Source organism: Exiguobacterium sp. SH5S13 (assembly GCF_004337085.1).
GTDB classification, from domain to species: domain Bacteria; phylum Bacillota; class Bacilli; order Exiguobacteriales; family Exiguobacteriaceae; genus Exiguobacterium; species Exiguobacterium aurantiacum_A.
In genome coordinates, this window is the sequence record NZ_SJUS01000001.1 from 57,672 (window position 1) to 115,342 (window position 57,671).

At 51.5% G+C, this 57,671-nt stretch carries 61 protein-coding genes (2 of these 61 cut by a window edge); all 61 read right to left on the bottom strand.

All coding sequences use genetic code 11. The features are described 5' to 3' along the window. On the bottom strand, window positions 1-555 hold the beginning of the coding sequence (locus EVJ30_RS00305; protein ID WP_070327456.1) for a ribonuclease J. It extends 1,113 nt beyond the left edge of the window; the window shows 555 of its 1,668 coding nt (coding positions 1-555); its start codon is at window positions 553-555; its stop codon lies off the left edge, out of view. A gap of 96 nt (window positions 556-651) precedes the next feature. Continuing rightward, a complete protein-coding gene (locus EVJ30_RS00310) occupies window positions 652-1,305 on the bottom strand; it encodes a M15 family metallopeptidase (protein WP_131467759.1) in 654 nt (217 codons plus the stop codon). Next, complete coding sequence (locus EVJ30_RS00315; RefSeq protein WP_070327458.1) at window positions 1,302-2,555, bottom strand: lipid II:glycine glycyltransferase FemX; 1,254 nt, start codon at window positions 2,553-2,555, stop codon at window positions 1,302-1,304. Before EVJ30_RS00315 ends, EVJ30_RS00310 begins: the two co-directional genes overlap by 4 nt. A gap of 3 nt (window positions 2,556-2,558) precedes the next feature. After that, window positions 2,559-4,037: a UDP-N-acetylmuramoyl-L-alanyl-D-glutamate--2,6-diaminopimelate ligase gene (locus EVJ30_RS00320; RefSeq protein WP_131456333.1), complete on the bottom strand. Its 1,479-nt coding sequence runs from the start codon at window positions 4,035-4,037 to the stop codon at window positions 2,559-2,561. A gap of 66 nt (window positions 4,038-4,103) precedes the next feature. Next, window positions 4,104-5,321: a M16 family metallopeptidase gene (locus EVJ30_RS00325; RefSeq protein WP_131456160.1), complete on the bottom strand. Its 1,218-nt coding sequence runs from the start codon at window positions 5,319-5,321 to the stop codon at window positions 4,104-4,106. A gap of 50 nt (window positions 5,322-5,371) precedes the next feature. Next, the gene (pnp, locus tag EVJ30_RS00330; RefSeq protein ID WP_131456162.1) at window positions 5,372-7,588 is read right to left on the bottom strand and encodes a polyribonucleotide nucleotidyltransferase; all 2,217 of its coding nucleotides are present in this window, start codon (window positions 7,586-7,588) and stop codon (window positions 5,372-5,374) included. 132 nt (window positions 7,589-7,720) lie between these two features. Next, complete coding sequence (gene rpsO, locus EVJ30_RS00335) at window positions 7,721-7,990, bottom strand: 30S ribosomal protein S15 (protein ID WP_015881433.1); 270 nt, start codon at window positions 7,988-7,990, stop codon at window positions 7,721-7,723. Window positions 7,991-8,114: 124 nt separating this feature from the next. Beyond that, window positions 8,115-9,041 carry a bifunctional riboflavin kinase/FAD synthetase gene (locus tag EVJ30_RS00340; RefSeq protein WP_070327461.1) on the bottom strand — a complete coding sequence of 309 codons (927 nt, stop codon included), beginning with the start codon at window positions 9,039-9,041 and terminating at the stop codon, window positions 8,115-8,117. Window positions 9,042-9,056: 15 nt separating this feature from the next. Further along, window positions 9,057-9,965 carry a tRNA pseudouridine(55) synthase TruB gene (truB, locus tag EVJ30_RS00345; protein WP_131456164.1) on the bottom strand — a complete coding sequence of 303 codons (909 nt, stop codon included), beginning with the start codon at window positions 9,963-9,965 and terminating at the stop codon, window positions 9,057-9,059. Between the two features lie 51 nt (window positions 9,966-10,016). Continuing rightward, on the bottom strand, window positions 10,017-10,361 hold the full coding sequence (gene rbfA / locus EVJ30_RS00350) for a 30S ribosome-binding factor RbfA (protein WP_016508272.1): 345 nt from the start codon (window positions 10,359-10,361) through the stop codon (window positions 10,017-10,019). An 18-nt stretch (window positions 10,362-10,379) separates the two neighbouring features. Then, complete coding sequence (infB, locus tag EVJ30_RS00355; protein ID WP_131456166.1) at window positions 10,380-12,599, bottom strand: translation initiation factor IF-2; 2,220 nt, start codon at window positions 12,597-12,599, stop codon at window positions 10,380-10,382. A gap of 21 nt (window positions 12,600-12,620) precedes the next feature. Continuing rightward, window positions 12,621-12,917, bottom strand: coding sequence for a YlxQ family RNA-binding protein (locus EVJ30_RS00360; RefSeq protein ID WP_070327464.1), 297 nt, complete (start codon window positions 12,915-12,917; stop codon window positions 12,621-12,623). Continuing rightward, window positions 12,914-13,192, bottom strand: coding sequence for an RNase P modulator RnpM (gene rnpM / locus EVJ30_RS00365; protein WP_233589595.1), 279 nt, complete (start codon window positions 13,190-13,192; stop codon window positions 12,914-12,916). The genes EVJ30_RS00360 and rnpM overlap by 4 nt, the downstream gene beginning before the upstream one ends. Then, window positions 13,189-14,355: a transcription termination factor NusA gene (gene nusA / locus EVJ30_RS00370; protein ID WP_070327466.1), complete on the bottom strand. Its 1,167-nt coding sequence runs from the start codon at window positions 14,353-14,355 to the stop codon at window positions 13,189-13,191. The genes rnpM and nusA overlap by 4 nt, the downstream gene beginning before the upstream one ends. Before the next feature lie 12 nt (window positions 14,356-14,367). Next, entirely contained in the window at window positions 14,368-14,838 is a 471-nt protein-coding gene (gene rimP, locus EVJ30_RS00375) for a ribosome maturation factor RimP (protein ID WP_070327467.1), read from the bottom strand. Between the two features lie 119 nt (window positions 14,839-14,957). Beyond that, the gene (locus tag EVJ30_RS00380; protein ID WP_131467761.1) at window positions 14,958-19,250 is read right to left on the bottom strand and encodes a PolC-type DNA polymerase III; all 4,293 of its coding nucleotides are present in this window, start codon (window positions 19,248-19,250) and stop codon (window positions 14,958-14,960) included. Between the two features lie 75 nt (window positions 19,251-19,325). Continuing rightward, window positions 19,326-21,026: a proline--tRNA ligase gene (locus EVJ30_RS00385; RefSeq protein WP_131467763.1), complete on the bottom strand. Its 1,701-nt coding sequence runs from the start codon at window positions 21,024-21,026 to the stop codon at window positions 19,326-19,328. A 31-nt stretch (window positions 21,027-21,057) separates the two neighbouring features. Next, entirely contained in the window at window positions 21,058-22,308 is a 1,251-nt protein-coding gene (gene rseP / locus EVJ30_RS00390; RefSeq protein WP_131456172.1) for an RIP metalloprotease RseP, read from the bottom strand. A 16-nt stretch (window positions 22,309-22,324) separates the two neighbouring features. Continuing rightward, window positions 22,325-23,470, bottom strand: coding sequence for a 1-deoxy-D-xylulose-5-phosphate reductoisomerase (gene dxr / locus EVJ30_RS00395; RefSeq protein WP_131456174.1), 1,146 nt, complete (start codon window positions 23,468-23,470; stop codon window positions 22,325-22,327). Window positions 23,471-23,483: 13 nt separating this feature from the next. Beyond that, window positions 23,484-24,281, bottom strand: a complete 798-nt coding sequence (locus tag EVJ30_RS00400; protein ID WP_070327472.1) for a phosphatidate cytidylyltransferase — start codon at window positions 24,279-24,281, stop codon at window positions 23,484-23,486. Between the two features lies 1 nt (window position 24,282). Continuing rightward, window positions 24,283-25,020: an undecaprenyl pyrophosphate synthase gene (locus tag EVJ30_RS00405; RefSeq protein WP_070327473.1), complete on the bottom strand. Its 738-nt coding sequence runs from the start codon at window positions 25,018-25,020 to the stop codon at window positions 24,283-24,285. An 83-nt stretch (window positions 25,021-25,103) separates the two neighbouring features. Then, a complete protein-coding gene (frr, locus tag EVJ30_RS00410; RefSeq protein ID WP_035385902.1) occupies window positions 25,104-25,664 on the bottom strand; it encodes a ribosome recycling factor in 561 nt (186 codons plus the stop codon). Beyond that, a complete protein-coding gene (pyrH, locus tag EVJ30_RS00415; RefSeq protein WP_071399619.1) occupies window positions 25,661-26,386 on the bottom strand; it encodes a UMP kinase in 726 nt (241 codons plus the stop codon). The genes frr and pyrH overlap by 4 nt, the downstream gene beginning before the upstream one ends. A 109-nt stretch (window positions 26,387-26,495) precedes the next feature. Then, window positions 26,496-27,377, bottom strand: coding sequence for a translation elongation factor Ts (tsf, locus tag EVJ30_RS00420; RefSeq protein WP_131456176.1), 882 nt, complete (start codon window positions 27,375-27,377; stop codon window positions 26,496-26,498). Between the two features lie 120 nt (window positions 27,378-27,497). After that, entirely contained in the window at window positions 27,498-28,238 is a 741-nt protein-coding gene (rpsB, locus tag EVJ30_RS00425; RefSeq protein WP_021067146.1) for a 30S ribosomal protein S2, read from the bottom strand. 152 nt (window positions 28,239-28,390) lie between these two features. After that, window positions 28,391-28,750, bottom strand: a complete 360-nt coding sequence (locus tag EVJ30_RS00430; RefSeq protein ID WP_131467765.1) for a hypothetical protein — start codon at window positions 28,748-28,750, stop codon at window positions 28,391-28,393. 12 nt (window positions 28,751-28,762) lie between these two features. Beyond that, window positions 28,763-29,533 (bottom strand): FliA/WhiG family RNA polymerase sigma factor, encoded by a 771-nt coding sequence (locus tag EVJ30_RS00435; RefSeq protein WP_131456180.1) that lies wholly within the window; start codon window positions 29,531-29,533, stop codon window positions 28,763-28,765. A gap of 12 nt (window positions 29,534-29,545) precedes the next feature. Next, window positions 29,546-30,031, bottom strand: coding sequence for a chemotaxis protein CheD (locus EVJ30_RS00440; RefSeq protein ID WP_131467767.1), 486 nt, complete (start codon window positions 30,029-30,031; stop codon window positions 29,546-29,548). Further along, a complete protein-coding gene (locus EVJ30_RS00445) occupies window positions 30,024-30,623 on the bottom strand; it encodes a chemotaxis protein CheC (protein ID WP_070327478.1) in 600 nt (199 codons plus the stop codon). The genes EVJ30_RS00440 and EVJ30_RS00445 overlap by 8 nt, the downstream gene beginning before the upstream one ends. Continuing rightward, window positions 30,613-31,044: a chemotaxis protein CheW gene (locus EVJ30_RS00450; RefSeq protein ID WP_070327479.1), complete on the bottom strand. Its 432-nt coding sequence runs from the start codon at window positions 31,042-31,044 to the stop codon at window positions 30,613-30,615. The genes EVJ30_RS00445 and EVJ30_RS00450 overlap by 11 nt, the downstream gene beginning before the upstream one ends. Before the next feature lie 12 nt (window positions 31,045-31,056). Further along, window positions 31,057-33,039 carry a chemotaxis protein CheA gene (locus tag EVJ30_RS00455; RefSeq protein ID WP_131456183.1) on the bottom strand — a complete coding sequence of 661 codons (1,983 nt, stop codon included), beginning with the start codon at window positions 33,037-33,039 and terminating at the stop codon, window positions 31,057-31,059. A 19-nt stretch (window positions 33,040-33,058) separates the two neighbouring features. Then, on the bottom strand, window positions 33,059-33,898 hold the full coding sequence (locus EVJ30_RS00460) for a MinD/ParA family protein (RefSeq protein ID WP_070327481.1): 840 nt from the start codon (window positions 33,896-33,898) through the stop codon (window positions 33,059-33,061). Beyond that, window positions 33,877-34,947: a flagellar biosynthesis protein FlhF gene (locus EVJ30_RS00465; RefSeq protein WP_131456185.1), complete on the bottom strand. Its 1,071-nt coding sequence runs from the start codon at window positions 34,945-34,947 to the stop codon at window positions 33,877-33,879. Before EVJ30_RS00465 ends, EVJ30_RS00460 begins: the two co-directional genes overlap by 22 nt. A gap of 1 nt (window position 34,948) precedes the next feature. Next, the gene (gene flhA, locus EVJ30_RS00470) at window positions 34,949-36,967 is read right to left on the bottom strand and encodes a flagellar biosynthesis protein FlhA (RefSeq protein WP_255417540.1); all 2,019 of its coding nucleotides are present in this window, start codon (window positions 36,965-36,967) and stop codon (window positions 34,949-34,951) included. A gap of 13 nt (window positions 36,968-36,980) precedes the next feature. Then, a complete protein-coding gene (gene flhB / locus EVJ30_RS00475) occupies window positions 36,981-38,072 on the bottom strand; it encodes a flagellar biosynthesis protein FlhB (protein WP_071399611.1) in 1,092 nt (363 codons plus the stop codon). Next, entirely contained in the window at window positions 38,069-38,839 is a 771-nt protein-coding gene (gene fliR, locus EVJ30_RS00480) for a flagellar biosynthetic protein FliR (RefSeq protein WP_131456187.1), read from the bottom strand. The genes flhB and fliR overlap by 4 nt, the downstream gene beginning before the upstream one ends. Continuing rightward, complete coding sequence (fliQ, locus tag EVJ30_RS00485) at window positions 38,836-39,108, bottom strand: flagellar biosynthesis protein FliQ (protein ID WP_035385907.1); 273 nt, start codon at window positions 39,106-39,108, stop codon at window positions 38,836-38,838. Before fliQ ends, fliR begins: the two co-directional genes overlap by 4 nt. A gap of 11 nt (window positions 39,109-39,119) precedes the next feature. Further along, complete coding sequence (gene fliP, locus EVJ30_RS00490) at window positions 39,120-39,785, bottom strand: flagellar type III secretion system pore protein FliP (RefSeq protein WP_016508219.1); 666 nt, start codon at window positions 39,783-39,785, stop codon at window positions 39,120-39,122. Continuing rightward, complete coding sequence (locus EVJ30_RS00495; RefSeq protein ID WP_236634000.1) at window positions 39,782-40,276, bottom strand: flagellar biosynthetic protein FliO; 495 nt, start codon at window positions 40,274-40,276, stop codon at window positions 39,782-39,784. The genes fliP and EVJ30_RS00495 overlap by 4 nt, the downstream gene beginning before the upstream one ends. After that, a complete protein-coding gene (locus EVJ30_RS00500) occupies window positions 40,273-40,638 on the bottom strand; it encodes a response regulator (protein ID WP_035385909.1) in 366 nt (121 codons plus the stop codon). Before EVJ30_RS00500 ends, EVJ30_RS00495 begins: the two co-directional genes overlap by 4 nt. Before the next feature lie 12 nt (window positions 40,639-40,650). Continuing rightward, window positions 40,651-41,760, bottom strand: coding sequence for a flagellar motor switch phosphatase FliY (gene fliY, locus EVJ30_RS00505; RefSeq protein ID WP_131456189.1), 1,110 nt, complete (start codon window positions 41,758-41,760; stop codon window positions 40,651-40,653). Then, window positions 41,757-42,746 carry a flagellar motor switch protein FliM gene (gene fliM, locus EVJ30_RS00510; protein WP_070327489.1) on the bottom strand — a complete coding sequence of 330 codons (990 nt, stop codon included), beginning with the start codon at window positions 42,744-42,746 and terminating at the stop codon, window positions 41,757-41,759. Before fliM ends, fliY begins: the two co-directional genes overlap by 4 nt. A gap of 9 nt (window positions 42,747-42,755) precedes the next feature. Next, window positions 42,756-43,205 (bottom strand): flagellar basal body-associated FliL family protein, encoded by a 450-nt coding sequence (locus EVJ30_RS00515; RefSeq protein WP_131456191.1) that lies wholly within the window; start codon window positions 43,203-43,205, stop codon window positions 42,756-42,758. Then, on the bottom strand, window positions 43,198-43,416 hold the full coding sequence (locus EVJ30_RS00520; protein WP_016508262.1) for a flagellar FlbD family protein: 219 nt from the start codon (window positions 43,414-43,416) through the stop codon (window positions 43,198-43,200). Before EVJ30_RS00520 ends, EVJ30_RS00515 begins: the two co-directional genes overlap by 8 nt. Then, on the bottom strand, window positions 43,416-44,285 hold the full coding sequence (flgG, locus tag EVJ30_RS00525) for a flagellar basal body rod protein FlgG (RefSeq protein ID WP_131456193.1): 870 nt from the start codon (window positions 44,283-44,285) through the stop codon (window positions 43,416-43,418). Before flgG ends, EVJ30_RS00520 begins: the two co-directional genes overlap by 1 nt. A gap of 12 nt (window positions 44,286-44,297) precedes the next feature. Beyond that, window positions 44,298-44,732 (bottom strand): flagellar hook capping FlgD N-terminal domain-containing protein, encoded by a 435-nt coding sequence (locus EVJ30_RS00530; RefSeq protein WP_070327492.1) that lies wholly within the window; start codon window positions 44,730-44,732, stop codon window positions 44,298-44,300. Then, window positions 44,704-45,786 (bottom strand): flagellar hook-length control protein FliK, encoded by a 1,083-nt coding sequence (locus tag EVJ30_RS00535; RefSeq protein ID WP_236633999.1) that lies wholly within the window; start codon window positions 45,784-45,786, stop codon window positions 44,704-44,706. Before EVJ30_RS00535 ends, EVJ30_RS00530 begins: the two co-directional genes overlap by 29 nt. A 22-nt stretch (window positions 45,787-45,808) precedes the next feature. Beyond that, a complete protein-coding gene (locus EVJ30_RS00540) occupies window positions 45,809-46,375 on the bottom strand; it encodes a MotE family protein (RefSeq protein ID WP_131456197.1) in 567 nt (188 codons plus the stop codon). Window positions 46,376-46,379: 4 nt separating this feature from the next. Further along, window positions 46,380-46,814 carry a flagellar FliJ family protein gene (locus EVJ30_RS00545; protein ID WP_016508248.1) on the bottom strand — a complete coding sequence of 145 codons (435 nt, stop codon included), beginning with the start codon at window positions 46,812-46,814 and terminating at the stop codon, window positions 46,380-46,382. Then, window positions 46,811-48,130, bottom strand: coding sequence for a flagellar protein export ATPase FliI (gene fliI / locus EVJ30_RS00550; protein ID WP_131456199.1), 1,320 nt, complete (start codon window positions 48,128-48,130; stop codon window positions 46,811-46,813). Before fliI ends, EVJ30_RS00545 begins: the two co-directional genes overlap by 4 nt. Next, the gene (locus tag EVJ30_RS00555) at window positions 48,117-48,842 is read right to left on the bottom strand and encodes a FliH/SctL family protein (protein WP_236633998.1); all 726 of its coding nucleotides are present in this window, start codon (window positions 48,840-48,842) and stop codon (window positions 48,117-48,119) included. The genes fliI and EVJ30_RS00555 overlap by 14 nt, the downstream gene beginning before the upstream one ends. Continuing rightward, window positions 48,826-49,833 carry a flagellar motor switch protein FliG gene (gene fliG / locus EVJ30_RS00560; RefSeq protein WP_083273965.1) on the bottom strand — a complete coding sequence of 336 codons (1,008 nt, stop codon included), beginning with the start codon at window positions 49,831-49,833 and terminating at the stop codon, window positions 48,826-48,828. Before fliG ends, EVJ30_RS00555 begins: the two co-directional genes overlap by 17 nt. Window positions 49,834-49,838: 5 nt before the next feature. After that, window positions 49,839-51,407 (bottom strand): flagellar basal-body MS-ring/collar protein FliF, encoded by a 1,569-nt coding sequence (gene fliF / locus EVJ30_RS00565; RefSeq protein ID WP_131467769.1) that lies wholly within the window; start codon window positions 51,405-51,407, stop codon window positions 49,839-49,841. A 21-nt stretch (window positions 51,408-51,428) separates the two neighbouring features. Beyond that, window positions 51,429-51,713 (bottom strand): flagellar hook-basal body complex protein FliE, encoded by a 285-nt coding sequence (gene fliE, locus EVJ30_RS00570; RefSeq protein WP_070327497.1) that lies wholly within the window; start codon window positions 51,711-51,713, stop codon window positions 51,429-51,431. 13 nt (window positions 51,714-51,726) lie between these two features. Continuing rightward, window positions 51,727-52,155, bottom strand: a complete 429-nt coding sequence (gene flgC, locus EVJ30_RS00575; RefSeq protein WP_131456202.1) for a flagellar basal body rod protein FlgC — start codon at window positions 52,153-52,155, stop codon at window positions 51,727-51,729. A gap of 2 nt (window positions 52,156-52,157) precedes the next feature. Then, on the bottom strand, window positions 52,158-52,529 hold the full coding sequence (flgB, locus tag EVJ30_RS00580) for a flagellar basal body rod protein FlgB (protein ID WP_131456204.1): 372 nt from the start codon (window positions 52,527-52,529) through the stop codon (window positions 52,158-52,160). Between the two features lie 275 nt (window positions 52,530-52,804). Further along, a complete protein-coding gene (gene codY / locus EVJ30_RS00585) occupies window positions 52,805-53,584 on the bottom strand; it encodes a GTP-sensing pleiotropic transcriptional regulator CodY (RefSeq protein ID WP_016508279.1) in 780 nt (259 codons plus the stop codon). Between the two features lie 38 nt (window positions 53,585-53,622). Next, window positions 53,623-54,993 (bottom strand): ATP-dependent protease ATPase subunit HslU, encoded by a 1,371-nt coding sequence (gene hslU / locus EVJ30_RS00590; RefSeq protein ID WP_131456206.1) that lies wholly within the window; start codon window positions 54,991-54,993, stop codon window positions 53,623-53,625. Further along, window positions 54,990-55,538, bottom strand: a complete 549-nt coding sequence (hslV, locus tag EVJ30_RS00595; RefSeq protein ID WP_131456208.1) for an ATP-dependent protease subunit HslV — start codon at window positions 55,536-55,538, stop codon at window positions 54,990-54,992. The genes hslU and hslV overlap by 4 nt, the downstream gene beginning before the upstream one ends. Before the next feature lie 11 nt (window positions 55,539-55,549). Beyond that, on the bottom strand, window positions 55,550-56,431 hold the full coding sequence (locus tag EVJ30_RS00600) for a tyrosine-type recombinase/integrase (protein WP_070327502.1): 882 nt from the start codon (window positions 56,429-56,431) through the stop codon (window positions 55,550-55,552). A 187-nt stretch (window positions 56,432-56,618) separates the two neighbouring features. Further along, window positions 56,619-57,671, bottom strand: partial view of an FADH(2)-oxidizing methylenetetrahydrofolate--tRNA-(uracil(54)-C(5))-methyltransferase TrmFO gene (trmFO, locus tag EVJ30_RS00605; RefSeq protein WP_370250772.1) — the 3' portion only. The gene runs 255 nt beyond the window's last position; only the last 1,053 of its 1,308 coding nucleotides appear in the window; its start codon lies beyond the right edge, outside the window; it ends in the stop codon at window positions 56,619-56,621.

The window sequence follows — 57,671 nt, forward strand, 5'->3', positions numbered from 1 at the left end:
GGCTGCTAACTTGTTAAAGTCAGACTGCTTCCCATCGACCGGCGTGTAGTCGAATTTAAAGTCGCCGGTATGAACGATCGCGCCTTGTGACGTTTGAATGCAGACACCGACACAGTCAGGGATTGAATGGTTGACGCGGAAGAAAGTGATGAAATGATCAGCGATAGTCAATTTCGTTTTAGCGTCAATCAATCTAAGGTCGACTTCTTTCAATAAGCCTGCCTCTTTTAACTTGAGCTCGATTAAACCGAGCGTCAATTTCGTCCCGTAGACCGGGACATGCTTCAAGTCACGGAGTACGTAGCTGAGTCCACCGATATGGTCTTCGTGACCATGGGTGATGAAAATAGCGCGTACCCGATCTTTGTTTTCTTTTAAATACGTAATGTCCGGGATGACGATATCAATCCCGAGCATCTCATCGCCTGGAAACATAAGGCCGGCATCGATGACGAAGATGTCGTCGTCTAGTTCCACGACGTACATGTTCTTCCCGATTTCGCCTACGCCACCAAGCGCAAAGACGCTAACGTTCTCTGTCTTCTTCTTTGACACTAACAAAAACCTCCTAGATGATTCATATTCTGTTTCGTCCACTTATCGCTACTGAATATTGTATCGGAAAAAACGCTTATATGCCACCATTTCCGTTCAATCGACTAGAGGTTTCATCACATCAGCGAGCGGCATCGTCGCTTTAGTGTCCGGCCGCTTGCCGGCTGCGAGCTGTCGAACCGATAAGCCGAAGTCCATCTGCAAGTGTGGATAGTCCGGAAAACTTCTCCAATCCCCACCCCATTCGAAGCCGAGTGCCTTTCCGAGTTCACCGAGTTCTTGCCAGTCGGGTTCCCCCGACTTATTGTGATCTGCGCTCAAATCGTAGTCGGCCCGGTTATCGTGGATGATGACAAAATCGACCGCGAGTCCATAGTTATGATAACTTTGTCCCGCCTTGGCGTTCGTCACGACTTGCCCTGGTTTTGAGCGTCCTTGCGCGTAGAGCGCATTCTGCTCATCGGCCGAACGATAGCCTGACGTCAAGCGGACCTCAAGCCCGAGACATGAATACGCCAGTCTTACGAACGATTCGCCACGATCTCGCACATGAGGATGCAAGTTGGCAAACGCCTTGTCACTACGGTCGACAATCGTTTGTTCCGAGCGCGGGCTCCGTTCGCACATCCCGGCTTCGAACGTCGGTTCATCGACCCAAGGCATTGGCTCGGGCCGCGAGAACGTATACGCCAAGAAGATCCCAATCAAAAACGCCGTCATCGCAAACGTCAAAACGCCTGACCATTTCATCTTCTTAACCGTTTACGGAGTCCTTTGACGAGCGGTAACCCTGTCTCGAGGGCAAAGTAGAGCGGCCGGTTCAAGACGAGGTCGAACTCGCCGACTTTCTCGATTTGATCGCTGCCCCAGCCCGATTTAAACGCATACAGGCCCGCATATTCATCGTCCGGCTCCGTGCTGCCCGATACACCACCGAAATCATAGCGCTCGGCACCGCTTGCCTTGGCAGATTGCATCATCGTCCATTGCATCAAGTGGTTCGGCATGAACTCCCGAAACTCGTTCGAGGAAGCACCGTATAAGTAATACGAGCGGCGGCCGGCGAGCGTCAACAAGCCGCCCGATAACACGAGACCGTCCGGATAGCTGGCATGAAGCTGTTCGAGTTCCGGCAAGGCCGCTTCAGCTTTCACGAGTTGATCGCGCGTCTGTTTCTGACGATTCGACAAACTGATCCGTTTTTTCTCGACCGTTTCTTTTTCCAAAGACCGTTCGATCTTGTCAAGGTCCCGTTTTGCCTTGTCGAGCGTCGCCATTTGTTGATCGAGCGCGAGTTTCGGTTCAAGTTTCGTCAAAAACAAACGAGCGTCATTCGGCTGCAGGCAATCGTACAAGTTCTCGAAGTAATCGAGCCCGCGAATGGCGAAGCCGTCACGCTCACCCGTGACTTTCATCAGTTCGGCGAACGTTTTCAAGCCGTCCCGACCGACTTCGGTACAGACAATCCCTTTACGCTCGGCAAGACGGACGTTATAGCGAAACTTATGATGGAACTTGGCGAAAATATCTTTCTCGCTCGGACGGAGGTCCGTCTCCATCGTGAAACGGGGTTGGGCATAGTCAAAGCCGCCGCCGTACCCTTTATGTGTAAAACCGAGGCTAGACATTTCCGTAAGTAAGCCCGGTACTTCGTCCCGGTCGATGTTCGGATCGATTTTGATGACGATCGCCTTTTTCAGTTTGGCGACGCGTTTCGCTTCCTCGGTCAAGGCACGCAATGATGCCACGTCATCGTAATCGACGACGAAACCGCGCGGTGCGTAACAAAGCGTGAACGGTAGCTTTGGCACTTGTTTGAATAAAAGAAGCGCCACTCCTGTCGTCTCACTATTTGTAGCGACGGCAATCCGCTCAGCGGACCAACCGTTTTGTTTTTTGACGTCTGCCCAACTCGAAAGTTGGAGCAAGTCGCCGCGGTCGTGTGCTTTGACGAAATCGTCATGCTCTGTCTCTGTCAAGGTAATCGGTTGTACTGCCATAAATCAAGATTCCTCCGTATTTAAAATTGTCGCCCGGACGATCGCTTCCTCATCGAGCGGGATTTTCTCGTTACCGATGATTTGGTACTTCTCATGTCCTTTACCGGCCAACACGACGATATTATCCGCTTTGGCTAGACGCGCGGCGTAAGACACCGCTTCTTCGCGGTCGCCGATTTCAACAAAGTTGTCATGGGTCATCCCGGCGGCAATGCCGCTCGTGATCGAATCATACGCCTCAAAACGTGGATCATCCGTCGTGATGATGACGGTACCGGCATATTTTGAGGCCATCTCGCCCATTGTCGGGCGTTTCGTCACATCGCGATTCCCGCCCGTCCCAATCAAGAAGACGATGTTCTCTTTAGGGACACCGACAAGCGACTTCAAGCATTGCTCAATCCCGTCCGGTGTATGGGCATAGTCCGCATAGACGTTATACCCAGGCACGTCGAGTCGTTGCATCCGTCCTTTGGCCGGATGAATCGATTCGAGCGCTTGGATGATCTCAGGTAAGCTGTACCCAGCCGCGAGCAGGCAACCCGTCGCGAGCAACAGGTTGTATACGTTGAAACGTCCGATGAACTGGACCGTCACCGGCAGACTCGCTCCCTGATAGTTGAGACGGAAACTCGTGTCTGACAGTGTCTGAACGATGTCTGACGCTGTCACGTCCGCCATTTCGTCGATGGCGTACGTGATGACACGAGCACCCGTCATCGTCTCGTAAAGCTTGCTGTACGGATCGTCCGCATTCAAGACGGCAACTTTGTCGCGCGACGCCATCTGTCCGAGTTGGGCGAACAGCAAACCTTTGGCCCGCGCATAGTTTTCAAACGTCCCGTGAAAATCGAGATGGTCGTGCGTCAAGTTCGTGAAACCGACGATGTCGAAGTCCGTTCCGATGACACGACCTAGTTCAAGTCCGTGTGATGACACTTCCATCATCACATCGGTCACCCCTTCACCGCGCATGCGAGCGAGTAGCTGCTGAAGCTCAGAACTTTGCGGCGTCGTGTTCTTGCTCGGGACGACCGTATCGTTAATCCGGACCTCGACCGTACCGATCAATCCGGTGCTATGTCCAAGCTTTGATAAAACGTCACGTAAAATCGTCGTCGTCGTCGTTTTTCCGTTCGTCCCCGTGATGCCGAACAGACGCATCTGTTCAGACGGATAGTTATAAAATGCCGACGCTAATAAGCCGACCGTACGCGAACTATCGCGCACGAGCAGGTTTGGGACGCTGATGTCGAGCGGACGCTCACTGACGACCGCGACCGCTCCTTTACTCACCGCTAAGTCCGCATAGTCGTGACCGTCGACGGTGTAGCCTTTAATCGCGACAAACAGCGTTCCGGGTACGACTTCCCGTGAATCGGTCGTGACATGGGTCACGTTGATGCCCTCTATAGTTGGTTGATTAATCAATTGTATCTTGGTTACTAAATCCGTTAAGTTCAAGTCTTTCCCTTCTTTCACCTGTATCCTGTCCAATGTAAAGAATACCTCTTAATCAGTGTAGAGAACTTACAATCTGGTTTCAAGTCAGTCTTCGGACGGAAGAACATATGATTTTGCTGGGACGTGCCCAAGCAGCTCCCGAATCAAGGCGTTGACTTCATCGGTTTCGATGCGGTCGATTTTATTGAGCACTTCGTCCAAATCCTCGACTTCGTCAAGTAAGACGAGGTTACGCCCGTTCCGGTTCATTCGGGCGCTCGTACTTTCGTTGCCGAGGACGAGCGAACCTTTCAACTGGCGTTTGCCTTTAGCGACTTCTTCTTCGGTTAACCCCTGCGCCTTGAGCGCTTCAAGTTCACGCTCCATGATCGTCTCGACTTGGGTGAGCGTTTCCGGTGACGTCCCGATATAAATCGTGAACGTGCCATGGTCAACGAACGTCGTATAGTACGAATAAATCGAGTAAGCTAACCCTTGTTCTTCACGAATCGATTGAAACAGCCGTGACGACATCGTCGCACCGATCGCGTTGTTTGCCAGCGCGAGGTGTGGGAGCCGGTCGTTCGTTGCCGAAATCGCCTCAAAATTCCAACAGAGGTGCGCCTGCTCCGTCTCTTTATGCTTTTTCAACACATCACTGTATAGAACCGGAATTGTCGATTCTTTCGGTGATTCCCCTGATGGGAGTTCCGCAAACCTCGACGTGACCGCTTCGACCAGCTCGTCGGTCACATGACCGGCGATCGAGACGACGACACGGTTGCCTGTATACATCGATTCGACATACCGCAACAATTGATTGCGAGAGAAGCTGAGCACGCTCGCTTCCGTCCCGAGGATCGGCTTCGCTAATATGTCTTCACGGTAGACGGCATAGGCGAGCAACTCATGCACGAGGTCTTCCGGTGTGTCTTCGTACATTTTAATCTCTTCTAACACGACCCGCTTCTCTTTTTCAAGCTCAGTCTCATCAAAGACTGAATGGAACAACATGTCGGCCAGTGCGTCGAAGGCGATGACAGCATGTTCATCGAGCGTCTTGACGTAGTAGCATGTATGGTCTTTTGAAGTGAAGGCGTTCACACTGCCGCCAAGTTCATCAAAAAACGAAGCGATTTCTTTCGCCGTTTTTGTTGTTGTGCCTTTGAACAACATATGTTCGATCAAGTGGCTGATCCCGATCTCATTGTCTTCTTCGGTCCGTGTCCCGGCTTTGATGAATACACCGGTCGATGTACTGCGGACGTCTGCCATTGGTTCGACCACGATGCGGACGCCATTCTTTAAGGTAATCCATTCCATTTTATCACTCCTATGAAAAAGGCCATCGCACCAGACGATGGCCAAAATAATTAGTTTGTTGGTCTTGACGGACGACGGTCTCCGTCACGACGCGGAGGACGGCTGTCACGTGGCGGACGGCTCTCGCGTTGTGCTTTACGTTTCGCTTCATACGCTTCTCGCTCTTCCGGAGAAAGCCCTTCGACGATCAACGTTTTGTGCGAGGCGTTGACGCGACCTTTATCGTCAATTTCTGTGACTTTGACTTTGATCGTGTCACCGAGCTTGACGACGTCTTCCACGTTGGCGACGCGGTCGAGGCTGAACTCAGAGACGTGGACGAGCGCGTCTTTGCCTTTGAACAACTCGACGAACGCGCCGAACTTCTCGATCCGACGGACTGTCGCGTCGAACACTTCGCCGACTTCGACTTCACGGACGATGTCACCGATGAGTGCCATCGCCATATCGATGCCATCTTGATCGGTCGAGGCGATGAACACCGTACCATCTTGCTCGATATCAACCTTGACACCGGTTTGGTCGATGATGCTGTTGATCATCTTACCACCAGGCCCGATGACGTCGCGAATCTTATCTGGATTGATTTTCATCGTGACGATCTTCGGAGCATACTTCGACAACTGTGGACGCGATGAGTCAAGCGTTTCGAGCATATGGTTGAGAATGTGGAGGCGGCCTGAACGAGCTTGTTCGAGCGCTTCTTCTAAAATCTCACGCGTGATGCCGGCGATTTTAATGTCCATCTGCAACGCCGTGATCCCGTCTTTCGTTCCAGCGACTTTGAAGTCCATGTCGCCGAGATGGTCTTCGAGACCTTGAATGTCAGTGAGTACTGTATAGTGTTCGCCTTCCATGATGAGACCCATCGCGATTCCCGCGACCGGTGCCTTGATTGGAACTCCGGCGTCCATGAGGGCGAGTGTCGAGCCACAGATTGAAGCCTGTGAACTCGAACCGTTCGACTCGAGCACTTCTGAGACGAGACGGATCGTATACGGGAAGTCTGCTTCTTTCGGGATGACCGGAAGAAGCGCACGTTCACCGAGCGCACCGTGACCGATCTCGCGGCGACCTGGCGCGCGAACCGGACGAGCTTCACCGACCGAGAACGGCGGGAAGTTATAATGGTGCATGAAACGTTTGTTATCTTCTAGACCGATGCCGTCGATGATTTGAGCGTCACCGATGACACCGAGTGTCGCGATCGACATGACTTGCGTCTGCCCCCGTGTGAACAAACCGACACCGTGCGCACGCGGCAGCACGCCGACTTCTGACGCGAGTGGACGGATGACTTCCGGGCGACGGCCGTCTGGACGTACTTTATCGACCGTGATTAAACGGCGGACCTCGTCTTTGACGAACTTGTTCAAAATACCAGATACTTCTTTCAACTTGGCCGGCTCGTCAGCGAGACGCTCTTCATATGACACGACATACTTCGCGATGACTTCGTTAATTGCTTCGTCACGCGCATGTTTCTCTTCAACTTGGACGGCAGCGTTAATTTCTGGACGAGCCGCTTCAAGTTCTTGTGATAACGCGTCGTCAAATTTAGAGACCGTGTATTCAAACTTCGGTTTCCCGACCGCTTCGACGATTTCCATTTGGAACGCGACAAGCTTTTTGATTTCTTCGTGACCGAACAAGATCGACTCGAGCATGACGTCTTCCGGTACTTCGTTCGCGCCTGCTTCGACCATGTTGATCGCAGTTGCCGTTCCGGCGACTTGAAGTTCAAGCTCTGTCTTCTCGAGTTGTGCGACCGTCGGGTTGACGACGAACTGTCCGTCCACACGTCCGACCGTCGCTCCAGCGATCGGTCCGTCAAACGGGATGTCCGAGATCGACAAGGCGATCGACGTTCCGAGCATACCGGCCATCTCAGCCGAGCAGTCCGGATCGTTCGACATGACGTAAATCATGACTTGGATGTCGTGACGGAATCCGTCTGGGAATAATGGACGGATTGGACGGTCGATGAGACGTGACGTTAAAATCGCATTCTCACCAGGACGACCTTCCCGACGAAGGAAACCTCCTGGGATTTTACCGACCGAGTATAATTTTTCTTCATAGTTGACCGTAAGCGGGAAGAAATCTAAATCCTTTGGTCCTTTTGAAGCTGTGACCGCGGCGAGCACGACCGTGTCTCCGTACCGGACGAGTGCAGAACCGTTCGCTTGCTTCGCGAGTTGACCTACTTCTACAGACAGCGGACGACCGCCCCATTCTGTAGAAAAAACTTGTTTCGTACCTAACATGTACATTCTCCTCTCAAACCTTATCTAGTTTATTATGTAACTCATTCATATGTTTGTCTAATGATTTTCCTCCAAAAAAAGAAGAAACGGACTAGGAACGAGTGTCCCAGTCCGTCATTTGGTCCGTTCGGATTAACGACGGAGACCAAGGCGTTGAATCAATTCACGGTAACGTGTTACGTCCTTGTTACGAAGGTACGTGAGCAAGTTACGGCGACGTCCAACCATTTTCAAAAGACCGCGACGTGAGTGGTGGTCTTTCTTATGTGTGCGAAGATGATCGTTCAAAGTGTTGATTTGTTCAGTCAAAACAGCAACTTGAACTTCCGGTGAACCAGTGTCACCTTGTTTTGTCGCGTATTCCGCGATGATTTCGTTTTTACGTTCTTTTGAGAGTGCCATTGCCTCTCCACCTCCATTTAATAGAAAATTGCCGCGTTGCCGAGCCGTCGTTGGTGAATCGTCCAGCCAAGCGAAGCGGTGTACTTTGCGTACCAAACTAGAATACATGACCCCTGCTCCAAAGTCAAGATAGGATTGCCCGAGCCGCCGTCTCATCTCGTTTCAACTGCGCGATCAGCGAATCGAGTCCGTCGAACGCCCGTTCATCGCGCAAATAGTGAACCCATTCGATTTCGAGCAATTGTCCGTACAAGTCCTCCGAAAAATCAAATAAATGACTTTCAATTGAGACGTCTCCGGTGTCATAAAACGTCGGCCGTCGACCAACGTTCGTCATCGCATCAAACGTCCGGCCGTCTTCTAGGCGGACGCGGGTCGCATAAACGCCGAGCCGTGGCATGACATAAGACGCATCCATCACCATGTTCGCGGTCGGATAGCCAATCGTCCGCCCTCTGGCGTCACCATGGATGACTTCGCCACAGATGACGTAAGGCGCCCCTAACAGCTCACTCGCCAGGTCGACACTGCCTGCGCCAAGAAGTTTGCGGATCCGGGTCGAAGAGACTTTGTCACCGTCACTCGTCTGTTCGGCGACGACGGACGTTGTGAAGCGTCCTCGGGCGTGGTAGGGCATCGTCTCCATCGTCCCTTCCCCGAACTTCCCGTACGAATAGTCAAATCCGGCCGTCACGTGCACGGCGCCCGCGCCGATCAAATAATCGTCGACGAACTGTTGCGGCGACAGTGATGCCAACTGTTTTGTGAACGTCAAGACGAGACAACGTTCGACACCGAGCGCGGCGATTCGCTGTAATTTCCGTTTGAGTGGCGTGATGTAACGGACAGCATCCGCATTGTTCGACAGCACTTGTTTCGGGTGCGGATCGAACGTGACGACGGTCACGGGCACGTCAAGCTGCTCCGCGCGCTGTTTGGCGTGCTCGATCACAGCTTGATGTCCGATGTGAACGCCGTCGAAGAATCCGAGTACGATGACCGAAGGGACAAACTCTGGCGTCTCGGGATGTGTGAGATGTATCGTTTCCATACTTCAAATTCCCCCTTAGTCGATTGTCAACATGACCTCGACTGTTGCGTCTGTCGTTCCGTCAAGCCGTCTATAGAGGGCGAGCGGAATTCCTTCTTCATTATAGACAGTAAACAGTTCAAATTCGAGTGAGACGTCGTTTAAGCGCCCACCGTTCCGAATATACCGTTCCCGATTGGCCGGAATGGTGATGGCCGGCCAACGTTTGATCACGTCCTCGAGCGGGATGAGCCGTTCAGCGCGTGCTTCGACCGTCTCTAACGCCGTAAGCTCCGCGAGCGTCACGGCGTCCCTTTCATCGAACGTGCCTGACCGCGTCCGACGCAGATCGCTCATATGGGCCGGATAACCGAGTCCTTCCCCGATTTGGACGGCAAGTGTCCGAATAAACGTGCCTTTTCCGCACTCGACATCAATGCGAAACCGGCAGACGCCGTCCTCGAAGACAGGTTCGTTCGTCCGTTCTAACCGGTGAATCTCGACGATGCGGCGCGGCCGTTCAACCGTCTGTCCTTTGCGGGCGTATTCGTATAGCTTCTTCCCGTTCACTTTGACGGCCGAGAAGTACGGTGGCACCTGCTCGATGCTTCCGGTCAACGTGCCGAGAACGCGGTCGATAGCTTCACCCGTGAACGCATCCGGCGCGACATCAGTTTGCGCGACGACTTCGCCGTGTGCGTCTTCCGTCATCGTTGCCGTCCCGATCGTGACTTCGGCGACGTAGCGCTTGCCCTCATCGGTCAAAAACCGGGACAGCTTCGTCGCGCGGCCGAAACAGATCGGCAACACACCGGTCACTTCCGGATCGAGCGTGCCCGTATGGCCAACTTTTTTCGTTTGAAACAGTTTACGCAGCTTGAAGACGCAATCGTGGCTCGTCATCCCGCTGTCTTTATCTAGTATTAAAATCCCTGTCGGTTCCACGTTCATTCCTCCATATCAAAAAAGGGGAGACACGAGTCCCCCCTCAATTTATTAGTCTTTATTCAAATCACGGATCAACGAATCGATATGGCTACCATATGCGACCGAAGAATCGTATTCGAACGACAATTCCGGCGTCTTACGGAGACGGATCCGGCTGCCGATTTCACGGCGGATGAAGGCGCTCGCCTTATCAAGACCTGCCTGCGTCTCAGCCTTCACGTCGGCGTCGTCTCCGAGCACCGTGTAATAGGCCGTCGCTTGTTGCAAATCTCCTGTCACGTCTACGCTCGTGATGGTCGCGTTCTTTGTACGTGGGTCGTTGACTTCGCGTAAGAGGATATCGGTGATCTCTTTACGCATCTGTTCAGCAACACGTTGGGCACGAATATTCATACGTGTTCACTCCTCGCTTTATTTACGTTCGACTTCTTTCATGATGAACGCTTCGATGACGTCCTCCACTTTGATGTCGTCGAACTTCTCTACTTTAATCCCACACTCGTAGCCTGTCGCAACTTCTTTGACATCGTCTTTGAAGCGGCGGAGCGTATCGAGTTTACCTTCGTACACAACGATCCCGTTACGGATGATGCGTACCCCGGCATCACGTGAGATTTTACCTTCAGTGACGTAACAGCCGGCAATCGTACCGACTTTTGAAACTTTGAAGACGTCACGGACTTCGACTTGTCCTGTCACTTCTTCAACGAACTCAGGGTCAAGCATCCCTTTCATCGCGCTTTCGATTTCATCGATCGCATTGTAGATGATCCGGTGCAGACGCATTTCAACGTGTTCTTGTTCGGCCATTGATCGGGCGTTACCGTCCGGACGAACGTTGAATCCGATGATGATCGCGTTCGCTGCTGAAGCGAGGATGACATCACCTTCTGTGATCGCACCGACACCTTGGTGAACGATGTTGATCTTGACGCCTGCGACGTCGATTTTGCGGAGTGATCCAGCGAGCGCTTCAGCCGATCCTTGAACGTCTGCTTTGATGATGACGTTCAAGTCTTTGACTTCGCCTTCTTGAATCCGGCTGAACAAGTCTTCAAGACTGACTTTAGCCGATTCACGGCGCTGCGACTCGAGGTAACGTTGGTAACGTTTCTCTCCGATTGCACGTGCCTTTTTCTCGTCTTCGAAGACGATGAACTGGTCACCAGCTTGTGGGACATCGTTCAATCCTGTAATTTCGATTGGCGTCGATGGGCCAACTTCTTTCACACGACGACCGATATCGTTGACCATGGCCCGGACGCGTCCGAACGTGCTGCCGACGACGATCGAGTCACCGATACGAAGTGTCCCGTGTTGAACGAGAAGCGTGGCGACAGGACCGCGACCTTTATCGAGCTTCGCTTCGATGACCGAACCGCGAGCTGGCATTTCAGGCGTCGACTTGTACTCTTCGACTTCTGAAACGAGCAAGATCATCTCGAGCAACTCATCAATTCCCTCATCTTTCAAAGCAGAGATCGGTACGAAAATTGTTTCGCCGCCCCACTCTTCCGGTACGAGTCCGAATTCAGTCAACTCTTGTTTGACGCGGTCAGGGTTAGCCCCTTCTTTGTCCATTTTGTTGACGGCAACGATGATTGGGACGTTTGCCGCCTTCGCGTGAGAAATCGCTTCTTCTGTCTGTGGCATGACACCATCATCTGCTGCGACAACGATAATCGCGATATCCGTCACTTCAGCTCCACGGGCACGCATCGTCGTAAAGGCGGCGTGACCTGGTGTGTCGAGGAATGTGATTTTTTTACCGTTGATATCAACTTGGTACGCACCGATATGCTGCGTGATCCCACCAGCTTCGCCAGCGACGACTTTCGTGTTCCGGATCGAGTCGAGCAACGTCGTTTTACCATGGTCGACGTGACCCATGATCGTGACGACGGCAGGACGCTCAATGAGGTCGTACTCAGAGAAGTCGATTTCCACTTCTTCGAAGTCCGTCTCATCGATGATGACTTCTTTTTCGACTTCGAAACCGAATTCAGTCGCAAGCAATTCGATCGTCTCGTCATCGAGTGTTTGGTTGATCGTCGCCATGACGCCAAGACCCATCAATTTCATGATGATCTCGTTTGGCTTTTTATCCATCTTCGCCGCGAGATCCGATACGCTAAGGACATCCTCGTACTTGATGACGTTGCCCATTTCAGACTCTTGCGCTAAACGAGATGCTTTACGCTGGCTCGTTTTCGAATTTGGATCCGCTTCTAACGGGATTGCCGCTTTTGCAGGCTTCCCTTTAAATTTACCGCCGCGCTTTTTGTTGCGGTTATCGTTACGGTTGTTGCCGAAACGGTTGCCACCACGGTTGCCCGCTTGATTGCTCGGGGCGCTAGAAGTTTGTGGACGGGCTTTCGGTGCTTCTTTTTTCTCTGCTTCTTGTTTCGCAGCAGGCTTCGCTTCAGCCGGCTTCGACTCAGCAGGTTTTTCTTGCTTCTCAGCCGAACGATATTTCTCAGGGTTGAAGACACGGTCGAGTTGCTTGACCGACTCATCATCCAATACAGCCATGTGATTTTTCACTGACTTGTTCATCTTCTCGAGCTGAGTAATGACTTGTTTACTTGTTACATTCTGTTCTTTTGCAAATTCATAGACGCGTTTTCCCAAAGCATCCACCTCCGTTAATAGTTAAGAGAGAAGTTGCTTAAGCTTGTTCGCAAATCCGGATTCTGTCACAGACACGACGACTCGCATGTCTTTACCTAAAGCAGCTCCGATTGTATGTCGGTCGCTCACTTCGATTAATGGAACACCATACGATGTACATTTGTCGGTAATCCGTTTTCTCGTCGACGCTCCCGCGTCTCCGGCAAGAATGACGAGCTTGGCTCGGCCAGCCCGTACATCCTTCAAGACAAACTCTTCTCCCATCGTTACCTTCCTCGCACGTGAGGCGAGGCCTAACAATGATTCCCACTGACTCATGATTCGGCACCTGTGACAGCTTGTTCTAGCTGTTCATAAAGTGTCTCGCTCGTCTTTACTTTCAGATGATGATCAAGCGTTCGTTTTTTCTCTGCTAAACGAATCACATCGACATCTCTTGACAAATACGCGCCACGACCGTTCAGTTTGCCGGTCGTGTCGATGACGACGTCGCCTTCCGGCGTCCGTACGACACGAATCAAATCGTTCTTTGGTAACATCTCTTGAGTGATCACACATTTACGCAAAGGAAGTTTCTTTTGCTTCATGGTCATTCCTCTTCTTTTACCGCGGTTGGTTCGAGCGTCACATCAACCGAGTCAGTCTGTTCAACTTCATTGTGAACAATTTCTGGCGTTGATTCAACTTTTTCGGCATACGTATCGAACAAGTTCATGCTCTCTGCATCCGTCTCACTCTTAATATCAATTTTCCAACCTGTCAACTTGGCGGCGAGGCGCGCGTTTTGACCGCGCTTCCCGATCGCGAGCGACAATTGATAGTCCGGCACGACGACTGTCGTCGACTTGTTCGGTTCATTGACATATACGTCAACGACTTGAGCCGGGCTGAGTGCGTTTTTAACGAACTCTTTTGGATCGTTCGACCAACGGACGATGTCGATCTTCTCACCGTTCAATTCATCGACGATCGTCTGGACACGTTGCCCTTTTGGACCGACACATGCGCCGACCGGATCGACGATGTCTGAGTGGACCGCGATTTTCGAACGGTCTCCCGCTTCACGCGACACCGACATGACGTCGACCGTCCCGCTCGCGATTTCTGGAACTTCGAGTTCGAACAAACGACGAAGTAGGCCAGGATGCGTCCGCGACACTTGAATCGCCGCGCCAGAACCTTTCGTCGTCGAGTCAACTTTCGTCACGTATACTTTGATGCGTTCATGAATCTTATACGACTCGTTCGGCATCTGTTCATTCGGCGTCAACACCGCCTCGATGTTGTTCTCTAAACCGATGTACAAGTTGCGCGGGTCAAACCGCTCGACGATCCCTGTCATGATCTCGTCTTCTTTATCGACGAAGTGGTTGTAGATGCGTTCGCGCTCGGCTTCACGCATCTTTTGCGTGACGACTTGTTTGGCCGTCATCGCTGCGACACGACCGAAGTCGCTCGGTGTCACTTCTTCTTTATGGAAGTCCCCTAACTCAAAGTTCGGGTCGATCTCGTGCGCTTCTTCAAGCGAAAGCTGTTGGTCCGGATGCGTCAGGCGTTCAACGACTTCGAGAAGCGCGAACACGCGAATGTCACCTGTCACTTGGTCAAACTCAACTTTGACGTGCTCGTTCGGGTTGGCGACGTTTCGGCGATATGCCGAAATGAGCGCCTGTTCAAGCGCGTCGATGATGATTTCTTTCTCGATCCCTTTTTCTTGTGCAATCTGTTCGATTGTTGTGAGTAATTGTGGCCCCATCTTTACCTCTCCTTAACTAAACGTGACCGCTAGGCGGGCTTGTGCAATTTTATCAACCGGTAGCGATATCGCTTTTTTTCTAGTCTTGATGCGCGTTTCGACAACTGCGGTCTCGCCGTCGTACTCCGTCAAAATACCCTCGAACTCTTTGGCACCTTCAATCGGGGCAAACGTTTTAATGTAGACGTTTTTCCCGATCGCCCGCTCAAAGTCAGTCGGCTTTTTAAGTGGTCGTTCGGCACCGGGACTCGAGACGTCAAGATAATAGGCTTGTTCGATTGGGTCGGTAGCGTTTAATTTCTCCGAGAGTTGCTCGTTGATGTTGACGCAATCATCTAAATCGACGCCCCCCGGTTTATCGATATAGACGCGCAAGAACCAGTCTGGCCCTTCTTTCACGAATTCAACATCGACCAATTCCATGTTCGCTTGCTCGACAATCGGCAACGCGATTGTTTCGACGACTTCTGTTATTTTGGACACTCTCATCCCTCCTTCTGGCTTTTACATACAAGAAAGGAGTAGGGTTCCCTACTCCTTTCCGTCGTAGTATCCAACATTGTTCGATACCAATATATCATATTTTCCCGCTTTTTCGCAACTTACACCCCAAAATCAAAGAACGAAAGTTGGTTCTCGTCAGGCAGGCCTTCGAGACATTTCATCGTATCGAGCGTCTCGATAATCGTCTTCGACAATTTCGCCCGTTTCCGGAGATCCTCTTTTGACAAGAACTGACCTTCGGCACGCGCCTCGACAATCGCTTTCGCCGCGTTCGTCCCGAGTCCATCGACAGCGTTGAACGGTGGAATGAGCGTGTTGCCTTCAATCAAGAACTCGGTCGCATTCGAACGATAAAGATCGATGTTTTGGAATTTCATGCCGCGTTCGAGCATCTCAAGCGCGAGTTCGAGCACGGTGTGAAGCCCTTTATCTTTCGCCGTGGCGTCGAAGCCTTTCTCCCGGATATCAGACATCGCCTTGCGGACGGCCTGAGACCCTTTGATCATCGCCGACAAATCAAAATCGCCGGCGCGGACCGTAAAGTATGTCGCGTAATACAGAATCGGGTGGTGCACTTTGAAGTAAGCGATCCGTACGGCCATGAGCACGTACGCGGTCGCGTGTGCTTTCGGGAACATGTATTTGATCTTCTTACAAGAAGAGATGTACCATTCCGGGACGCTGTTCTCCCGCATCTCTGACTCCATATCGTCAGACAAACCTTTCCCTTTACGGACCGACTCCATGATCTTAAAGGCGAACGACGGCTCAAGTCCGGCGTAGATCAAGTAGACCATAATGTCGTCACGACACCCGATGACGTCTTTCAGTTCACACGTCCCGTTATAGATCAACTCGTTCGCATTCCCGATCCAAACGTCCGTCCCGTGAGACAGCCCCGAAATTTGGACGAGCTCTGAGAACGTGGACGGTTTCGTCTCTTCAAGCATTTGCCGGACGAACTTCGTCCCAAACTCAGGAATACCGAGCGTCCCTGTTTTTGACTCGATTTGCTCCGGTGTGACACCGAGCACTTCCGGTGACGAAAAGATTTTCATGACGGTCGGATCATCCGTCGGGATCGTCAACGGGTCGATGCCTGATAAGTCTTGGAGCATCCGGATGACGGTCGGGTCATCGTGTCCGAGAATATCGAGCTTGAGCAAGTTGTCGTGAATCGAATGGAAGTCGAAGTGTGTCGTCTTCCATTCAGACGTTCGGTCGTCGGCCGGATACTGGATCGGCGAGATTTCGGCGATGTCCATATAGTCCGGGACGACGATAATCCCGCCTGGATGCTGCCCGGTCGTCCGCTTGACACCGGTGACACCCGAGACGAGACGATCGACTTCGGCGTTCCGGTAAATCTTATCGTTTTCGGTCGCATAGCCTTTCACATATCCGTACGCCGTCTTGTCGGCAATCGTCCCGATCGTCCCGGCACGATAGACGTACTCTTCTCCGAACAACACTTTCGTGTACGCGTGAGCGTGAGGCTGGTACTCACCTGAGAAGTTCAAATCGATATCCGGTACTTTGTCCCCTTTAAAGCCAAGGAACGTCTCGAACGGGATATCGTGTCCATCTTTCGTATACCACGTCCCACACTCCGGACATTGCTTGTCCGGAAGATCGTAACCGGAACCGATCGACCCGTCATTAAAGAAGTGAGAGTGTTGACACTTCGGACAGACATAATGCGGTGGTAGTGGATTGACCTCGGTGATCTCGGTCATCGTCGCGACGAGACTCGACCCGACCGATCCCCGTGAACCGACGAGGTAACCGTCGTCGAGTGACTTCTTGACGAGTTTATGTGAGATCAAATAAATGACGGCGAAGCCGTGGCCGATGATTGATTTCAGTTCCTTCTCGAGCCGGGCCTCGACGATCTCCGGAAGCTCGTCCCCGTAAATCGAGCGGGCCATGTCATAACTCATATTACGGACCTCGTCGTCCGCCCCTTCGATTTTCGGCGTATACAGTTCATCCGGGATGATTTGAATCGCTTCGATCTGGTCGGCGATCGCGTTCGGATTCGTGATGACGATCTCCCGTGCGAGCTCGTCACCTAAAAAATTAAACTCTTCCATCATTTCTTTCGTCGTCCGGAAATGGGCATGGGGCAACTCTTTTCTCGTGTTAATGAAGTTGGCCCCGCCTTGCGTCCGGATCAGGATTTCGCGATACGACCGATCCGTCCGGTCCAAGTAATGGACGTTCCCGGTCGCACAGACCGGAAGTCCGGCTTGACCTGCCACGCGAATGATCCGTTTGATGATGTCACGAAGTTCAAGCTCGTTCGCGACGATCTCTTTATCGATCAGATGCATATAAAGTGCCGGCGGATGAATCTCGATGAAGTCATAAAATGCCATCATCTTCTCGAGCTCTTCGTCCGACTTGTTCAAGGCGGCGTCAAAGATCTCGCCGTTGTCGCACGCCGAGCCGATGAGCAGCCCTTCTCGGCGCTTCTCGATCTCTGAGCGCGGCATCCGAGCCATCCGGAACAAATAGTCGATGTGCGACAACGAGATCAACTCATACAAGTGGCGCAATCCTGGTTTTTTCGTCTTCGCGTAAACCGTCGCATGAAACGGACGGATCTTCGAGACGTCACTGCCGACTTTCGCGTTCAGTGACCGATGCGTCTGCATCTCGAACATCTGTTTCGCCAAATCGAGCAACTTCATGAGCAGGTACGCCGTCGCCTCGGCATCATAGATGGCCCGGTGATGCTGCGTCAATTCGATATCAAACCGTTTGGCGAGCGTGTTGAGACGGTGGTTTTTGAGCGTCGGTAAAATCGTCCGGGCCAGTTCAAGCGTATCGATGACCGGATAATCGTCCGGCTCATGTCCTCCGCTTCGGAGCGTCGCCTCGAGAAAGCCCATATCGAACGAGGCGTTATGAGCGACGAGAATCCCGTCCCCGCACCAGTCGACGAACTGTTTCGCGATCACTTCCGGGTCGGGCTGTCCGTGGACCATGTCATCCGTGATCCCGGTCAGTTCAATCGTCGTCGCCGAAAGTTGATGTTTCGGGTCGGCGAACGCTTCGAACCGGTCGATGATCTCACCGTCTTTAATCTTGACGCCGGCGAGTTCGATGATTTTGTTGTAGACGGCCGACAGACCGGTCGTCTCGACGTCGAACACGACGTACGTCGCCTCGTCGAGCGAGACGTCGGTCGGATGATACGCGACAGGCACGCCGTCATTGACGACGTTCGCCTCGACACCGTACAAGATTTTAATGTCGTTCTTTTTCCCGGCATAATATGCTTCCGGGAACGACTGCACACCGGCATGGTCGGTGATGGCGATGGCGCGATGACCCCACTTGGCGGCCCGGGCGACGAGCGCCGACACGTTCGTGACCGCATCCATCTGGCTCATCTGCGTATGGGCGTGCAGTTCGACGCGCTTCTCCCCGGCCCATTCGTCCCGCTTCGGTTCGACTTTCACTTCTTGGAGCTGCGACGCCATCATGCACAGTTCGCGCATGAAGCTATCGTCTTCGACTCGTCCGGCCGCTTGGATCCACATGCCTTTTTTGACGGCACTGAGCATACGGTCGTCATCATCGTCACGTGCGAACACTTTGACGATGAGCGAATCGGTATAATCGGTCATCTTGATCGTGAATAGCTTCTTCCCGCTCTTCAACTCTTTCCGTTCGGCTGAAAACACGAGTCCACGGATGGCGACACGGCGTTCTTCTTCGATAATCGTCTTGATCGGGACGATCTCGTCTTTGATCAAGGCGCCCATCCGCACTTCCGTGATCGGCTCATCGTTCGTCTCGGTCGCTTTGGCGAACTGGGCCGCGAGTGCGAGTTTCGCCTGTTCGATATCTTCTTGGACGACTTGTTCACGCAACGCCTGATTCGCTTCCGCGTCTTCTGAGAAACTGGCTTGGCACGGCTTTTTCATAAACCCGTAAGCACTGTAGAGCGCTTGAACTTCTTGGCACAGCTCTTTATCGACATAGCTCGCCTCAGGTGCGGAGCGGACGGGAATGAGCAACTTGTTTTGCTCGAAGCGCGGTTTGACAGTTGCGAAATAGCTTCGCATCGCCCCCGACACTTGACTGAGCTCACTGACGATGCGCGGCCAGTAGTCGATATAATCCTGCTCGCTTCCACCTGTCTCTGTCGTAAAACGAGCATACACTTCATCGGCAAACGTCGCGTACCGATTCTCGACCCGACTCATGAACAATTGATAAACCTCATATGGCAACACTTGGCGCATCTTAAAGTAAAACGTCCACGTCCGTCGCTGTTTATTGACGACAAGACGCGATAGTTCCGCTCCGTCGAACTGATCACTCTCTGTCGTGATCCCGAGATCCGTCAACAGTAATTGCATCTTTTGATTTGCTTCCACGGGTAAGTCGTCCCCCCCTTTATATGACAATGTCGAAAAATGAAGGTGACGGCAAGAAACCGTCACCTTCATCGATCAATGCGTCTCGTTGAGTTGCGCGACAATCACTTGCGGCAACTCCTCTACCGTCGTTTCAATCACTTCGCCCGTCGCACGGACTTTCACTTCGACGATGCCTTCGCCGGCTTTCTTCCCGACGTTGATACGAATCGGCAAGCCGATCAAGTCAGCGTCGGCAAATTTAACGCCGGCCCGTTCTTTGCGGTCGTCGTACAATACATCATACTTCGATGATAGTTCACCGTAAAGTCGATTCGAAAGTTCGAGTTGCGTCTCGTCTTTCGCGTTGATCGCAATCAAGTGCAGATCAAACGGTGCGACACTCTTCGGCCAAACGATACCGCGGTCGTCGTGATGCTGTTCGACGATTGCCGAAAGCGTCCGCGAGACACCGATGCCGTAACAACCCATGATGAGTGGTTCCGCCCGGCCTTCTTCGTTCAAGAACGTCGCGCCCATCGCCTCTGAGTAGCGCGTACCGAGTTTGAACACTTGACCGACCTCGATCCCACGTGCGAACCGGACTGGACCAGATTCGTCCGGTGCCAAGTCGCCTTCGACGACGAAGCGGAGGTCGTGATACGTCAAGTGCGACAAGTCGCGTTCTGCATTGACGTGCATGAAGTGCGTGTTCGCAACGTTGGCGCCACATACCGCATCGACTAAATATTTAACGGCGTAATCGGCGACGACTTTGACCGGTGCGTTGATCGGTCCGAGCGTCCCTGGTTCACAGCCGAACAATTCAATAATCTTCGACTCGTCTTCCATTTGGATATCGAGTCCGCCGAGGGCGTTCTTCACTTTGACATCGTTCGCTTCGTGATCGCCGCGAACGATCGCCATGACCGTCTCGCCGTCGACGTTGAACAACACCGACTTGATCGTCGTGTTCGTCTCCACGCCCAAGAATCGCGCCACGTCTTCGATCGTCTTATGATCTTTCGTATCGACTTGCTCGAGCTCGAGCACAACACCCGCTTGCATGTCGTAACGGTCAAGCGTTTCCGCCATCTCGATGTTCGCCGCGTATGACGACGAGTCCGTGTAGACGATCGTATCCTCACCGATTTCGGCGAGCGCCTGGAATTCGTGCGTGTCTTTCCCGCCAATCGCGCCTGAATCGGCCACGACCGGACGATACTTCAAACCGGTGCGGTCAAAGATGCGCGAATAAGCGTTGTACATATTGTCGTACTCTTCGTCCAAATCAGCCTGTGTGGCGTGGAACGAGTAGGCATCTTTCATCAAAAACTCACGTCCGCGTAATAATCCGAACCGCGGACGACGCTCATCGCGATACTTCGTCTGAATCTGGTACAAGTTGACCGGTAACTTCTTATACGAGTTCAACTCGTCACGGACGATCGACGTGATCAACTCTTCGTGGGTCGCTCCAAGTGCGAAACGGCGGTCATGACGGTCCGTCAAACGCATCAGTTCAGGTCCGTAGATGTCCCAACGTCCCGTCTCTTCCCATAGCTCCGCTGGTTGGATCGCCGGCATGAGCAGTTCTTGCGCCCCGGCCCGGTTCATCTCTTCACGGATGATCGTTTGAATATTTTGTAACACACGATGACCGAGTGGTAAATAAGAGTAGATCCCCGCTGCATTTTGTCGAATAAATCCACCGCGCACGAGAAGTTGATGGCTGACAGCTTCAGCGTCAGCAGGAACCTCTCTCAAAGTAGGCATAAGCAATCTCGATTGTTTCATAAATATCAACGTTTCCCTTCTCTAACACAGTCTATTTAAAAAATGATTGGATATCGTTCCAAGTGACGATGAGCATGAGCAGCATAAGCAGGGCAAATCCGATAAAGTGGACGAACCCTTCTTTTTTTGGATCGATCGGTCGACCACGCACTGCCTCGAACAACAAGAAGATGAGTCGTCCCCCGTCAAGCGCCGGAAGTGGCAACAAGTTGAAGATCGCCAAGTTGACGGATAACAGTGCCGTCCAGTTGAGCAACATGACGAAACCGCTCGCCGCCACTTCGTCGGTCATGCGGACAATCCCGACCGGACCTGCGAGTTGATCGACTCCGACTTGGCCGGTCACTAAATCACCGACCGCAGAGAAAATCAATGTCGACATCGTCCACGTCGTCTCAGCTCCTGTTGTGAACGCTTTTGTCGGTGATCGCTCGAGCGCATTTGTCACGCCAAGGATACCGACCGTCTCGCCATTTTGTTCGACTGCTTGAGGTGTGAGCGTTACCGTTTGTTCCTCACCCGCCCGAATATAGGTCACCTCGGTCGGTGTATCGGCACGATCGGCCAAGACCGTTCGAAGATCGAGCCAGTTATCAATCGTCTCACCCTCGATCGAGACGATTTCGTCTCCGGTGACGAGCCCGGCTTGATCAGCCGCCGAATCCGGTTGTACTGTCCCGATTTGTCCGTCGTCTGTCGGTGTGCCTTGCACGAGACCGACAATAACGAGCAAGACGAAGGCAAGGACGAAGTTCATGGCCGGACCGGCTGCGATCGCGAGCACCCGTTTCCAAACTGATTGCGCTCCGAACGTGCGGTCGTACGGTGCGATTTGAATCTCCATACCTTGATCGACGAGAAGCGTATCGCGCTCGAGTGTGTACACCCGCACTTCTTCGTCGACGAGCAATTGAATCTTCAATTCACGGATCGAATCGAACTTGTCGACCGTTCCGACGACGTGTACATCCGTCGCTTGGTCCGGTTGGAAATAGACGCGGTCGACTGTGCCCGCGCTCGTTAACCGGAGCCCGACTTGTTGACCGGCCTTCACTTCGATCGGCTCGAAATCCTCACCCGCCATCTTGACGTAACCACCGATCGGCAATAAGCGAATTGTATAGAGCGTCTCATTCTTTCTGAACGAAAAGATTTTCGGTCCAAACCCGATTGCAAATTCGTGACAGAGAATCCCTGCCCGTTTCGCCATGACGAGGTGTCCCCATTCATGAACTGAAATGAGCACCCCAAACATCAAAACGATGGCGATAAAAGTTTGCATGATCTATTCCCCACCTTCACTTTCGTTGCTGAATTTGTTCACGAACCGATTGATCGACTTGAAGGATCTGCTCAAGCGTCGGTTCTACAATGACTGTATGTGCATCCATCGCTTGCGCGACGATCGATTCAATCTCGACGAACGCAATCTTTCCGTTCAAGAACAAATCGACAGCCGTTTCGTTAGCCGCATTCAACACGGTCGGCATTGAACCTCCTTGACGACCTGCTTCATACGCTAGTCGAAGAGCCGGATAGCGATCGAAATCGGCTTCCGCAAAATGGAGCGTCCCGATTTCTCTCAAGTTTAACCGCTTGTTCCCTTCGATTTCAAGCCGTTTCGGGGTAGAGAGCGCATAGAGGATTGGTCCCCGCATATCGGGGTTTCCGAGTTGCGCCATGACTGCGGCGTCTTTAAACTCGACCATCGAGTGAATGATCGACTCCCGATGGAGCACCACTTCAATATCATTATAATCGATATCGAACAACCAGTGCGCTTCGATGACTTCGAGCCCTTTGTTGAACATCGTCGCCGAATCGATCGTGATTTTTGCACCCATCGACCAGTTCGGATGATTGAGCGCTTCTTCGACGGTCACGTTCGCTAATTCAGCGCGTGTCCGATCGCGGAAACTTCCGCCTGAGGCCGTCAAAATGATTTTTGAAACGTCCTCACGACGCTCTCCGTTCAGGCATTGGTAGATGGCCGAGTGTTCACTGTCGACCGGAAGCAAACTGACGCCGTGCTCTTTGACGGCGGCCATGACGAGATGTCCGGCTGTGACGAGCGTTTCTTTGTTCGCCAAGGCGATATCTTTACCGGCTTTAATAGCGGCAAGCGTCGGCTCTAAGCCGACTGCCCCGACGACGGCCGTCACGACCACATTGGCCCGCTCAGCGGTCGCACATTCGATCAACCCTTCGAGTCCGATAAAAAAGAGTGGTTCGTATGTAAGGCGTGGCTTGAGCTGTTCGAGTACCTCGATCGTTTTGGCTGATACGTATTTCGGGCGAAGGCGGTTGATCCATTCCTCGGCTACCTCGACGTTCGTTCCGAACGCGTACGCCTCAAGTTCAAACAAGTCGGGGTGCTGCTCGATCACATCGCACGTCTGTACGCCGATCGAACCAGTCGCCCCGATTAAGCTGATTCGCTTCATCTTGACACTCCTTTTACAACAAATTGAAAATCCAAATGACGGTGAATACCGCGATCATACTATCAAATCGGTCTAAAATGCCACCATGTCCCGGTAATAGATGTCCAGAATCTTTTACGCCAAACTGACGTTTGTACGCTGATTGTACCAAATCACCGAGCTGGCCGACGACAGAAACGACAACCGCTAAGACGAGCACTTCGACGAGCGGTAGGACCGGTTCAATCAAGACATAGACGACACCGACGACGACAGCTGAAACAATACCGCCGACAGCTCCTTCGATCGTCTTGTTCGGACTGATCGAGGGCCATAGTTTCGTCTTGCCGATCGCTTTCCCCGTGAAATACGCACCCGAATCGGTCGCCCAAATGATAAATAAGACGAGCAATACTTTCGCCAGCCCGTCTTCAGACAGACGGACGAGGGCAAAGCTTGAAAACCCGATGACGAGATAAACAGCCGAGACGAAATAAAAACTCGCATCTTCATATGTGAAACGGTTTTTCGTGACGACCGTCCAAAAGAGAAGCAGCATTAACCCGAGCACCATCCATTGACTCGTCGAAATCGGAAGTTCACTCGTCAACAACTGCCGTTCTAAGAGCATCATGACGAACGGGAACGCTACGAGCAACGATGTCACGAGGAACGGGAACGCTGTCAGCTTATGCTCACGCATCATCGTAAACTCGCTCAAACCGATCAAAGCGAGCACGCCCATCAAGATGACGAACGGGCTGCCGCCAAGGGCGATCAAGCTGACAAAGATGGCGCCGGCCCAAAGTCCGGTAATAATTCGTGTTTTCATATTACACTCCACCAAACCGACGCGTACGTGTATTGTACGCTTCGATTGCTTCGACGAAGTGCTCACGTTTGAACTCGGGCCACAATACGTCTGTGAAGTGGAGTTCGGCATACGCCCCTTGCCAGAGCAGGAAGTTCGATAACCGTTGTTCACCGCTCGTCCGAATGATCAAATCGACATCTTGCATATTCGTCATGAGCCGCTCTCCGATCATCGACTCGTCGATCTCATCTGGATTGATGTGTCCGGCCGACACGTCGCGCGCAATGTCACGCATCGCTTGGATGAGTTCGTCACGGCCGCCATAGTTCAACGCGAAGACGAGGTCTAACCCCGTGTTTGTCGCGGTACGCGTCCGCGCTTCCTCGACCGCCTCGCGTGTTCCGCGCGGCAGTTTCGACACGTCACCGGCAACGAGCACTCTGACGTTTTGTTCGTCGAGTTCTTTTAAGTCGGTCTCTAAAAATTGCTTCGGCAACTTCATCAAAAAATTGACTTCTTCTTCTGGACGCGTCCAGTTTTCGGTCGAGAACGCGTAAAGCGTCAGCGACTTGATGCCGAGCTCTTGAGCCGTCCGGACTGATTCACGGACCGATTTCATCCCTTCCCGGTGACCCATGATGCGCGGGAGCCCGCGTTTCTTCGCCCAACGGCCGTTTCCGTCCATGATGATGGCGACATGTTCGGGGATGCTCAATTCCGCCTCAGTCTTCGTTTTAGGATTCACCCATTTAAACATAGTCTATCCTCCTGATTGTATGAAAGAGGGACCCTTTCAGTAAAAGGGTCCCCACACAGCTTTTTGGTATACCACTTCCGTGATTATACTTCCATGATCTCTTTTTCTTTGACCGCTGCAGACTCATCAATCTTTTTGATGTAAGAATCCGTTAACGTTTGAACGTCGTCCGCGTAACCACGGAGGTCGTCTTCTGTCAAATCTCCATCTTTTTCAAGCTTCTTCAAGTTCTCGTTCGCGTCACGACGAACGTTACGAACCGCAACTTTCGCTTCTTCCGCATACTTCTTCGTGATTTTAACGAGTTCTTTCCGGCGCTCTTCCGTCAAGGCAGGGATTGCTAAACGGATGACTGTCCCGTCCGAAGATGGCGACAGACCGAGATCCGCTCTTTGAATCGCTTTCTCGACTTCCGTTACGAGCGACTTGTCCCAAGGTTGGATCAACAAAAGACGAGCTTCTGGCGTGTTGATGTTCGCTACTTGGTTGAGCGGTGTTGGCACACCGTAGTAGTCGACTTGGACCGGGTCCAAAATCGATGCACTGGCGCGTCCGGTGCGGAGCGTCCCAAAATCACGTTTTAATGATGTATGGGCTTTAACCATCTTTTCTTCAGCCGTTTTCATAACTTCGTTTGCACTCATGAATTGATTCCTCCCACTACCGTCCCGATATGTTCCCCGAGAACGACACGTTTGATATTTCCTTCTTCAAGCAATGAGAATACAATCAGCGGAATATGGTTGTCCATGCATAGTGACGTCGCTGTCGAGTCCATGACTTGGAGACCGTCTTTTAAAACGTCCAAGTATGTGAGTGACTCGTATTTGACCGCATCCGGGACAAGTTTCGGGTCTGCCGAGTAGACGCCGTCGACGTTGTTTTTCCCCATTAAGATGACATCAGCTTCGATCTCGGCTGCCCGGAGCGCTGCTGTCGTATCTGTCGAGAAGTATGGGTTACCCGTCCCTGCTGCAAAGATGACGACCCGGCCTTTTTCAAGGTGGCGCATCGCCCGGCGGCGGATATACGGTTCAGCAACTTGACGCATTTCGATTGATGTTTGGACGCGGGTTTGGACACCGTGTGTTTCGAGGCTGTCTTGAAGTGCAAGCGAGTTAAGTACAGTTGCGAGCATGCCCATGTAATCGGCATTGGCCCGGTCCATACCGAGTTCGCTTCCCGTCTTTCCGCGCCAGATGTTTCCGGCACCTACGACGACCGCTACTTCGACGCCCATGGCGACTAACTCTTTAATCTGTCCAGAAATCGAGTTGACGATTGCCGGATCGATTCCGTATCCTTGATCTCCTGCGAGCGCTTCTCCACTCAATTTTAACACAATTCTCTTATATTTCGGTTCCATACTTTGCCTCCTCATGCTTGAAAAAAGGGAACACGCTCCCTTAACGAACTAACTCAAGGTTATACAGACGTGTTCCCAATTTTAATTGCATCATCATATATGACGCAGATTATTTTTTAAGTTGGTTCATTACTTCTTCAGCAAAGTTTTCTTCGCGTTTTTCCATACCTTCTCCAACTTCGAAACGTACGAACGAGTTGATACGGCCGCCTTTAGACTCTACGTATTTTCCAACTTTGAAGTCAGCGTCTTTGACGAACGTTTGGTCGACGAGGCAGATTTCTTCGAAGTACTTGTTCATGCGTCCCGCGATCATCTTCTCGACGATGTTAGCAGGTTTGCCTTCGTTGATCGCTTGTTCAGTCAAGACTTTCTTCTCGCGCTCTGCTTCTTCAGCCGAAACTTCGTCACGTGTCGCGTAAAGTGGGTTAGCTGCTGCTACGTGCATCGCTACGTCTTTCGCTACTGACTCATCTGTCGTGCCGTCGATGACGACGACCGAACCGATGCGTCCGCCCATGTGAAGGTAAGTGCCGAATACAGCGTCGTCCGCTTTTTCAAGAACAGCGATGCGACGGAGCGAGATTTTCTCTCCGATTGTCGATGCTTCTTCTTGAATGTGTGTTTCGAGTGTTTTACCAGCCACGAATTCAGAAGCGTGAGCTGCTTCGACTGTCGTCGCGCCTGAAGCGAGAACCGCTTTCGCCACGTCGCTGACGAGTGTTTGGAACTTCTCGTTTTTAGAAACGAAGTCCGTCTCTGAGTTGACTTCGACGAGAGCAGCTTTGTTGCCTTCAACCGCTACTGCTGTCAAGCCTTCAGCTGCGATACGATCGCCTTTAGCTGCTGCTTTAGCAATCCCTTTTTCACGTAGGAAGTCGATTGCCGCTTGCATGTCACCGTCTGTTTCCACGAGTGCTTTTTTGCAATCGAGCATACCTGCTCCTGTTTTTTCACGAAGTTCTTTTACCATTGCTGCTGTAACTGCCATCGGAAATTCCTCCTTGTAAAACTTACATTTTTTTAAAATAAAAGCACTAGGCTTCGAATAGACTATGTCCTAAAAAAAGGTGATAAAAGGCTTTCCCTTTATCACCTGTTGTCTAACTGATTACTCAGCTTCTGTAGCTTCAGCTTCTGGAGCTACAGCTTCTTCAGCAACTTCTTCTTCGCCTTGCTTCGCTTCGATGATCGCATCAGCCATCTTAGAAGTGAGCAATTTAACCGCACGAATTGCATCGTCGTTCGCTGGGATAACGTAGTCGATTTCATCTGGGTCACAGTTTGTATCGACAATCGCAACGATTGGGATGTTCAATTTGTGAGCTTCTGCAATCGCGATCCGCTCTTTGCGTGGGTCAACGATGAAGAGAGCGTCAGGAACGCCTGGCATATCTTTGATTCCGCCGAGGAACTTCTCAAGACGTGTCATTTCTTTTTTCAAGATGATGACTTCTTTTTTAGGAAGTACTTCGAACGTGCCGTCAGCTTCCATTTTCTCAAGTTGCTTCAAGCGGTTAATACGCTTTTTGATTGTTGAGAAGTTTGTGAGTGTTCCACCCAACCAACGCTCATTGATGAAGTACATACCTGAACGGAGTGCTTCTTCTTTGATTGTATCTTGAGCTTGTTTTTTCGTACCTACGAAGAGGACGTTTCCGCCTTCTGCCGCGAGTTCACGAACGAAGTTGTAAGCTTCGTCTACTTTTTTAACCGTCTTTTGAAGGTCGATGATGTAGATTCCGTTACGCTCCGTGAAGATGTATTTCGCCATTTTTGGGTTCCAACGACGTGTCTGGTGACCGAAGTGTACACCAGCTTCGAGCAATTGCTTCATTGAGATTACTGCCATGATAAATTTCCTCCTTGTGGTTTAAAAAAGTCCTCCGCCTCGTTCATCGTTGTACTCCGACCTTTCGGCACCGAGGAATACCATCCCGAGACGTGTGTGATGTGTTTAACACCGAAAATTACTATAGCATAAGTCTTCAAATCCGGCAACTCTCACTTTTGTCGAAGTTTCGCATAAAGCGCCACTTCGCCTTCCCCTTTTCCGAGGAGACGTGCCGTGTCACGGACTGAATGACGGAGCAACACCTCTTCGACGCTCGGGTTAACCGCACCGTCTTCAGACGTTTCAGTTTCCATCTCGGCGATTTCAGTCGAGGTCGGTTTTGGCGATTCGGCCGCATCGTTTTTCACAACATCGCTCATCGATTCCATGAATGACAAGAGCAACGCCTCTGTCTCGCGTTTCTCGCTTTCGAGCCGATTGACGCGTTCGTTCAATGTTTGGATCTGCCGGAACCCGATCAACAGACCATAGGCAATCACGATCCCCGCGATCAGCAACACAAAAGTCATCCCTTCACCTCCTCACGATGTCTTTTCTTCTAGATACGAGCGGCCTAGTGCCTGTTTGAGTGTCTTTAACGCTTTCGAATGAATCTGTGAGATGCGGGAAGTCGATAATTCTAACACTTCCCCAATCTCCGTCAACGTCAACTCGTCAAAATAAAATAGCGAGACGACAAGACGTTCTTTTTCAGACAGTTGATCGATCTCGGTCGTCAGCACGTCGACTAACTCGCGTTGCAACAACGTGTCTTCCGGTTTTTCCGAATCGGGGTCAAAATACGTGACCGACATGACTTTCCCTTCTTCTTGGAGCGTCACCGCCTCGTCAATCGACAACATGTTCGCGAAATACCCTTCCGCCATCGCCTTTTCGATATCAGCGATCGGAAGCGCGCACGCGTCGGCCAATTCTTCTTTCGTCGGGGCACGGTGCAGCTTTTGCTCGAGTTGTTCGGCGACATGGTCAATCTTCTTCACGCGCTCCCGTACCGAGCGCGGCAGCCAATCGATTTTTCGAAGTCCGTCGATAATCGCGCCCCGAATCCGAAACGCCGCATACGTATCGAATTTATTATTATGTTCCGGATCATATTTCATGAGGGCATCGTACAATCCCATGTAACCCAAACTTTTCAATTCGTCGCGTTCGACGCTCTTTGGGAGCGTCACGATCATTCGTTGCACGTGATAATGGATCAGAAATTCATAATGTGATAATAATTCATTTGCCGTATCCATATCGCGGTCAGTATTCCAACGATCCCACAACTGGGTAAGCTGAGTCGTCATGTCGATCCCCCCTTATAGTTCTTTTGTTCCGATACTCACTGTCCGAATCGATAAGACGCATGTTGCCACGTCAAATTCAATCGTTCGTCCGTTATGCCCACCACAATCCTCAGCGATTAGCGGGATGTGATGTGCTTTTAAAGCGATGCGGATTGCTTCGGCATTTCGTTCCCCGATGCGCATCGCCGCGTTCTCATATTTGAATTGAAACATTTGGGCCCCACCGGCCATCTTGGCTTGCAGACGTCCTGCCCCGGCCCGTTTGAGCGACTCGACGAGCGCGTCAATTGCCGTATCCGCATATTTCCCGACTTCGATCGTCTGGTGTTTCCTTGCGATCGCCGAATCTGGAAGCATGACGTGCGCCATCGCCGCCACTTGCAGCCGGGCATCATACAAGATGACACCGACGCATGAGCCGAGTCCCGCCGTGCGGAGCCGGTTCGGTGCTGTCGTTTGCTTCCACTCGGCAATCCCGATTTTAAGAACTTCAGCCATGGCCAAGCAACCTTCGTTGAATCCGATCTAGCGAGCCGTGCGTCGGTAAGAAGAGCACATGCCCGGCACTCACCTTCTCGTCAATCATGAACGTCGTGTCGATATAGAGCGCGGCATCTTCTTCCGGTTGAACGGACGTGACGACAAATTCGACGATCGATCCGGCCATATCAATCGCGGTCGCCGGCACTTGAATCATGATCGGCGTATTGAGCCAGTCGCCTAACGCTCGCGCGTAGGCCCCGCTCATAATGTTACCGATCTCTTCCCACGCCGATTGACCGAGCTCGTTGTTCGATTGGAACGTGAACGGTGAGCCGATCAGCGAAGCCACCATACTCTCCGCATCATCCACCGGGAACATGATCAGGATCATGCCACTGATCTCGCCTCCAAGCTCTAACAGGACAGAGGCCACATGGCGCTCCGGACCGCCGACGCGGTCCGGTAAATACGTGATCGGTTCCATTTCGGCAGACGATACCGTGATGTTGACCGGCTTGGCGAGCAGTGTCGAGAGCGCGGTCGCCGCATGACCAGACCCGATATTCCCGAGTTCTTTTAACAAATCTTGTTCAAATTCACTCAGCATGTTGGTCCTCGAACAACGCGTTCGCATCGAGAAGCGAGAACAGCTTGTCCTCACCTTTGGCGATCGCCGTCAAGTGTGCCGAGTGCATCTCGTGGCTCGAATCCGGAATCGGTTCGATCCGGACTTCATCGCTCTCGACGACTTCGTTGGCACGATCGACGATAAAACCAGCATCGCCTTGATTCAAAGAAGCGATCAAAATCCGTGTCTCGTCTGTCGGTGCGATTTCTTCATAACCGAGGCGAAGCCTGAGGTCGATGACCGGCGTGACCACACCACGGAGGTTGATGACGCCCTTCACGTGTGCTGGTGCGTTCGGCACCCGGGTGACAGGTTGTAACCGTTCAATCGAACGGACTGATTGGACATCGATTCCGTACGTGTTCGATGCGAGTGAAAACACTACCCATTTTTGTTCCATCTTTCTTCCTCCTTAAAAGAGATCGTTGCTGTCTACGATGAGAGCGACCCGTCCATCTCCGAGAATCGTTGCCCCCGAAATAGCCGGAATACCTTCGAGATACGTCCCGAGCGGCTTCATGACAATCTCTTGTTGACCAATCAAGTCGTTCACGACGACTCCGACGAGTTTATTTCCTTTACGCACGACGACGACCGGGAACTGTGATTTTGTTTCCGAATCGATTCCGAAAATTTCTTTTAAATAAACGAGCGGGACGAGTTGTCCGCGGAAATCGAAGACACGTTCACGATGGGCCGTCAGGATGTTGGCTTCATCGAGCAATGTCGTCTCGAGAATCGATGACAATGGGATGGCATACGTCTCATCGCCCGCTTGGACGAGCATCGCCGAGATGATTGATAACGTGAGCGGTAGGCTGACTTGGAACTTGGTCCCTTGTCCGACCACTGTCTCGAGCGTGACCACACCACCGAGTGACTCGATTTTATTTTTGACGACGTCGAGTCCGACGCCACGACCTGACAAGTCTGTGACAACGTCTGCCGTTGAGAAGCCCGGTGCAAAGATGAGCATCGCGAGCTCGTTGTCCGTCATCGCCGCCGCTTCTTCAGTCGTGATGACACCACGTTCGAGCGCTTTCGACCGGACTTTATCGACATTGATTCCCGCTCCATCATCTTCGATCTCGATGAAGACACGGTTACCGCCATGGTAAGCACGGAGGGCGAGTCGCCCTTGTTGCGGTTTGCCGGCTTGGACGCGTTTGTCAGGAAGCTCGATGCCATGATCGATCGCGTTGCGAATCAAGTGGACGAGCGGATCGCCGATCTCATCGATTACGGTCCGGTCGAGTTCCGTGTCAGCTCCTGAGATATCGAGTTGAACTTTTTTATGAATGTCTTTCGCGACCGAGCGGACCATCCGTGGGAACCGGTTGAACACTTGCTCGATTGGCATCATCCGTAACGTCAACACGAGTGATTGCAGTTCGTTCGTGCCCCGTTTGATTTTCTCGACCGTCTCGTTTAGTTCAGGCTGTCCAACCTCGTCGGCAAGGCGTTCGAGTCGGCCGCGGTCGATGATGAATTCTTCAAACAAGTTCATGAGACGATCGATCCGTTCTAAATTGACACGAATCGTCTTCGCTTGAGCGACAGCTTGTTCTTTCGGTTCTTCTGCTTCTTGCGCTTTCGGTTTTATTTCTTGCACCGCTACCGTTTCTGCACTCACAGCAATTTCCGGCTCGCTCTCGCTCTCGCTCACGCCCGTAAATACCGAGACGTGGACTGTTTCAACTTCCGACACTTGCGAGACGGCGTGTTCGATGACTGCAGCCGTCTCTTGTGACAAGAACAAGACGTCAAACGACAAGTCGAACTGTTCTTGCTCAATCGCTTCCGTCTCCGGATGGGTCCGAACGACTTCACCGAGCTCTTGGAGACGATCAAACACCATGTAAGCCCGGGCTGCTTTTAAGACGACGGCATCCGATAACTTCACATGGAGTTGGAACGCCTCAAAACCGGTCTGTTTCGCTTGTTCGATGACCGAATCCGCATACAAGTCGACAGTAAACACCGACGATTCTTCCGCCGCAGCGACCGTTTGTTCTTTACTCCCGATAAACGACTGGAATGCCGAAACCGTCGCTTTGACGTCGACGTTCGTGCCGGTTCCACCCGTCTCGATGTCGGCAATCATCGCTTCAATTTGTTCCATTGCGGTAAACATCGTATCAAGCAACAATTGGTTGCTCTCTTTTTTGCCTGACCGGACAAGGTCAAGGGCGCTCTCCATTTCGTGTGTCAAGTTGGCCACGCTTTCGTACCCCATCGTCGCCGACATCCCTTTGAGCGTATGGGCCGAACGGAAAATCTCTTGAACCGCTTCAGCGCTAGCCGTCTGCTCAAATTTCATCAACTGTGTGTTGACCGATTGGATATGCTCTTGCGACTCATCCAAAAACAACCCTAAGTATTCGTTCACGTCCATCTATATTGCCTCCCTGTCGTTAGACTCGCTTCCACTGTTGCCGCAAATTCCCAATCAACCGATCCATGAAGTGCCGTGGCTTCGGTGGTGTACCGGTAAGCGTTGTCAAAATACGCTCAAGCCGCCAGCTAATATCACTCTTTCGGTCAAATTGGTAAAACGGGACTTGGGCGATGACCGCTTTCCTTACAGAAGCGTCATCTGGTAAAAAACCAAGGAACCGAATCGGTTTATTCAAAAACTGTCGGCATGCGACTTCCATACGTTCGTAACACTGGAGCGCTTCTTCCCCCGACTGCGCCCGATTGACAATGACCCCGATCGGTAAATCCGGACTTTGACGATGCACGAGTTTCGTGTACGCGTAACCATCCATCAGCGATGTCGGTTCTGGGGTCAGGATGAGAAACATCTCGTCACATCCTTCAATGAATCGTAACGATGTGTCCGTTGCTCCTGCTCCCATGTCAAACAGTACGTAATCATAAGTCGTCAGCACTTCAAGTTCACGCATTAAAAACTGCATGTCTGCTTCTGAGAATTGAACTAATGTGTCAAGTCCACTTCCCCCATGTAATATATCGACACCGTGCACGTCTTTCTGAACCGAAGACGCAAGCGGAGTCCGAGTTTTCACAGAATCGACCATCGTTTTAGACTGCGCCGCATTCAAAAGAATGTGCACGTTCGCCATCCCGATGTCGAGATCGACGATCAAGACACGCTTTCCGAGTTCGACGAGCCCGATTGCGGTATTCACGCAGACGTTCGTCTTGCCGACGCCGCCTTTTCCGCTCGCGAACGCGATTGTCGTTGGCGCGACATCCGTCTTCGCTCTTAAACGCCTTGCTTGGTCCATCGTGTCCACCCTTCCTTCTCAAGCATCTTTTGCGTCAAGATGTCTGGGTCGCCGGCGACCATATCGTCCGGCACTTCCTGGCCGTCTGTCAGCCAAGCGACGGGGAGTCCGCTCTCGCGCACCATCCGATACATCGCGTGGATATCACTCGTCTCATCCGATTTCGTGAAGATGAGCGACCGGAGCGGCAATTTTTCAAACTGTCGGTAAATCAAATCCATGTCTTTCATCTTCGACGTCAGACTGAGCACGAGTGACAAGCTCGTCTCCGAGAAGTCGTGATGGTTATGAAACTGTTCGACGTACGCCTCATCGCGGAAATTGCGTCCGGCCGTATCGATCAAGACGATATCTTTTCTTGCAAACAGTTGTTTCGCCCGTTTAAAGTCGTCAAAGTCATAGGCGACCTCGACGGGGATATTTAAAATCTCGGCGTATGTCTTCAGCTGTTCGATCGCTGCGATCCGGTACGTGTCGGTCGTAATCAAACCGACCGACATCCCTTGGTCGAGCTTATAGTGAGCGGCAAGCTTCGCGAGCGTCGTCGTCTTGCCGACACCGGTCGGACCGACGAGCATGATGTAGCGCAACGCATCCGGGACTGGTAAAAAGGAACTGCGGATCTGGTCATAGACGTATTGCTCGACGACCTCTAGCGATTTAGTCGTATAGTACAGTTCGTTGATTCTCTCTTCCCACGATTCATTCGTGAACGACTCAGACGCTAAGAGCGACTCGATATGGGTCAGCCCCGCCGGCAAACGCCTCTTTTCAGGAACAGGCGTCACCAGTTGTGGAGTGGGTGTAGGTGCAGGAACCGGCTTCGCCTTTGCTTGTTTCGGCTGCAGTTTCGGCTCGGTTCGAGGCTTGACCGTTAGCGGCGCTTTCTCGAGTGCGGCAATCACTTCAACTTCTTGTGAAGCGAACAACCCAAACCATCCTTTCTTGACTTGGCGAGAATTTAAGATGACAGCCTCGTCGCCGAGCTCTTGTTTCACTTTCGCCATCACTTCGGACATCGTCTTGCCTGTATATTTTTTAATTTGCATATTAAATCACCCCAATACTTTTCACTTCGAGCGAGCTGAGCAATTCGTTATACGCAAGGACCGGAACGTCAGGATAGTACCGTTCGAGCAGTTGTCTCACGAATATCCGAATCGTCGGCGAGCAAAGAATGACGGCCGAAGCCCCGTAGCGTTCAAACATCGACAGTTGTTCGCCAGAGCGCTCGATGATTTCGCGCGCTTGCTCCGGATCGAGCGCCAAATAGTTGCCGAACTCGGTTTTTTGGACAGCGTCTTGAATCAGTTGCTCGGTCTGCCCACCGAGTGTGACAACGTAGAGTGGACCGTCCGGCGGGCTGACTTGGTCAGTCAACTGACGGGCGAGTCCTTGACGACAGTATTCGCCTAATATATCAGCGTCTTTCGTCACTTTCCCATAATCGGCCATCGTCTCAAACAGGAGCGGCAAGTTGCGAATCGAGACGTGCTCTTTCAATAGATGACGAAGTACTTTTTGGATATCTCCGATTGAGAGCACGGATGGGGTCACATCTTCGACGAGCACCGGATGTGTCTCTTTCAAATGCTCGACGAGCTGTTTCGTCTCTTCCCGTCCGAGTAAGTCGGACGCATGTTTCTTGAGCGTCTCCGTTAAATGCGTGGCGACGACTGAAGGTGGGTCGACGACGGTGTAACCGCTCATCTCAGCCCGCGTCCGCGTCTCTTCATCGATCCAGAGAGCGGGCAATCCGAAAGCCGGTTCCGTCGTTTCGATCCCGTACACTTCAGGGTCTTCAATTCCAGGACTCATCGCCAAGTAGTGATCGAGTAATAACTCACCTTCTGCAACAACATTGCCTTTCACTTTGATCCGGTAAGCGTTCGGTGACAGTTGCAGGTGGTCACGAATCCGGACCGTCGGTAAGATGAACCCGAGTTCGAGTGCGAGTTGACGGCGGATCATGACGACACGGTCGAGCAGATCGCCGCCTTGCGATTCATCCGCGAGTGGGATCAGCCCGTAGCCGAACTCGAACTCGATCGCATCGATTTGCAGGAGCGAGACGACGGTCTCGGTCGGTGCCGCTGGTTCCTCATCCGGTAGCGGTTCAGCAATCGCTTGCTTCAGGCTGCGGCGCATCGAGTACGCCCCGAAGAATGTCGCACCCGCGATGAGCGTCGTCACCGGAAGTAAACTTGGTGACACGAAACCTAGCAAGAAGATGACCGTGCCCGCGATATAGAGCAACGTCGGATTTTGACCGAGCTGGTCGACCACGTCTTCCCCGAGATTGCCGTCCGAGACGGCACGGGTGACGATGATCCCGGTCGCCGTCGAAATGAGGAGGGCCGGAATCTGACTGACGAGCCCATCCCCGATTGTCATAAGCGAGAACGTCGTAAACGACTCACCGACAGGTAATCCCATTTGGACAACGCCGATGATGATACCGAAAATCAAGTTGATGACGACGATAATGATTCCGGCAATGGCGTCACCTTTTACGAATTTCGAGGCCCCGTCCATCGAACCATAAAAATCAGCCTCGCTTTGAATCTTTTTACGACGGATTTGGGCGTCTTTGTCATCGATCAACCCGGAGTTCAAATCGGCATCGATTGCCATTTGTTTCCCCGGCATCGCGTCGAGTGTGAATCGAGCCGAGACTTCAGATACCCGTTCGGCACCTTTCGTGATGACGACGAATTGGATGATGACGAGAATGAGGAATACGACAAATCCGACGAGAACGTTTCCGCCGATGACGAAGTTCCCGAACGTCGCAATGACTTCCCCACCATATCCGGTCGAGAGGATCGAACGGGTCGTTGACACGTTCAACCCTAGCCGGAACAGCGTGATGATCAGCAAGAGGGACGGAAAGACAGAGAAATCAAGCGCTTCCCGGGCGTTCATCGCCACGAGTAAAATCATGAGGGCGATCAATATATTTATAATGATAAGAAAATCTAGTAAGAACCCCGGTAACGGGATGACCAGCATGACGACGATCATAAGAACGCCAATCAATACTGCGAAATCTTTAGCTTTTACAGCCAACGCATACTCCTCCTCAAGACGGTTGTTTCAGTTGATAGACGAACGCCAGCACTTCGGCGATCGCCTGATAAAACGACTCGTCGACGACTTCTCCGATGTCTAGCTGCGCATAGAGCGCACGGGCCAGTGGTTTATTTTCCACGATCGGGATATCGTGCTCTTTTGCGACGTCACGAATATTGAAAGCGACTTGGTCGACCCCTTTGGCGACGACGAGCGGCGCAAAGTCTTTCGTATCGTCATAACGGATGACGACAGCGAAATGGGTCGGGTTAGTGATGACGACGTCCGCGTTCGGAATCTCTTGCATCATGCGCCGCATCGCCATCTCCCGTTGTTGTTGTTTGATTTTCGACTTGATGAGCGGGTCGCCTTCACTGTTCTTATACTCGTCTTTAATGTCTTGTTTCGACATGCGGATCGACTTTTCAAAGTCGAACCGTTGATAAAAGAAGTCGAGCAGTGCGAGCGCGAGCAACGCGACGCTGACCCAAAGCCCGAGTTCGATCGTGATTGCAGCGAGTGCGACGACCGATTCACGAACATGTTCGACGGCCATGCGTGACAATTCTTTTTGGTTTTGCCAAAGTATAGCGACCGCAGTCGTCAGGATAATCAATAATTTGAATAAGGACTTTAAAAATTCGACGACTGCTTTCATGCTGATGATGCGCTTGACCCCTTTGAGCGGGTCAATCCGCTCTAACTTTGGTTGAATCGCCTCTGTTGAGAACAGTGAACCGATTTGGAAATAGTTGATTAAAATACCGAACACGACCGCAACGATCAAGAACGGTGCTAAAATGATCCCGGCGCGAATGACCAAATCAATCATCATCCCGGACATGCCTTCTGATAAGTCGTACAGCAAATACGTTGGACCGAGCAGCTCTTTCGTCAGGCCAAACAACTGCTGACCGACATAAGGTCCGAGAAAAGATAACATGAGGAACATCGCGAACAAGGCGAACGCTCCGGTCAGATCGGCTGATTTCGCAACTTGTCCTTTTTTACGCGAGTCTTCTCGTTTTCGAGGTGTTGCTTTTTCCGTTTTTTCTCCTGCAAAAAACTGAAGATCGACCGATAAAGAGTATAGAGGCTTCATTGAGCGTCTCCTAACAACGTCATAAAATCACGTAATATTTCTTGCAACACCGGGATGAATTGGCTGATCCCATTCAACGTCAACCCCATCATCATGACCATCACGGAAAACCCGGCGATCAATTTGAACGAGAACCCGATGGCAAAAATGTTGAACTGCGGGGCCGATTTTGCTAAGAAGCCTAGCGCCAAGTCGACGAGAAGCAACGATGCCATGAGTGGGAACGCGAGTTGCAACGCGACCATCATCGTCATCGTTACGACCTTCACGGCCATCATGAGCGATGCTTCGCTAAAGTTGATCATCGGCTGACCAGGCGGATAAATTTGAAAGCTGTAATAGATACCGTCGATCAACAGTAAGTGCAAATTACTTGATAGCATGATGAACAGCGTAAAGATGTAATAAAATCGTCCGATCAACGGCGACTGTCCGCCAAACATCGGGTCATACGCTGACGCCATCGCCAGACCGAGCTGCAAATCGATGATTCCCCCGGCAATCTGTGGGGCAAAAAATAAGATGTTGATCAAAATGCCGAGCAGAAGTCCAATCAGCACTTCGTACAGCACTTGAACAATGAATGCTTGTCCGAGTTCAAGCGGCTCCGTTACCGTGAACATCGCATAATAAGCTAAAAAGGCGCTAAACGCGACACGGTGCATGACCGGAAGCTGCTTTGAAGAAAATAAAGGCACACTTACGAAAAATCCGGACAGACGAGCAAACGTCAATCCATATAAACTAATGAAATCGACCGCATTCATTTCGAGGCGACCTCGACCATCAGTTCAAAGATCATCCGCGTAAATCCTTCCATCTGTTGCAGCATCCACGGGGCGAAAACGACGAGCCCGATAAAGACCGCGACTAGCTTTGGAACGAACGATAATGTTTGTTCTTGAATTTGAGTCGTCGCCTGTAAAATCGAGATGACGAGTCCGACGACGAGGGCGATCAAAAGAAGTGGCATCGCAATCTTTAATAACGTCCATACACTCTCTGTCGCCAAATAGATGACCATTTCATGCGTCATAATCGTTCCTCCTACATACTTCTAAGCAATGATTCCACGATTAAGTGCCATCCATCCACTAATACAAACAACAACAATTTGAACGGCAGAGCGATCATGACCGGTGGAAGCATCATCATCCCCATCGACATGAGCACACTCGCCACGACCATATCAATGATCAAAAAAGGCAAGAAAATCATAAAGCCGATTTGAAACGCCGTCTTGAGCTCACTGATGGCGTAAGCTGGTACCATCGCGAGCAAAGGAACGTCTTCGACCGACTCCGGTTGCTCATAATTCCCGTATTTGATAAACAGTTGCAAATCTTCCTGTCGCGTATACTTTGCCATGAATCGTTTCATCGTGTTACCGGCTTCCTCGAACGCCTCATCTTGACTGATCTCGTCGTCCATATATGGAGACAACGCCTTGTCGTTTAAATCAGATAAGACCGGAGACATGACGAACAGCGTGATGAACAAGGCGAGTCCGATGATCAATTGGTTCGGCGGTGTCTGTTGTGTCCCTAAGGCTGGCCGAATGAACGACAGGACGACGACGACACGTGTAAAACAAGTCATCAAAATCAAGAATGACGGCGCCAGCGTGAGCAGTGTCAATACGACCAACAATTTAATCGAAGTCGACGTGCTGTCCGGCGTTTCTAAATTGATCAGTTGTTCAATCGTCGTCATTGCTTCTTCCTCACTTCTTCAATCTGTGACAGTTGTTGCTTGAACGTATCTAAGAACGTTGATGTATTCGAAGCGTTCAGTGAAGGTGCGTCATACGCTGCTTCATCGATCGATTCCGCGTCGATTCGATCAATCAATTGAATCGATTCACCGACACCGAGCACGTATACTTGCTCCCCTAGCTTGACGAGCTGCACCGAGCGGTCTTTCCCAAGCGGTACTCCGCCGAGATGTTTCATATGTTGCGCCGTCTTCACACCTTGCGTCCGTGCGTTTAACCAACGCATCAAGACGAGGAATCCTCCAATTACGACAACTAAACTCAAGACGACCTTGACCAACGTCCCGACCGTCGAGACGGTCGTAGGGACAGATTGATCTTTGGCTTCAGGCTGCTGTTGTTCGAACTGTTTATCCACGGTGGCGGCCTCGACCGTGGCCGGCATAGACAGCCCGACCACGAGCAGGAAAATCAACCACCACTTGTTCATTGCGCGACCGTTTTCGAAACTGCCTCGACGACACGTTCCGCGTTGAACGGTTTCACGATGAAGTCTTTCGCCCCCGCTTGGATCGCATCGATGACCATCGCCTGTTGTCCCATCGCCGAACACATGATGACTTTGGCGTTCGAATCGAACCCGCGAATTTCTTTCAATGCCGCCAGGCCGTCCATTTCTGGCATCGTGATGTCGAGAGTGACGAGATCTGGCGTGAGTTCACGGTATTTTGCGACCGCGTCAATACCGTTCTCTGCCTCGCCGACCACTTCAAACCCGTTCTTCGTTAAAATGTCTTTAATCATCATGCGCATGAACGCCGCATCATCTACCACCAAAATTTTTGCACTCATTATTCTTCCTCCTTAAACGATTCCAATCCGCTCATGCGGTTGGATGATTTCTGTTACACGTACCCCGAAGTTCTCTTCGATGACGACGACTTCGCCGCGGGCAATGCGTTGTTGGTTCACATAAATATCGACAGGTTCCCCCGCCAATTTATCAAGTTCAATGATCGATCCTTGCGACAGTTCGAGCACTTCTCGCACCGACCGTTTCGTCCGACCGAGTTCGACCGTCACGTTGAGCGGCACATCATACAGTAAACCTAGGTTTGCCGGCACCGAATCGTTTGACGTCGGGGCGTGGAGTGGCATGAACTCGGCTTGGCTAACCGCCACTTCCGGGGCTGACGTTTTTTCAGTGCGTGCCGGAGCAGGTGCCTGCGCTTTCGCTGGTGTGACCGCCGCTTGAACTTTCGGTTGCTCTTGTTTAGGCGCGGCCGGGGCTGACGTCGTAGCTGCGATCAGTTCGTTCACCAGTTGTTTCCCGAATTGAATCGGGGCAATTTGAACAATTTTTGAATCAATCAACGTACCGACTTTCAAATTGAACTCGATCAGTACCATCGTCTCCCAAAGCTCAAGCCGGTCAATGATCGTTTGATTTTTCGTCGCATCGAACACTTCGACGAGCGGCGGCGAAATATCAATCTTTTTAGAGAACACGGTCGAGAGCGATGTGGCCGCAGCCCCCATCATTTGGTTCATCGCTTCTTGAACGGCCGACAACCGAATCTCATCGAGCCCGTCCGGATCGACACCGATTCCGGTCCCGCCGAGCATCAAATCAGAAATGATGGCCGCATCTTCACGAGTCAAGACGAGGACGTTCTCCCCTTTCAACCCTTCGGTGTAACCGACCCGAAGCGCCACGTGAGGTGTCGGATAACGCTCTCTGAGCTCATCGATCGTCACTTCACTGACGACCGGGGTCGTGATTTCTACTTTTTGTTGCAGTAACGTCGACAGCGCCGTCGCGGAATTTCCGAACGAGATATTTCCAATCTCTCCAAGGGCGTCGCTTTCCATCGAGTCGAGATGTTCTTCGCTCTCGTCTACCGGTTTTGGCGAACTGTCGCTCGTTCCTCGTAATAACGCGTCAATTTCATCTTGTGACAACATCTCACTCATTGCTCTTCCTCCTTCACCCGGTGAAGCACTTGGACCGCCATCCGCTTCCCACTCACACCGACTTGCCCTCTGAACACTTTATTTTCCCCTACTAGGACGGATAGCGGGTCTTTCACTAGTTGATCGAGCGTCAAACAGTCACCGATTTCTAAATGCAACAAGTCACCGAACGTGATTGTCGTCTCCCCGAGTAGGGACACGACCTCTACCGTCGAATTCATCAATTGGGCTTTGAGCGGTTCTTGACTGTTCCCGCTCGCATTGCGGCGGTTCGCCTCCTGCATCCAATAATGACTCGATAGTTTCGATAGCACCGGCTCGATCGTCACGAACGGCAAGCAGACGTTAATCGTCCCGCTCACTTCTCCGATCGTGACCCCGATCGAAATGAGCACGACCGTCTCGTTTGGTGACACGAGTTGAAGGAACTGTGGGTTCACTTCAACGGCCGTCATTTCGGACTTGATCTCGGCAATCGACTCCCACGCTTCCCCGTAACCGGCAAAAGCTCGTTTATATAGCTGGGTCAAGATTCGCATCTCGATTTCAGTGAAGCTTTCGACTTTTTCAATCTCGACGCCAGGTCCCCCGAGCAGTCGATCCAACATCGCGTAAGAGATGTTCGGATTGACTTCGATGATGAACCGACCGTTAAGCGGGGGCGCCTCGATCAAGTTGATCATCGTCATACTCGGAATCGAATGAATGAACTCATCGTATGGAAGCTGTTCGACTGAATTGACCGTAAACTGGACATACGTCCGAAGTTGGGCCGAGAAAAATGTCGTCAGCATCCGTGTGAAATGTTCATGGATCCGGGTCAAGCTACGAATTTGATCTTTAGAGAAACGGACGGCCCGTTTAAAGTCATACTGCCGTACTTTTCGTTCTTCTTCTTGATTCAAAAAGGAATCGGCTTCGACATCTCCACTGCTTAGCGCTGATAACAGGGCATCAATTTCTTGTTGAGACAGTACTTCTCCCATGATGCCACCTCACTGTATAATTTTCTTCGTCATATAGACGCGCTGGACCTCACCTTTTTCCAGCAGTCCGTTTAATTGCGCTCGAAGGGATTGCTCGAACTTCTGCATATCTTCCTTCGTCGTGAGCTGTGCCTTCGTCATCCCGGCCAAATCGCCGAGAATGACGTTATGGACTTGGAACTTACGAAGTTCAAGATCTTCTTTCGTCTCAGGCGCATCGGTCACAATCGTGAATTGGACGTTGATGAACCGTTCGTCTTGAATATTCGTCGTCATATCCTCGGTCGTGAAGCTGCGCTCGGCGAGTTCTTCTGCCGTCACAGGTTTCGTTTTAGCCGTCACGTTGTCGCCGAATACATATTTATAAGTCATAAACCCAGCGCCCCCCATGACGAGCAGGACGACGAGCAGGATGAGCACCATTTTCATGGCGCCTCCTTTTGGTTTTTCTTCACTCATCTTCTTCACCTCTTGTGACTGTCGTTCCCATCAAACCGATCGAGCCGTAAAACGCCGTCGTCCGATCGATGATTTGATCTTTCGTCTCTGTGACGATATACGTCTTGCCGTTATACAAATGAATGATCGTGTCAGGTTCGGCCTTGACCGTCTCGATGAACAAGGCGTTCAAGACAAATTCCTCACCCCGCAATGTCGTGACGCGTATCATCAGCGTTTCAAGTTGACGAGTTCTTGTAAAATCTCGTCTGACGTTGTGATGATCCGTGTGTTCGCTTGGAATCCACGTTGCGCGATAATCATTTCGGTGAACTCTTCAGACAAGTCGACGTTCGACATCTCGAGGGCGCCTGAGACGAGTTCACCACGTCCGTTGTCACCTGAAGCACCAATCGTCGGATCTCCTGAGTTTTGCGATTGTAGGTAGTTATTTGCCCCAACTTTTGACAGCCCGGCGTTGTTCGGGAAGTTGGCGGTGACAATATATCCAGCAGTTTGTAAAGCGCCTGCCGCGTCGACGTAGCTGACTTGGCCGTCTTTTCCGATTGAAAGTGACCGAGCATCAGTCGGAACTTTGATTTTCCCGTAAGTTGCTGCACCTGGTGTGACATCAGGGATATTTCCAACAAGGTTAGGGGCTGCTAGATTCCCATTTGCTTTATCACCTGTCCCAAGCAAGTAAGTTCCGTCACCCGTTACCAAGTTTCCTTGGTTATCCGTGTAAAAGTTACCGGCGCGCGTATACTGCGCTTGTCCGTTGACCATCGTCACGAAGAATCCTTCACCGGAGATCCCGACGTCGAGCGCTCTCCCTGAGTTTTGCATCGCGCCTTGGTTATAGACGTTGTCGACGGTCGCCATCGTGCCCCCGAGTCCGATTTCTTTCGGGTTGATCCCGCCGGCCGTGTTGCCGTTCCCGCCTGCAGCACTACCGACTTGTTGGCTGACGAGGTCTTTGAACGTGACGCGGCCTTTTTTATACCCGAACGTGTTGACGTTGGCGATGTTGTTACCGACGACATCAAGCTTTGACTGGAAGTTCTTTAATCCACTGATTCCTGAGTACATTGCTCTTAACATGATGAATCCCCCTTATGCTTGTTTGATGGACGTAATATTGTAGACGCTTACCGAGCTACCGTCTTCGAGATCGGCCATGTACCCTGACTCATCCGTTCTTGAAATCGAGACGACACGTCCCGATCCTTTGATCGTCTCCGTTTCAGTCTCCGTTTTATGGTCGACCGTCTTGCCGATCATATTGCTGAACTCGGAAATTGAAGACATGTGGCGATCGACGAGTACTGAATCAAGTTGCTTTGAAATCGTCTGCATTTGTTCGAGTGATGAAAATTGAGCCATTTGTGAGATGAACTCACGATCTTCCATCGGTGACATCGGATCTTGGTTCGCGAGCTGGGCCATCAATAGCTTTAAGAACATGTCCTTATCGTATTGGTTCTTCGCTTTAGGCAGCGATTGATCGGGTAACGTATAATCATTCGTCTTCGGTTGGATGGTCGTCATCGTCGGGTTCCCCTTTCGGTTGTTCCTGTTGTTCTGGTTCAGGTTGGTCTGACTCGCTAAACGTCGATGATTTCGCTTCGAGCGCTTGTTGCGTCAAACTCACTTCGACCCGGATATGCTGCGACAACGGTTGGAGCGTCTGTTGCAGTTGTTGCATTTGTGACTGGAGCAACTGTTTCGCTTCTTGGTTGCTCGCGAACAGCTTGACGACGAGTTCACCGTTATGGCGCTCGAGTTTGACGACGAGTTCGCCTAGCTGTTCCGGGTATAGTCGAACGGTGAACACTTTCGATCCGTCGGCCCCGCTTCGGAACGGTGCTCTTTGAAGAGCAGCCTCGATCCGGGCTTGGAGGTTCTCCGGAAGCGACCCTTTAGACGCGTACATGACCGTTTCTGAGTCGATCTGTGGTCGTGACCACGTCATGCCTTTCGGCAACCAGTCGACGTTTTCTTTTCCAGCTTGTGGTAATACATTCGCCGGCGTTTCAGTTTGATAAGGGAGGGGAATATGTTTTGAAGTCTGGGTTAAACTCCCTTTAAATTGCGAAACGATTTGCTGGATAACTTGGACGTTCTCGTTTACGGTTGGCTGGTTTTGTTTTCCGGCCAACGCCTCGCGTTCCGTCTTTCCTAACATCATCGCGCCCGGTAAAATCGTTTGGGCGGCAGCTAACGTGGTTACGACGTCTGACGAGACCGTTTCCTCGATTGTTCCTGTGCCTGCACCTGCTTGGGCGATGATGCCGATATAGGCGTCCATGAACTTACGATAGGCGTCTTGTGGCAAAGACTTTAACCACTCTAAGCTATCGGGTTGTTGTAACCATTGTTCAAGCTGGCTCGACAAGTTCTCGAGCGGAAGGGCGCTATCTGTCAGAATTGCCGCGCTCGGTGCGAGTGTCGTCGGCGCAGCTTCCAACTCAGCCAACGCTTCCGTTGAGGCGCCAAGCATCGATGAAAGCAGGTCTAAAAACTGTCCGGTCGGGGTAGATCCTGTCTCCCCGCCTTTCGCTGTCGTTCCTTGGACCGCTTGAGCAAATAAGGCGATATTCATCATCTCTTCCTCCTTTCACGTTTCATTGGAGCAATTGCGTGACGACGGCAGCCTGTTGTGCATCCATCCGTCCCAATATGTCGGCCTGTTGTTTCGGCGACAGTTCTTTTAAGATCGTCGCCACTTGCGGGCTATCGAGTTCGTTCATGATCGCGGCCGCTTGTTTGGCGGACATTTCTTCATAGACGCGAGACACGTTCGACGTGTCTTCCTCCACTTCTGCTTCCGCAGTGGCTCCGAGTTCAGACACGAGTCGGTCCCGCTCTTTGATCAAGTCCGAGACTTCTTTTTGTCTCGCTTTCACTTCATTCGTCAATTCGACGTTTTCCGTGCGCAGTTTTTCAATCTCAGCGTTCGCGACTTTTAATCGATTCGTCGTGTCCGCGTCAATGCCGGTGACATTGACTTTTGTTTCAACTGTCTCATCTTTGTCTGCCTGTTCGCGCGTTTCTATGAACGGCACCGATAATAGCGGCCGGTCCATCGCATAGTTCATGACGACGATTCCGCCGACGAGTAAAAAGATTGCCGGGACGAGGACAAGAGCGACCAAGAGCTGTCTACCTCGCTTATTGTTCTCTTTTTCCATCAGCTTACTTCCCTTTCCCGTGATGAATCACTGCCAACTCATCGATAAAATGTTGTTCGGTGAGTTTCGAGACGGCCACTTCATTTTGGCTGACCTTCTCATGCAACGTTACATATTTTTTTTCTTCGACAACTTTTCCGAGCAAACGCTCTTGAGCCAAGTTGTAACGGTTCCGTGACTGTTGCACGACGAGTTGTTGCGTCTCAATTTGACGTTTCAACTGTTCCCTCGCCTTTTCACGATATTGGAACATGAGCAGATCAATCACACCAGATTGTTCATCTTGACTCTTCATGAGCGTCTCATACGTCACGACTAATCGATACAGCGTCTCCATCTCGGCTTCGAATCGCGCCTTATGACCTCTCATCTCTGTCGCCGATTCTTCTTTTGCATGCTCGGCAATCGGCATGATGCGTTCTAACAACAGCTTGTTCATGATTCACCTCTCGCAATTCCGACAAGACGATCGAGCGTCTGCTCGAGCGATGCCTCTTCTTCAATCGACTGTTTTAAAAATGTGAGCAGTCCCGGATATTCATCGATTGCTGTATCGATCGCAGGATTCGTGCCCTTTTTATAGGCTCCGATGTTAATCAAGTCTTCCGCGTCTAGATAAGTGGCGAGCCAACTCCGAAACGTCTGCGCGGCATCGCGATGTACAGGTGAAGCAATCTGGTTCATGACACGACTGATTGATTTTAGGACATGGACCGCCGGAAACTGCCCTCGGTTGGCGAGCGAACGGTCCATCACGAAGTGACCATCTAAAATCCCACGGACGGCATCTGCGATCGGTTCGTTCATATCGTCCCCGTCAACGAGGACGGTATAAAACGCCGTGATCGAACCGGTGACGGACGTCCCGCTCCGCTCTAGCAGTTGCGGCAGCATCGCGAACACGGAAGGCGTGTATCCTTTTGATGTCGGTGGTTCTCCGGTCGCTAGCCCGATCTCTCGTTGGGCCATCGCGAATCGGGTCACTGAGTCCATCATAAGGACGACCTCTTTGCCTTGGTCCCGGAAGTACTCGGCGATCGCCGTCGCCGTGTAAGCGCCTTTCAAACGCACGAGCGGGGGTTGATCGCTTGTCGCTACGATGACGACGGATCGAGCCATGCCTTCAGGGCCAAGTTCGTTTTCGATGAACTCTTTCACTTCTCGTCCCCGTTCGCCAATCAACGCGATCACGTTTATGTCTGCCGATGAGCGTTTAGCGATCATGCCAAGCAATGTCGACTTCCCGACGCCTGATCCCGCAAACAAACCGACACGTTGGCCTTTCCCGACCGTCAATAACCCGTCGATGATCCGGACCCCGGTCGACAAAACGTCTAAAATGCGTGGACGTTCTAACGGGTTCGGCGGTTTTCGAAGAACATCGTAGCGTTTGCCCGTCGGCATCGCTGCGCCCGATAAAGGGCGCCCGAGCCCGTCAAGGACTTGACCGATCAGTTCGAAGCCGACCGGTACTTGGAGCATGTGCCCCGTCCCTTTGACGATACAACCTGGGGCGATCTGTGTCGTTTCTCCGTAAGGCATGAGCAAGACGCGCTCTTCATTGAAGCCGACGACCTCGGTTTCAACCGTTTGGCCGGACGGTAACTCGATCAGGCAGCGCTCACCGATAAACGCACTCGGTCCGTTCGATTCGATCATCAGCCCGACGACGCGACAGACACGACCGACTTTACGCACATACTCATCTTCTGGAGAAGCGGTGATTGTGGCGACTACGCGGTCAATAAGCGCCATCGGATAGAACCTCCTCAATCTTGGAACGGATTCGTTCAAAACTGTACGATACGTCGAGCTCGTTGCCATGATGTGGCGTCTCGATCCGTACGCTCGTCTCTGTCAACGAGACATCAGCCCGATATTTCAACGGTGGCATCTGTTCGGATTGCCACGTCGACTCGAAACGTTGGATTGACGCAAGCCGCGTCGGGTGGACGAAGACGGTCAACGCTTCGGCATCGATTTGGCGAAGCAGTTGTTCGCGGATCATGTCGGCGAACAACGCCTCCTCGTTTCGGACGAGATCGGTCGTGACACGTGCACTGATCTCGACGGCCAAATCAACTAACTTCATTTCGGCATCTCGCCATTTCTGTTCGAACAAGTTCTCAAGTTCGGCGCTGACCATGTTCAGCCGGGCCGTCAGCTCATCGAACTCTGACTTCCCTTCTTGACGTCCTAGGTCAAAACCTGACCCGTACCCTTCCTGATAAGCGGCTTCAAGCGTTTGTTCTCGTAACAGTTCAAGCTCATGTTCGACTGTTTCACGGTGTAACTTGATCGCTTCTTCCTCCTGGCGGAGGGAGGCGTACCTCACTTCTAACTCTTGTTCATGATTACGTTCGACCACAACCTCTGAAACCGGTTCAAGGAATGGCCGCGAATCGATTCGTTGTGGTTCGAGCGGCATCGCTCGTTGACGTTTGATTACGTTAGACAACGATGTCATCTCCTCCACCACGGCTAATCACGATCTCTCCGACATCTTCTAGCCGGCGGATGATTCCGACGATGCGGCTTTGTGCTTCTTCGACGTCACGCAGTCTGACCGGTCCCATGAACTCCATATCTTCCTTGAACGTATCGACCATTCGTTGCGACATGTTTTTGAAGATGATCTGTTTGACCTCTTCGGAAGATACTTTGAGCGCGAGCAGAAGATCGTCGTTGGCGACTTCGCGAATAATCCGTTGAATCGCTCGTGAGTCGAGTGTGACGATATCTTCGAAGACGAACATCCGTTTTTTGATTTCTTCCGCGAGTTCCGGGTCTTCGATCTCGAGCGCGTCAAGAATCGTCCGCTCCGTCGTCCGATCGACACCGTTAAGCACTTCGACGACTGCCTCGATCCCGCCGGATTGCGCGTAATCTTGCATATCGGTTTGAGACAAGTTCTTTTCAAGAATCTGTTCGATTTCGTGAATGACGTCCGGATTGAGGCGATCCATCGTCGCGATTCGTTTCGCGACCTCCGACTGAATCTCTGGCGGAAGTTCCGACAAGATTTGCCCGGACTTGACCGGTTCAAGATGAGCCAAGATTAAGGCGATCGTCTGCGGATGCTCGTTTTGTATAAAGTTGAGCAACTGCTTCGGATCGGCTTTTCGGGCAAATTCAAACGGCCGGACTTGTAGCGTCGAAGTGAGACGATGAATCAACGCCATCGCCTTCTCTTCTCCAACTGCTTTCTCTAAAACCGTTTTCGCAAACCCGATGCCACCTTGGGTAATATAACTCTGTGCCATCGCCAGGTCATGAAATTCTCCTAAAATGGCTTCTTTTTGTTCAGACGACACTTTTCGGAGTGCCGATATTTGTAGCGTCAACTGCTCCATCTCTTCTTCAGACAGGTGTTTATATACACTCGCCGCCACTTCAGGTCCAAGCGAGATCATGAGCATGGCCGCTTTTTCTCGATTCGGTTGTTTTGCGTAGTTCACAGTACTCACTCCTCAGACATCCAAGTACGAAGAAGCTTGGCGAACTCTTCTGGATTACTCTCTGCCAATTTCTCCAACTGTTTCTTCTTGACGGCACCTTCGCCTCGCTCTTCCAAATCGAGATCGGGTACTTCGTCTTCATACGGTACTTCCCATTCATTCGTTCCCGAAACCGGTTGCTGATTCCGTCTTCGCATGGCGAAGAACAGAAGTGCGAGTAAGAGAACGGCACCAGCTGCGGCTGCATACATCCACCACGCTGTCGGCTGTTCTGCCACTACCATTTCTTCCGTTTCAGCGAACGGTCGTGACACGACGACGACTTTCTGTTCGAGTTCCGCTTCCGTCAACGCCTCGCCCGTTTTAGCGAGCGACGTCCGGATGATTGAATACATCATCGTCTCAAGGTCGCCCTCAAGTTGCGGGTCGATCGCTTGAGCGCCGTCTGGCGGCTCGACGATCAGTTGAACACCGAGGTCACGGATTGTGTAGGGGGCGTTCTGAATTTGTTTCGTGATGCGATTGACCTCATAGTTGATGATTTCATGGTTCTTTTCGCTTTCTTCTTCACCAGTTCCCATTGCGGCCGGGAAGTTGACGGTATCGTTTTCACCAGCTCCTGCCGCTGCTGCCGCACCGGCACCACCTGTATACGCTTCGGCGATCCGTTCAGCAGACGTCACAATCCCTTCCATCGTATCCTCGTTGACCGGGGTTACCAGGTTTTGTTCTTCTGCCGATTGGGTCGTGTCGATATCAGCCGTGACCGAGACGAGCACGCTGCGTTCTCCGAGTAAGACCGAGAGCATTTGTTGAATCTGTTGACGTACGTCTTTCTCGACTTGACGCTTCAGCGCTAACGGATCGGTCGAAGTCCCACCGGCCATCGTCGATTGATCCAAATCGTAATACGTGAAATATTGGTCCATGATCGAGATGTTCTCCGGTTTTAAGTTCGGGACACTCTTACTGATCAAATGATATAGTCCTTTGACCGTCGCCGGCTCAAGATTCGTACCTGCTCCTAAATTTAGGACGATCGAAGCTGTCGGCTCCCCTTGATCTTCGGCCAAGAACACCGATTTCTCCGGAAGCGAGATAATGACTTTTGCTTGGTTGATTCCTTCGATTTGTGTAATCAAACGTTCGAGTTCGGTTTGCATCGCGCTTCGTTCGATGACTGCCATTTCTCGGTCCGTCGTTCCAAATCCGGCGTTCTCACTGAAAAAGCTGTAATCGATCGCACCTGACTTTGGAATCCCGGCGGCTGCCAAGTTAACTTTCAATTGGTCGACTTGCTCACTCGGCACGTAGACGCTGACACCGTTCGATGTCGCTTTGATTTCTGACTTCACCCCATCAGCCGTCAGCTTTTCCGTCACTTCTCCAGCCTCTTGGGCCGAGAGGTTCGTGTAGAGAGGAGCCATGTTCGGGCGCGAGAGCCAAACCGTCAAGAGCACCGCGACGACAAGTACGCCGACGATGACGATGCCCCAAATGATTTTACGGTTTGTTTGTATCGCCTTCAGTGAGCCGGCCAGTGAGCTGAATTGTTCTTTTAACTTATCATTCATCGCAACTCGTCATCCTCTTCATTAAACTTGCATTCGCATCATTTCTTGATAGGCCTCAACCGCTTTATTTCGCACCTCAATGGCGAGTTGCATCGCAATCGACGACTCTTCGCTTTGGATCATGACTTGGTGAAGATCGGCTTTCCCGACGGCGAGGTCTTGACGCGCCGTACTCGTTGCCTGTTGAACTTTATTAAGCGACTGCATCGCTTCATTCAAATATGATCCAAACTGAGACGGTGTCTCTTTCACTGTCGGCAGAGCCGCGGTCTGGTTACCGATTAATTGAATTGGGTTAATTTGCATAGTCTGTCACTCCTTATCCTTTACCGATTTCGAGCGCTTTGACGAGCATTGCTTTTGACGCATTCATCGCGGCAATGTTCGCTTCATATGATCTTGTCGCACCTGTCAAATCAACCATTTCTTTTAACAGGTCAACGTTTGGCATCTGAACGTATCCCCGTTCATCCGCATCCGGGTGACTCGGGTCATATGTGAGTTTGTAAGGACTTTCGTCTTCGACGATGCCTGAAACTTCGACGCCTCCGCTCACTGCCGACAGTTGTTGACGAAACGGCGCTTCTTGGAGCACCGTCAGTTTCCGTGTATACGGCTGCCATTCTCCATCGACAAGTTTGCCACGAGTCGTCTGGGCGTTCGCGATGTTCGCCGATACTGTATCCATCCGAAGGCGTTGAGACATGAGTGCCGAAGCGGATATATGAAAACTATCGAACATACCCATAATTAACGTCCTCCTCTAATAACGGTTTTAAGTCCACCGAGTCGACGGTTCAATTGTTCCATCATCGCCTCATACTGCAGTTGGTTACGGGCCAGTTCACTCATCTCATAATCGAGATCGACACTGTTCCCGTCACTTCGCATCGCCCCTCCGGCCCGGTCAACGATTTTCGTTGCACTACCGCGGTCACTCGGACGGCCACCAGCTAACTTTAGGCGCATTTCGTTGCTTAACGTCTGTTCGAACACAGCCTGTTTCGCTTTAAAGTTCGGCGTGTCGATGTTCGACAAGTTATGACTGATCACTTTTTGGTTAATGACCGAATGATTGATCGCTTGCTTCATTAATTGATAATCTGTGCCGATCCAATTCATGCGTCTCACTCACTTTCACTTAAAAGAATGCATGTATATACCTTATTTGGAAATTCCACTACTTCATTGAAACAAATCTGTAACAGTTCTGAAAGATATTTTTGTTAAAACAGGTAAATGGTATCGTCTGTTTTTGTCGAATTCACGACATATTCTGAAAATAATTACTTTTGTACTAAAAAAAGACGTTCCTTTTAACAAAGGAACGCCTTTTTGCAACTAAAGTCCTAATTGATAGGACTTTTAGCTATAATCTAACGGATATTCGCTCGATTTTAATTTGATTTCAGTTTCTGCAATTCAAACAAGAAGTTATCATTTAATATCTTGATATACGTTCCTTTCATTCCGAGCGAACGTGATTCGATGACGCCAGCGCTTTCAAGCTTGCGCAACGCGTTGACAATCACAGAGCGAGTAATTCCCACTCTATCGGCAATTTTGGAAGCAACTAACAGACCTTCGTTCCCCCCAAGTTCTTCAAATATATGCTCAATCGCTTCAAGCTCTGAATAAGACAACGAATTGATCGCCATTTGGACAACTGCTTTCTTGCGCGCCGACGCCTCTGCTTCCGCCGCCTTCTCACGGAGGATCTCCATCCCGACGACTGTCGCGCTATATTCTGCGAGAACGAGGTCGTCTTCAGTGAACTCGTTGTTCAGTCTGCCGAGAACGAGTGTGCCGAGTCGCTCCCCGCCACCGATGATCGGGACGATCGTCGTCATCGAATCAAGGAACAGCTCACGGTTCTCGACCGGGAACGCCGTATACTCGCTATCGATGCCGATATTTTCCGTCGTCTCTTTCACGTTGAACAAGTTCGATGCGTACGGTTCAGGGAACTGACGATCAACTAGGAACGCCTTCATCCGCTCGTTCTCAATCTGTTGTTTAATGGCGAAACCGAGCAAGCGACCGCGACGGCTCACGATGAACGTGTTCGCTTCGAGTACTTCACGCATCTTATCTGCCATCTCTTTAAAGTCGACGTGCGCGCTCGCCTCTTGTTGAAGCATCGTGTTCAATTGACGTGTTTTATCTAGTAAGTTCATAATTCTAATTTTCCTCCCTGTATGTGCATACAGAATTCTTATAATATAAATTGACTAAGGTCTCGATCTTCCGCGATCGATCCGACTTTTTCTTTCACATACGCTGGTGTGATCTCGACGTGTGTTTGTGGCATGTCGGCCGCCTCAAACGATAAGTCCTCGAGCACGCGCTCCATGATCGTATAGAGACGGCGCGCTCCGATATCATCAGTTTCTCGGTTGACGTGCGTTGCGATCTTCGCAATCTCTTCGATGGCCGAGTGGGTAAATTCGACGGTGATCTCCTCTGACTCGAGAAGGGCCTTATACTGCTTGATGAGCGCCTGTGACGGCTCCGTCAGAATTTTGACGAAATCTTCCTCGGTCAGGCTACTCAACTCGACACGGATCGGGAAACGACCTTGCAGTTCAGGAATCAGATCCGACGGCTTCGCCATATGGAAAGCACCTGCCGCGATGAATAACACGTGATCCGTTTTGACGGGTCCATATTTTGTGACGACGGTCGAACCCTCAACAATCGGTAAGATGTCTCGCTGCACACCTTCACGAGAGACGCCAGCATGGTCTTGTGACTTCGTCGCGATTTTATCGATTTCATCGACGAAGATGATGCCCATCTGTTCGCTGCGTCGTACCGCCTCGTCATGCACTTCATTCATGTCGAGCAAACTTTCCGCCTCTTCGGCAACGATGAGCGGGCGAGCCTCTCGAACCGGGAGCTTCCGCTTCTTCCGCTTTTTCGGGACGATTTGGCCGAGCATGTCCTGAAGATTCGATAAGCCTTCCATCCCTTGTCCTTGAAACAAATCAACTGTCTGTTTCTCTTCAAGGTTGACCTCGATCAATCGCTCTTCGAGTTCGCCAAGTTCAAGCAACTTCCGTAATTGAGACCGATCAGTCGATTGATCGTCCGTCGGTTCTTGCGTCTTCTGTCCTTGACCGCCAAACAGCGCTTCGAACGGGTTTGCGGCTGTCGGCTCAACTTTAGCCTTACCCTGAAGTGCATCGAGAATACGTTCGGTCGCAGCGGCTTCCGCTGGTTCCTTCACGTCTTCTTTCTTTTCTTCCTTCACGAGGCGAACCGAGTCTTCAACAAGGTCTCGGACCATCGATTCGACGTCCCGTCCGACGTATCCGACTTCGGTGAATTTTGTCGCTTCGACTTTCACGAACGGGGCACCGACGAGCTTGGCAAGACGTCTCGCGATTTCCGTCTTCCCGACACCGGTCGGACCGATCATCAAAATATTCTTCGGTGTGACCTCGTCGCGTAAGTCAGCGCTCAGCTTCTGACGACGGTAACGGTTGCGTAGTGCAATCGCGACCGCACGTTTGGCATCTTTTTGCCCGATGACGAACCGGTCTAACTCAGCTACGATTTGACGTGGTGTCAATTCACGTTTCATTCTGTATCGCCTCCGATCGTTTCTACGATAACTTGGTCGTTCGTATAGACGCATAATTCACCGGCAATCTCTAGGGCGGCGCGAGCAATCTCTTCTGCTGTTTTCTCCGGTGAGTGACGTACGAGAGCGCGTCCCGCTGCTAGCGCGTAATTCCCACCTGAACCGATCGCAAGGATGCCATCGTCCGGTTCGATCACTTCGCCGCTCCCGGACACGAGTAAGAGATGTTCCGCGTCCATGACGATGAGAAGCGCCTCGAGCTGACGAAGCATCTTGTCGCCGCGCCACTCTTTGGCGAGTTCGACTGCCGCTCGCGGTAAGTTCCCGTTATACATCTCGAGTTTTGATTCAAACTTTTCAAATAACGTGAACGCATCGGCCACGCTACCGGCAAAACCGGCCACGACTTTTCCGCCGTATAACCGCCTCACTTTTTTAGCCTTGTTTTTCATGATGACGGCGTTGCCAAACGTGACTTGCCCATCTCCGCTCATCGCACATTTTCCGTCGTGCCGGACTGCGAAAATAGTTGTTGCATGAAACATAGAATGACCCCCTACTTTCTCGGATGTGTGGCTTGATAGACCGCTCGCAAGCGTTCCGTCGATACGTGGGTGTAACGACCGGTCGTCGATAGTGACTCATGCCCGAGCAACTCTTGGACGGCACGTAAATCGGCCCCGCGTTCGAGCAGGTCGGTCGCAAAACTATGACGTAACGAATGCGGTGTTAACGGTTTTTGAAGTCCGCCGAGTTTCCGGAGCCGCTTCATCACGTAACGAATTTGGTCTGTTGTCACTCGATTCCCTTTTTGACTAACGAATAATGCCGTTTCGTGTGCCGCGGCGCAGTTTTGCCTTAACTCAAGGTAATGCTCCAACGCTTCGACGGCAAATTGCCCGAGCGGGATGTAACGTTCTTTCTTGCCTTTCCCGATGACATGAACGAATGAGAGCGCCGCATCATATGACGATATGTCCATGCCACAAAGTTCGGCGACACGCATCCCGGTCCCGTACAACACTTCGACAAGCGCGACATCACGTGCCCGCAGGAACGGGTCGTCTTGGCCGTTTGCCGTCATGAGCAAGTGTTCGACCTCGCTCGGTACGGCAAACGTCGGCAGTGTCTTGCGACGTTTCGGCGACGTCAAGTCATGAAACAGCGGTTCACTCCCGGTTTCTCGAGCCACAAATTTCCCGAACTGTTTGAGGCAGGAGATTTTTTGGGAAACGGTCGTCGTCGCCGCTTCATTCTCGTAAAGGACATATAAATAACGCCGCGCCGACTGCACATCAAATGGCTCTTGATGTGTCGATTGGCAATAAGCGGCGTACTGTTCGAGTGTTTGTTCGTAAGAGCGTTTCGTATGAGGCGACAGTCTTCGTTCGACTTGGCAATAGCGTAAAAATGATTGTTGATCCTCAGCGAATCCCATCCTCTCGCCCCCTTGCTTTCAGCTTAAAAACGCATGTTCCCGTCAAATCGAAATTAGCATAGCATACAGAATCAGAGGTGACAATAGAAACCCCTTCAATAATCTGAAAATTTTCAAAGTATTGTACAAATTACACAATTGAAATTTAAATTCACAAAAAAAGGAACCAAAAATTGGCTCCTTTCCCTTAAATCTCTTTATATTGCTGAATCGTCTCAAGGGCACGATTCGCATAGCGCTCATAGCGTTCTTGCTTTTTCATCTTCTTCGGCGCATCTTCGAGCGACGGCACGAGACCGAAGTTTGCATTCATCGGTTGGAAGTGCTTCCCGTCTGTCGTCGTGATGTAATGCGCCATCGAACCGAGCATCGTCTCGCGCGGGAGGACAAGCAGCTCTTCACCGGCAACCATCTTCGCCGCATTGATTCCGGCGAGTAGTCCTGACGCGGCTGACTCGACGTAGCCTTCGACACCGGTCATCTGACCGGCGAAAAATAGCGTATCGCGAGTACGGGCCTGATACGTCGGTTTCAACAGGCTCGGTGAATTGATGAACGTGTTCCGGTGCATGACACCGTAACGGACGATCTCCGCATTCTCGAGACCTGGGATCAATTGAATGATCCGTTTTTGCTCGCCCCACTTGAGGTGGGTTTGGAACCCGACCAAGTTATAGAGCGTTCCGGCCGAATTATCTTGGCGAAGTTGAACGACCGCAAACGGACGTTTACCCGTTTTCGGGTCTTCGAGTCCGACCGGTTTCATCGGTCCGAACAAGAGCGTCTTCTTCCCGCGTTGAGCGATCACTTCAAACGGCATGCAGCCTTCGAAGTAAATCTCTTTCTCAAACTCTTTGAGCGGTACGACTTCGGCTTTGACGAGTTCTTCGTAAAACAGATTAAATTCTTCTTCCGTCATCGGACAGTTGAGATAAGCCGCCTCGCCTTTGTCATAACGCGACTTCAAGTAGACCTTCTCTCGGTCGATCGTCTCTCCGTCTAATATCGGAGCGGCCGCATCGTAGAAGTATAAATAATCTTCACCGGTGAAAGCTTTCAATGAAGCAGACAAGTCAGGAGACGTGAGCGGTCCCGTCGCCATGATGACGACCCCGTCCGGAATCTGTTTAATCTCTTCGTTGTGTACCGTCACGAGCGGATGATTCTTGAGCGTGTCGGTGACGAAGCCGGCGAAGTCGTGACGGTCGACGGCGAGGGCGCCACCGGCCGGAACGCTTGC

Coding starts and splice junctions, on each gene's coding strand:
- EVJ30_RS00455 (WP_131456183.1), bottom strand. CDS start 33,039: ATGGACGTGAACGAATACTTAGGGTTGTTTTTGGATGAGTCGCAAGAG.
- EVJ30_RS00440 (WP_131467767.1), bottom strand. CDS start 30,031: ATGGCTGAAGTTCTTAAAATCGGGATTGCCGAGTGGAAGCAAACGACA.
- EVJ30_RS00545 (WP_016508248.1), bottom strand. CDS start 46,814: ATGAACAAGCTGTTGTTAGAACGCATCATGCCGATTGCCGAGCATGCA.
- fliQ (WP_035385907.1), bottom strand. CDS start 39,108: ATGACGCATGAAATGGTCATCTATTTGGCGACAGAGAGTGTATGGACG.
- dxr (WP_131456174.1), bottom strand. CDS start 23,470: ATGAAGCGAATCAGCTTAATCGGGGCGACTGGTTCGATCGGCGTACAG.
- flgG (WP_131456193.1), bottom strand. CDS start 44,285: ATGTTAAGAGCAATGTACTCAGGAATCAGTGGATTAAAGAACTTCCAG.
- EVJ30_RS00520 (WP_016508262.1), bottom strand. CDS start 43,416: ATGATACGCGTCACGACATTGCGGGGTGAGGAATTTGTCTTGAACGCC.
- EVJ30_RS00325 (WP_131456160.1), bottom strand. CDS start 5,321: ATGGAATGGATTACCTTAAAGAATGGCGTCCGCATCGTGGTCGAACCA.
- EVJ30_RS00340 (WP_070327461.1), bottom strand. CDS start 9,041: ATGGAAACGATACATCTCACACATCCCGAGACGCCAGAGTTTGTCCCT.
- EVJ30_RS00435 (WP_131456180.1), bottom strand. CDS start 29,533: ATGACGACTCAGCTTACCCAGTTGTGGGATCGTTGGAATACTGACCGC.
- EVJ30_RS00515 (WP_131456191.1), bottom strand. CDS start 43,205: ATGAGTGAAGAAAAACCAAAAGGAGGCGCCATGAAAATGGTGCTCATC.
- fliE (WP_070327497.1), bottom strand. CDS start 51,713: ATGCAAATTAACCCAATTCAATTAATCGGTAACCAGACCGCGGCTCTG.
- EVJ30_RS00405 (WP_070327473.1), bottom strand. CDS start 25,020: ATGTTTAAATGGGTGAATCCTAAAACGAAGACTGAGGCGGAATTGAGC.
- fliM (WP_070327489.1), bottom strand. CDS start 42,746: ATGGGAGAAGTACTGTCTCAACAAGAAATTGATGCCCTGTTATCAGCG.
- hslV (WP_131456208.1), bottom strand. CDS start 55,538: ATGTTTCATGCAACAACTATTTTCGCAGTCCGGCACGACGGAAAATGT.
- nusA (WP_070327466.1), bottom strand. CDS start 14,355: ATGGGGCCACAATTACTCACAACAATCGAACAGATTGCACAAGAAAAA.
- fliI (WP_131456199.1), bottom strand. CDS start 48,130: ATGGCGCTTATTGACCGCGTAGTCGCCACAATCACCGCTTCTCCAGAA.
- EVJ30_RS00530 (WP_070327492.1), bottom strand. CDS start 44,732: ATGACGACCATCCAACCGAAGACGAATGATTATACGTTACCCGATCAA.
- rnpM (WP_233589595.1), bottom strand. CDS start 13,192: ATGACCATGAAGCAAAAGAAACTTCCTTTGCGTAAATGTGTGATCACT.
- fliF (WP_131467769.1), bottom strand. CDS start 51,407: ATGAATGATAAGTTAAAAGAACAATTCAGCTCACTGGCCGGCTCACTG.
- rbfA (WP_016508272.1), bottom strand. CDS start 10,361: ATGAATATTCGTGCCCAACGTGTTGCTGAACAGATGCGTAAAGAGATC.
- EVJ30_RS00450 (WP_070327479.1), bottom strand. CDS start 31,044: ATGGAACAAAAATGGGTAGTGTTTTCACTCGCATCGAACACGTACGGA.
- EVJ30_RS00445 (WP_070327478.1), bottom strand. CDS start 30,623: ATGCTGAGTGAATTTGAACAAGATTTGTTAAAAGAACTCGGGAATATC.
- flgC (WP_131456202.1), bottom strand. CDS start 52,155: ATGGGTATGTTCGATAGTTTTCATATATCCGCTTCGGCACTCATGTCT.
- EVJ30_RS00495 (WP_236634000.1), bottom strand. CDS start 40,276: ATGAACAAGTGGTGGTTGATTTTCCTGCTCGTGGTCGGGCTGTCTATG.
- rpsB (WP_021067146.1), bottom strand. CDS start 28,238: ATGGCAGTAATCTCAATGAAGCAATTGCTCGAAGCTGGTGTACACTTC.
- EVJ30_RS00315 (WP_070327458.1), bottom strand. CDS start 2,555: ATGGCAGTACAACCGATTACCTTGACAGAGACAGAGCATGACGATTTC.
- fliP (WP_016508219.1), bottom strand. CDS start 39,785: ATGACGACGATTGAACAACTGATCAATTTAGAAACGCCGGACAGCACG.
- fliY (WP_131456189.1), bottom strand. CDS start 41,760: ATGAGTGAGATGTTGTCACAAGATGAAATTGACGCGTTATTACGAGGA.
- EVJ30_RS00500 (WP_035385909.1), bottom strand. CDS start 40,638: ATGAGTGCAAAAATTTTGGTGGTAGATGATGCGGCGTTCATGCGCATG.
- rpsO (WP_015881433.1), bottom strand. CDS start 7,990: ATGGCACTCTCAAAAGAACGTAAAAACGAAATCATCGCGGAATACGCG.
- frr (WP_035385902.1), bottom strand. CDS start 25,664: ATGAGTGCAAACGAAGTTATGAAAACGGCTGAAGAAAAGATGGTTAAA.
- tsf (WP_131456176.1), bottom strand. CDS start 27,377: ATGGCAGTTACAGCAGCAATGGTAAAAGAACTTCGTGAAAAAACAGGA.
- EVJ30_RS00555 (WP_236633998.1), bottom strand. CDS start 48,842: ATGACATCGTTGTCTAACGTAATCAAACGTCAACGAGCGATGCCGCTC.
- EVJ30_RS00540 (WP_131456197.1), bottom strand. CDS start 46,375: ATGGAAAAAGAGAACAATAAGCGAGGTAGACAGCTCTTGGTCGCTCTT.
- EVJ30_RS00385 (WP_131467763.1), bottom strand. CDS start 21,026: ATGAAACAATCGAGATTGCTTATGCCTACTTTGAGAGAGGTTCCTGCT.
- EVJ30_RS00430 (WP_131467765.1), bottom strand. CDS start 28,750: ATGACTTTTGTGTTGCTGATCGCGGGGATCGTGATTGCCTATGGTCTG.
- EVJ30_RS00535 (WP_236633999.1), bottom strand. CDS start 45,786: ATGAATATCGCCTTATTTGCTCAAGCGGTCCAAGGAACGACAGCGAAA.
- pnp (WP_131456162.1), bottom strand. CDS start 7,588: ATGTTAGGTACGAAACAAGTTTTTTCTACAGAATGGGGCGGTCGTCCG.
- pyrH (WP_071399619.1), bottom strand. CDS start 26,386: ATGGAACCGAAATATAAGAGAATTGTGTTAAAATTGAGTGGAGAAGCG.
- EVJ30_RS00360 (WP_070327464.1), bottom strand. CDS start 12,917: ATGAGTCAGTGGGAATCATTGTTAGGCCTCGCCTCACGTGCGAGGAAG.
- EVJ30_RS00460 (WP_070327481.1), bottom strand. CDS start 33,898: ATGGACCAAGCAAGGCGTTTAAGAGCGAAGACGGATGTCGCGCCAACG.
- fliR (WP_131456187.1), bottom strand. CDS start 38,839: ATGAATGCGGTCGATTTCATTAGTTTATATGGATTGACGTTTGCTCGT.
- EVJ30_RS00310 (WP_131467759.1), bottom strand. CDS start 1,305: ATGAAATGGTCAGGCGTTTTGACGTTTGCGATGACGGCGTTTTTGATT.
- codY (WP_016508279.1), bottom strand. CDS start 53,584: ATGAACTTACTAGATAAAACACGTCAATTGAACACGATGCTTCAACAA.
- EVJ30_RS00600 (WP_070327502.1), bottom strand. CDS start 56,431: ATGGGATTCGCTGAGGATCAACAATCATTTTTACGCTATTGCCAAGTC.
- flhB (WP_071399611.1), bottom strand. CDS start 38,072: ATGAAGCCTCTATACTCTTTATCGGTCGATCTTCAGTTTTTTGCAGGA.
- rseP (WP_131456172.1), bottom strand. CDS start 22,308: ATGCAAACTTTTATCGCCATCGTTTTGATGTTTGGGGTGCTCATTTCA.
- hslU (WP_131456206.1), bottom strand. CDS start 54,993: ATGAAACGTGAATTGACACCACGTCAAATCGTAGCTGAGTTAGACCGG.
- flgB (WP_131456204.1), bottom strand. CDS start 52,529: ATGAATTGGATCGGCACAGATTATCAATTAATGAAGCAAGCGATCAAT.
- EVJ30_RS00465 (WP_131456185.1), bottom strand. CDS start 34,947: ATGCAAATTAAAAAATATACAGGCAAGACGATGTCCGAAGTGATGGCG.
- EVJ30_RS00400 (WP_070327472.1), bottom strand. CDS start 24,281: ATGAAAACACGAATTATTACCGGACTTTGGGCCGGCGCCATCTTTGTC.